The organism is Tritonibacter horizontis, assembly GCF_001518015.1.
In the GTDB taxonomy this organism is placed as follows: Bacteria; Pseudomonadota; Alphaproteobacteria; order Rhodobacterales; family Rhodobacteraceae; genus Epibacterium; species Epibacterium horizontis.
Map to the genome: position 1 here is coordinate 1 of NZ_LPUY01000080.1, position 56,746 is coordinate 56,746.

General features: G+C 62.9%; 51 protein-coding genes and 2 pseudogenes. 39 read left to right on the forward strand and 14 right to left on the reverse strand.

Annotated features, from left to right (window positions below; all coding sequences use genetic code 11):
• Window positions 1-245 precede the first annotated feature (245 nt).
• Window positions 246-513 (forward strand): annotated as a pseudogene (locus TRIHO_RS15675) (transposase); the annotation flags it as partial.
• Window positions 514-596: 83 nt separating this feature from the next.
• A complete protein-coding gene (locus TRIHO_RS15680; protein ID WP_068245678.1) occupies window positions 597-3,077 on the forward strand; it encodes a response regulator in 2,481 nt (826 codons plus the stop codon).
• Window positions 3,078-3,146: 69 nt separating this feature from the next.
• Here TRIHO_RS15680 and TRIHO_RS15685 read toward each other — a convergent pair whose 3' ends face one another.
• Genes TRIHO_RS15685 through TRIHO_RS15700 form a run of 4 tightly spaced genes read right to left on the reverse strand, consistent with a single transcriptional unit; the run spans window position 3,147 to window position 6,948 of the window.
• The gene (locus TRIHO_RS15685; protein WP_068245679.1) at window positions 3,147-3,953 is read right to left on the reverse strand and encodes a heme ABC transporter ATP-binding protein; all 807 of its coding nucleotides are present in this window, start codon (window positions 3,951-3,953) and stop codon (window positions 3,147-3,149) included.
• The gene (locus TRIHO_RS15690; RefSeq protein ID WP_068245680.1) at window positions 3,950-5,038 is read right to left on the reverse strand and encodes a FecCD family ABC transporter permease; all 1,089 of its coding nucleotides are present in this window, start codon (window positions 5,036-5,038) and stop codon (window positions 3,950-3,952) included. The genes TRIHO_RS15685 and TRIHO_RS15690 overlap by 4 nt, the downstream gene beginning before the upstream one ends.
• Window positions 5,039-5,041: 3 nt before the next feature.
• Complete coding sequence (locus tag TRIHO_RS15695; RefSeq protein WP_068245687.1) at window positions 5,042-5,893, reverse strand: heme/hemin ABC transporter substrate-binding protein; 852 nt, start codon at window positions 5,891-5,893, stop codon at window positions 5,042-5,044.
• Entirely contained in the window at window positions 5,893-6,948 is a 1,056-nt protein-coding gene (locus TRIHO_RS15700; protein WP_068245690.1) for a hemin-degrading factor, read from the reverse strand. Before TRIHO_RS15700 ends, TRIHO_RS15695 begins: the two co-directional genes overlap by 1 nt.
• A 254-nt stretch (window positions 6,949-7,202) precedes the next feature.
• On the opposite strand from TRIHO_RS15700, the gene TRIHO_RS15705 reads away from it, so the two are divergent.
• From TRIHO_RS15705 to TRIHO_RS15815, 23 genes are all read left to right on the forward strand, one after another.
• Window positions 7,203-9,197 (forward strand): TonB-dependent receptor domain-containing protein, encoded by a 1,995-nt coding sequence (locus TRIHO_RS15705; protein WP_068245693.1) that lies wholly within the window; start codon window positions 7,203-7,205, stop codon window positions 9,195-9,197.
• Between the two features lie 16 nt (window positions 9,198-9,213).
• Window positions 9,214-9,663: a hypothetical protein gene (locus tag TRIHO_RS15710; RefSeq protein ID WP_068245696.1), complete on the forward strand. Its 450-nt coding sequence runs from the start codon at window positions 9,214-9,216 to the stop codon at window positions 9,661-9,663.
• The gene (locus TRIHO_RS15715) at window positions 9,660-10,340 is read left to right on the forward strand and encodes a MotA/TolQ/ExbB proton channel family protein (protein WP_068245698.1); all 681 of its coding nucleotides are present in this window, start codon (window positions 9,660-9,662) and stop codon (window positions 10,338-10,340) included. Before TRIHO_RS15710 ends, TRIHO_RS15715 begins: the two co-directional genes overlap by 4 nt.
• A complete protein-coding gene (locus TRIHO_RS15720) occupies window positions 10,340-10,738 on the forward strand; it encodes a biopolymer transporter ExbD (protein WP_082705162.1) in 399 nt (132 codons plus the stop codon). Before TRIHO_RS15715 ends, TRIHO_RS15720 begins: the two co-directional genes overlap by 1 nt.
• A 3-nt stretch (window positions 10,739-10,741) precedes the next feature.
• A complete protein-coding gene (locus TRIHO_RS15725) occupies window positions 10,742-11,137 on the forward strand; it encodes an ExbD/TolR family protein (protein ID WP_082705163.1) in 396 nt (131 codons plus the stop codon).
• On the forward strand, window positions 11,134-12,216 hold the full coding sequence (locus TRIHO_RS15730) for a TonB family protein (RefSeq protein ID WP_068245699.1): 1,083 nt from the start codon (window positions 11,134-11,136) through the stop codon (window positions 12,214-12,216). The genes TRIHO_RS15725 and TRIHO_RS15730 overlap by 4 nt, the downstream gene beginning before the upstream one ends.
• 133 nt (window positions 12,217-12,349) lie before the next feature.
• Window positions 12,350-13,597, forward strand: a complete 1,248-nt coding sequence (locus tag TRIHO_RS15735) for an NAD(P)/FAD-dependent oxidoreductase (protein WP_068245701.1) — start codon at window positions 12,350-12,352, stop codon at window positions 13,595-13,597.
• Between the two features lie 31 nt (window positions 13,598-13,628).
• On the forward strand, window positions 13,629-14,606 hold the full coding sequence (locus tag TRIHO_RS15740) for a TRAP transporter substrate-binding protein (RefSeq protein ID WP_068245703.1): 978 nt from the start codon (window positions 13,629-13,631) through the stop codon (window positions 14,604-14,606).
• An 89-nt stretch (window positions 14,607-14,695) separates the two neighbouring features.
• Entirely contained in the window at window positions 14,696-15,409 is a 714-nt protein-coding gene (locus TRIHO_RS15745; protein ID WP_068245706.1) for a TRAP transporter small permease, read from the forward strand.
• On the forward strand, window positions 15,406-16,710 hold the full coding sequence (locus TRIHO_RS15750; protein WP_068245708.1) for a TRAP transporter large permease: 1,305 nt from the start codon (window positions 15,406-15,408) through the stop codon (window positions 16,708-16,710). The genes TRIHO_RS15745 and TRIHO_RS15750 overlap by 4 nt, the downstream gene beginning before the upstream one ends.
• A 548-nt stretch (window positions 16,711-17,258) precedes the next feature.
• A complete protein-coding gene (locus tag TRIHO_RS15755) occupies window positions 17,259-19,958 on the forward strand; it encodes a methyl-accepting chemotaxis protein (protein WP_232367808.1) in 2,700 nt (899 codons plus the stop codon).
• A gap of 214 nt (window positions 19,959-20,172) precedes the next feature.
• Window positions 20,173-22,263, forward strand: coding sequence for a 3-hydroxyacyl-CoA dehydrogenase NAD-binding domain-containing protein (locus TRIHO_RS15760; RefSeq protein ID WP_232367809.1), 2,091 nt, complete (start codon window positions 20,173-20,175; stop codon window positions 22,261-22,263).
• Window positions 22,264-22,287: 24 nt separating this feature from the next.
• Window positions 22,288-23,466 (forward strand): acetyl-CoA C-acyltransferase, encoded by a 1,179-nt coding sequence (locus TRIHO_RS15765; protein ID WP_068245717.1) that lies wholly within the window; start codon window positions 22,288-22,290, stop codon window positions 23,464-23,466.
• 12 nt (window positions 23,467-23,478) lie between these two features.
• Entirely contained in the window at window positions 23,479-24,675 is a 1,197-nt protein-coding gene (locus TRIHO_RS15770; RefSeq protein ID WP_068245720.1) for an acyl-CoA dehydrogenase family protein, read from the forward strand.
• Between the two features lie 15 nt (window positions 24,676-24,690).
• On the forward strand, window positions 24,691-25,827 hold the full coding sequence (locus TRIHO_RS15775) for an acyl-CoA dehydrogenase family protein (protein ID WP_068245722.1): 1,137 nt from the start codon (window positions 24,691-24,693) through the stop codon (window positions 25,825-25,827).
• A gap of 1 nt (window position 25,828) precedes the next feature.
• Entirely contained in the window at window positions 25,829-26,611 is a 783-nt protein-coding gene (locus TRIHO_RS15780; protein WP_068245724.1) for an oxepin-CoA hydrolase, alternative type, read from the forward strand.
• A 54-nt stretch (window positions 26,612-26,665) separates the two neighbouring features.
• Window positions 26,666-28,207: a class I adenylate-forming enzyme family protein gene (locus TRIHO_RS15785; RefSeq protein WP_068245726.1), complete on the forward strand. Its 1,542-nt coding sequence runs from the start codon at window positions 26,666-26,668 to the stop codon at window positions 28,205-28,207.
• 187 nt (window positions 28,208-28,394) lie between these two features.
• A complete protein-coding gene (locus TRIHO_RS15790; RefSeq protein ID WP_232367810.1) occupies window positions 28,395-29,477 on the forward strand; it encodes a C4-dicarboxylate TRAP transporter substrate-binding protein in 1,083 nt (360 codons plus the stop codon).
• Between the two features lie 136 nt (window positions 29,478-29,613).
• Window positions 29,614-30,111 carry a TRAP transporter small permease gene (locus tag TRIHO_RS15795; protein ID WP_068245732.1) on the forward strand — a complete coding sequence of 166 codons (498 nt, stop codon included), beginning with the start codon at window positions 29,614-29,616 and terminating at the stop codon, window positions 30,109-30,111.
• A gap of 78 nt (window positions 30,112-30,189) precedes the next feature.
• The gene (locus TRIHO_RS15800) at window positions 30,190-31,530 is read left to right on the forward strand and encodes a TRAP transporter large permease (RefSeq protein ID WP_068245735.1); all 1,341 of its coding nucleotides are present in this window, start codon (window positions 30,190-30,192) and stop codon (window positions 31,528-31,530) included.
• A gap of 70 nt (window positions 31,531-31,600) precedes the next feature.
• Complete coding sequence (locus TRIHO_RS15805) at window positions 31,601-32,395, forward strand: IclR family transcriptional regulator (protein ID WP_068245807.1); 795 nt, start codon at window positions 31,601-31,603, stop codon at window positions 32,393-32,395.
• Window positions 32,396-32,475: 80 nt separating this feature from the next.
• Window positions 32,476-33,213: a DUF1868 domain-containing protein gene (locus tag TRIHO_RS15810; RefSeq protein WP_068245738.1), complete on the forward strand. Its 738-nt coding sequence runs from the start codon at window positions 32,476-32,478 to the stop codon at window positions 33,211-33,213.
• Between the two features lie 201 nt (window positions 33,214-33,414).
• Window positions 33,415-34,377, forward strand: a complete 963-nt coding sequence (locus TRIHO_RS15815) for a glucokinase (RefSeq protein ID WP_068245740.1) — start codon at window positions 33,415-33,417, stop codon at window positions 34,375-34,377.
• An 80-nt stretch (window positions 34,378-34,457) separates the two neighbouring features.
• Here the strand turns inward: TRIHO_RS15815 and TRIHO_RS15820 are convergent, their stop codons facing one another.
• A complete protein-coding gene (locus tag TRIHO_RS15820; RefSeq protein WP_068245742.1) occupies window positions 34,458-35,564 on the reverse strand; it encodes a Gfo/Idh/MocA family protein in 1,107 nt (368 codons plus the stop codon).
• Window positions 35,565-35,575: 11 nt separating this feature from the next.
• Complete coding sequence (locus TRIHO_RS15825; RefSeq protein ID WP_068245809.1) at window positions 35,576-36,298, reverse strand: GntR family transcriptional regulator; 723 nt, start codon at window positions 36,296-36,298, stop codon at window positions 35,576-35,578.
• Between the two features lie 111 nt (window positions 36,299-36,409).
• Here TRIHO_RS15825 and TRIHO_RS15830 point away from each other — a divergent pair, with 111 nt between their 5' ends.
• The 9 genes from TRIHO_RS15830 (at window position 36,410) to TRIHO_RS15870 (ending at window position 43,644) form a co-directional block, all read left to right on the forward strand.
• A complete protein-coding gene (locus tag TRIHO_RS15830; RefSeq protein ID WP_068245745.1) occupies window positions 36,410-37,564 on the forward strand; it encodes an LLM class flavin-dependent oxidoreductase in 1,155 nt (384 codons plus the stop codon).
• Window positions 37,564-38,454 carry an aldo/keto reductase gene (locus TRIHO_RS15835; RefSeq protein ID WP_068245747.1) on the forward strand — a complete coding sequence of 297 codons (891 nt, stop codon included), beginning with the start codon at window positions 37,564-37,566 and terminating at the stop codon, window positions 38,452-38,454. Before TRIHO_RS15830 ends, TRIHO_RS15835 begins: the two co-directional genes overlap by 1 nt.
• 13 nt (window positions 38,455-38,467) lie before the next feature.
• The gene (locus tag TRIHO_RS15840; RefSeq protein WP_068245812.1) at window positions 38,468-38,977 is read left to right on the forward strand and encodes a flavin reductase family protein; all 510 of its coding nucleotides are present in this window, start codon (window positions 38,468-38,470) and stop codon (window positions 38,975-38,977) included.
• 59 nt (window positions 38,978-39,036) lie between these two features.
• Window positions 39,037-39,627, forward strand: a complete 591-nt coding sequence (locus TRIHO_RS15845) for a TRAP transporter small permease (protein WP_068245750.1) — start codon at window positions 39,037-39,039, stop codon at window positions 39,625-39,627.
• Entirely contained in the window at window positions 39,627-40,916 is a 1,290-nt protein-coding gene (locus TRIHO_RS15850; protein WP_068245752.1) for a TRAP transporter large permease, read from the forward strand. Before TRIHO_RS15845 ends, TRIHO_RS15850 begins: the two co-directional genes overlap by 1 nt.
• A gap of 36 nt (window positions 40,917-40,952) precedes the next feature.
• Window positions 40,953-42,011 carry a TRAP transporter substrate-binding protein gene (locus TRIHO_RS15855; RefSeq protein ID WP_068245754.1) on the forward strand — a complete coding sequence of 353 codons (1,059 nt, stop codon included), beginning with the start codon at window positions 40,953-40,955 and terminating at the stop codon, window positions 42,009-42,011.
• A 215-nt stretch (window positions 42,012-42,226) separates the two neighbouring features.
• Entirely contained in the window at window positions 42,227-42,538 is a 312-nt protein-coding gene (locus tag TRIHO_RS15860; RefSeq protein ID WP_068245757.1) for a Dabb family protein, read from the forward strand.
• 81 nt (window positions 42,539-42,619) lie between these two features.
• Window positions 42,620-43,429 carry an ORF6N domain-containing protein gene (locus TRIHO_RS15865; protein ID WP_068245760.1) on the forward strand — a complete coding sequence of 270 codons (810 nt, stop codon included), beginning with the start codon at window positions 42,620-42,622 and terminating at the stop codon, window positions 43,427-43,429.
• Window positions 43,426-43,644 (forward strand): hypothetical protein, encoded by a 219-nt coding sequence (locus TRIHO_RS15870; RefSeq protein ID WP_068245762.1) that lies wholly within the window; start codon window positions 43,426-43,428, stop codon window positions 43,642-43,644. Before TRIHO_RS15865 ends, TRIHO_RS15870 begins: the two co-directional genes overlap by 4 nt.
• Here the strand turns inward: TRIHO_RS15870 and TRIHO_RS15875 are convergent.
• The 3 genes from TRIHO_RS15875 to TRIHO_RS15885 all read right to left on the reverse strand — a co-directional run bounded on the left by TRIHO_RS15875 (window position 43,635) and on the right by TRIHO_RS15885 (window position 46,483).
• Window positions 43,635-44,306 (reverse strand): FadR/GntR family transcriptional regulator, encoded by a 672-nt coding sequence (locus tag TRIHO_RS15875; RefSeq protein WP_068245765.1) that lies wholly within the window; start codon window positions 44,304-44,306, stop codon window positions 43,635-43,637. The genes TRIHO_RS15870 and TRIHO_RS15875 overlap by 10 nt on opposite strands.
• Entirely contained in the window at window positions 44,303-45,139 is an 837-nt protein-coding gene (locus tag TRIHO_RS15880) for a sulfite exporter TauE/SafE family protein (protein WP_068245768.1), read from the reverse strand. The genes TRIHO_RS15875 and TRIHO_RS15880 overlap by 4 nt, the downstream gene beginning before the upstream one ends.
• Window positions 45,140-45,286: 147 nt before the next feature.
• Window positions 45,287-46,483, reverse strand: a complete 1,197-nt coding sequence (locus TRIHO_RS15885; RefSeq protein ID WP_068245771.1) for an ROK family transcriptional regulator — start codon at window positions 46,481-46,483, stop codon at window positions 45,287-45,289.
• Between the two features lie 189 nt (window positions 46,484-46,672).
• On the opposite strand from TRIHO_RS15885, the gene TRIHO_RS15890 reads away from it, so the two are divergent.
• The 5 genes from TRIHO_RS15890 to TRIHO_RS15910 all read left to right on the forward strand — a co-directional run bounded on the left by TRIHO_RS15890 (window position 46,673) and on the right by TRIHO_RS15910 (window position 51,071).
• The gene (locus TRIHO_RS15890) at window positions 46,673-47,686 is read left to right on the forward strand and encodes a sugar ABC transporter substrate-binding protein (protein ID WP_106406199.1); all 1,014 of its coding nucleotides are present in this window, start codon (window positions 46,673-46,675) and stop codon (window positions 47,684-47,686) included.
• Between the two features lie 132 nt (window positions 47,687-47,818).
• A complete protein-coding gene (locus TRIHO_RS15895; protein ID WP_068245777.1) occupies window positions 47,819-48,880 on the forward strand; it encodes an ABC transporter permease in 1,062 nt (353 codons plus the stop codon).
• A complete protein-coding gene (locus tag TRIHO_RS15900) occupies window positions 48,877-49,656 on the forward strand; it encodes an ATP-binding cassette domain-containing protein (protein ID WP_068245780.1) in 780 nt (259 codons plus the stop codon). Before TRIHO_RS15895 ends, TRIHO_RS15900 begins: the two co-directional genes overlap by 4 nt.
• Window positions 49,653-50,297 (forward strand): nucleoside/nucleotide kinase family protein, encoded by a 645-nt coding sequence (locus TRIHO_RS15905; RefSeq protein ID WP_068245783.1) that lies wholly within the window; start codon window positions 49,653-49,655, stop codon window positions 50,295-50,297. Before TRIHO_RS15900 ends, TRIHO_RS15905 begins: the two co-directional genes overlap by 4 nt.
• 108 nt (window positions 50,298-50,405) lie before the next feature.
• A complete protein-coding gene (locus tag TRIHO_RS15910) occupies window positions 50,406-51,071 on the forward strand; it encodes a D-lyxose/D-mannose family sugar isomerase (protein WP_068245785.1) in 666 nt (221 codons plus the stop codon).
• Window positions 51,072-51,201: 130 nt separating this feature from the next.
• On the opposite strand, the gene TRIHO_RS15915 is transcribed toward TRIHO_RS15910, so the two are convergent.
• From TRIHO_RS15915 to TRIHO_RS15935, 5 genes and pseudogenes are all read right to left on the reverse strand, one after another.
• Complete coding sequence (locus TRIHO_RS15915; protein ID WP_068245788.1) at window positions 51,202-51,870, reverse strand: hypothetical protein; 669 nt, start codon at window positions 51,868-51,870, stop codon at window positions 51,202-51,204.
• 176 nt (window positions 51,871-52,046) lie between these two features.
• A pseudogene (locus tag TRIHO_RS15920) lies at window positions 52,047-52,538 on the reverse strand (AAA family ATPase); the annotation flags it as partial.
• Window positions 52,539-52,761: 223 nt separating this feature from the next.
• Entirely contained in the window at window positions 52,762-53,646 is an 885-nt protein-coding gene (locus TRIHO_RS15925) for an NAD-dependent epimerase/dehydratase family protein (RefSeq protein WP_068245791.1), read from the reverse strand.
• A 172-nt stretch (window positions 53,647-53,818) separates the two neighbouring features.
• Window positions 53,819-56,008: a xanthine dehydrogenase family protein molybdopterin-binding subunit gene (locus TRIHO_RS15930; protein WP_068245794.1), complete on the reverse strand. Its 2,190-nt coding sequence runs from the start codon at window positions 56,006-56,008 to the stop codon at window positions 53,819-53,821.
• Window positions 56,009-56,012: 4 nt separating this feature from the next.
• Window positions 56,013-56,477, reverse strand: a complete 465-nt coding sequence (locus TRIHO_RS15935; RefSeq protein WP_068245797.1) for a (2Fe-2S)-binding protein — start codon at window positions 56,475-56,477, stop codon at window positions 56,013-56,015.
• Window positions 56,478-56,746: the final 269 nt, after the last annotated feature.

Below are 56,746 nucleotides of genomic sequence, written 5' to 3' on the forward strand. Positions count from 1 at the left end.
TCGTCAGGCTCATAACCTGAAGGTCGTAGGTTCAAATCCTACTCCCGCAACCAAATAACGCGTACCCTCGCAAATACCCAAGCCCGCCCCCAAGGCGGGCTTTGTTATGTTCAGCATATCCAATAGCTTGCCACCTACCTCAAGCGCGTGATGCTTCGCCTCTGCGCCCCAGGTCACGTGTGACGTGCTCCCCTGAAATGTCCGCGTTTTGAAGGTAACCTGTTCTCCAAGCGAGGAGACAGACGATGCGGAAAAGCCGTTTCAGCGAAGAGCAGATCAGTGGCATCCTGAAGGAGCACCAAGCCGGAAATGGGGGCGAAGGAACTGTCCCGGAAGCACAGCATCAGCGATGGCACTTTCTACAAATGGCATTCGAAGTATGGCAGCATGGAAGTGTCCGAGGCCAAGAGGCTGAAGGCTCTGGAGGTCGAGAACGCCAAGCCCAAGAAGATGTTGGCCGAGCACATGCCTGATGTGGCAATTGGCGGCCCGGTCATAGGGCTAAAAGCGATGGGTTAACGGCACAGGAATGTTTGTCTGCGATACAGCGGGTAAGTGGTTTTATAGAATCTCCTAGCGAGGTGGAGGTGTTTGACGTGCCCAAGTTGGTCCGGGCTTTGGTTCAAGCTGTTGGCAATCGCACGTATTTGCCGACGTGGATTGCCTTGCTCGTCGTGATCACCGCCCTGCTGTTTGCCGAGGCGCAGAACAGAACTATTCACATGCAGCGGGTTCGGGCGGATGTCCTGAATGAGGCGGGCCTGATCCGGTCCCGTCTTGAGGGGTACCTGAACGCTGATATTCAGCTCGTCAAAGGGCTTGTGGCCGTTTTGACTGCGCATCCTGAGATGACACAGGACCGGTTTAGCGAAATCGCTTCTTATGCCATCGAGAATAAATCAGAAATACTGAATATCGCGGTGGCGCCTAATCTAGTCGTCGAGATGGTGCATCCCTACGAGGCGAACAAAGCGGTTCTGGGTCTCGACTATAAGGAAAACGATGCACAGCGCGAGGCGGCGCTTCGGATGCGCGACAGTGGCGAGATGGTTCTGGCGGGGCCTGTGAACCTTGTCCAGGGGGGGATCGGGTTCATCGGGCGGTTCCCGATTTTTGTCGGTCACGGGGCCGAGCGTCAGTTCTGGGGCATGGTTTCAGCTGTTATCGATGCGGCGGCCCTGTACCGTGCGGCCGGCGTGATCGGTGAGGAGATGACGCTGGACATTGCTCTGACCGGGCGAGACGGCACCGGGGGGCAGGGGGGATTGTTTTTTGGTGATGCGGAGATCTACACCCAGCAGCCAATCATGATGGATATTGCTCTGCCGACAGGCGGTTGGCAGATGGCAGCCATCCCCAAGGGGGGCTGGCCCGAACAGCCCCCGAACCTGTTGCAACTGCGGCTGATCCTGATTGTCGCCGGGATCCTGATCGTGGTGCCGACGTTTATTGCCTCGCATCTTTCTGCGATCCGACGACGCACCATTCGGACGCTGCGGAAACGGGAACAGGAGCTCGAACACAAACAGGTTGAACTGGAGCAGCTTTCGACGGTTGCGCAAAACGCCTCGGACAGCATCGTGCTGACGGATGCGAATGCCCAAATCATATGGGCGAACGAGGCCTTTTCGCGCATGACCAGCTACACGCTGGCCGAGGCGATGGGCAAATCGCCGGCTCAATTGCTGAACGGTCCGGAAACGGACATGGATACGGTCCGCGCGATTGCTGAACATTTGAAGCAGGGCAAACGCTACCGCACCGAGATCCTGAACTACACCAAAACCGGTGAGATGATCTGGGTCGACACCCATTTGGTTCCGGTGCTTGACGACGCCGGCGACGTGCGCATGGTGATCGGCATCGAACGGGACGTTACCCAGTCAAAACGCCACGCGGCCGAACTGGCGGAGGCCAAACGTGCAGCAGAACAGGCGGACCGGGCCAAGTCAGAGTTTCTCGCCAATATGAGCCACGAGATCCGGACGCCGATGAACGGTATTATCGGCATGTCGGATCTCCTGGCTGAGGCGGATTTGCCGAGTGAAGAGCAACAGCAAGTCGAAATCATCCGGACCTCCTCCAAGGCTTTGCTGAAGATCATCAACGACATCCTGGACTTGTCGCGCCTGGAATCGGGCAAGCTCACGCTTTCGGAAATTGATTTCGACCTGGAACAATGCATTGAAAGCGCCGTGGATGTTCTGCGGCCGGTTGCGCGAGAAAAAGGTCTGAAGCTGAACGTGACCTACGGTGACAACCTGCCACAACAGGTCCGTGCGGACGACGGGCGGCTGCGTCAGGTGCTGGTGAACTTGATCGGCAATGCGGTGAAATTCACTGCCAAGGGACGCGTCGATGTACGGGTGCTGCGGTCGGTGGGGGATCCGTACAACATCACGGTCGACGTTGAAGACACCGGGATCGGGCTGACCAGAGAGCAAAGAGACAATATTTTCGAACGGTTTTCGCAGGCGGATGCCGCGACGACGCGCGCTTTTGGGGGCACGGGGCTGGGCCTGACGATCTCGCGTTACCTCGCCGAACAGATGGGCGGTGGCATTGTTGTCCATTCGGCACATGGGCAGGGCAGCTGTTTTTCCCTGCAGGTTCAATTCAAGGCCGCCATTGGCGAGCGAGAGCGTCCGGACGGGGTGGAAGTCGCCGATCTGGCCCGGTTGCAGGGCCGCCGTGTCCTTTTGGCCGAGGACAACCGCACCAATCGGCTGCTGATCCGAAAATACCTGTCAGGATTGGCGATCGAACTGATCGAGGCGCAGAACGGGGTCGAGGCGATCGACCTCTGTGCCGCCTACGACCCCGATTTGGTCTTGATGGATATGTCGATGCCAGAGATGGACGGTATCTCTGCCACCCGCGCAATTCGGACGCTGTCAATCCCGCAGCCCCCCATCATCGCACTGACCGCGAATGCCTATGCCAGTGACCGGGAGGCCTGCCTTGCGGCTGGGATGAATTCCTTTTTGTCGAAACCGATCAACAAGAAACAGCTGTTGAGCTGCATGGCTTCTGTCATTGCCGACAGCGAGGAGGAGCGCAACGCGGCCTCTGCCTGACCGCTTGAGGCGATGCATGGGGCGCGAGAAGTCTGGGCCAAACCTTGGGTCTGCGCCCCCCCTGGGATGTCAGGCAGCAGGCGGGGCGGGGGCGGTCTGGCGGGCCGCCTGGGGCAGAACAAAAACGCCGGCGTTCTGCGGGACAACGCTTGTTCTCAGCGGGCAGCCGTAGACTTGCGACAGTCTGCTGTCTGTCAGGATCTCCGGGACCGGACCCGCGCCAGCCGATTGACCCGCGTGCATGATTTGAACCCGGTCGGCGTACATCGCCGTCAGGTTCAGGTCATGCATCACCGCGATCACGCCGCCGCCGTTCTGTGCGAAACGACGGGTGATTTCCATAACCGTCAGTTGATGGGCGATGTCGAGGCTGGAGACGGGCTCGTCGAGGAACAGCCAACAGGGACGCCCCTCGCGCAGCGGACGCCAAACTTGTGCCAGAACGCGGGCCAGTTGTACGCGCTGTTGCTCGCCGCCCGAGAGTTCCTGATAGAACCGGCCGGCGTAGCCGTCCAGATCCACCTGTGCGAGGGCTTCGAAAGGGAGATCCGGATGATTGGCATCCGGTCCGGCAGCCAGGCCGAGCCGCACCACTTCCAATACGGTAAAGGGGAAGGCCAGCACCGTCGCCTGCGGCAGCACGCCGCGCAGGCTGGCCAGCTCCCAGGGGCGGTAGGATGTCAGTGTCTGCCCGTTCAGCAAGACCTCACCGGAGGCTGGCTGTTCTCCGACCAGAACCTTGAGCAGCGAGGATTTCCCCGATCCGTTGGGACCGACAATGGCCGTTACCTCTCCGGCCTGGGCGGTGAGGCTGACATCCCGGAGGATGGATTTTTGCCCCAGAGTCAGGTTGATGTGGGTTGCTTGCAACGTCATTGATCCACCAGCCCCCGTCGTTTCAGCAAAATCCAAAGAAAGACCGGCGCGCCGAGTACGGCCGTCACGATCCCGATCGGCAACTCGGCCGGCGCAATCAGGGTGCGGCTGATCAGATCCGCGCCCAATAGCAGTGTCGCGCCCAGAAGGGCTGCATTGGGCAATAGCGTGCCATGGTCGGGGCCGGTTGCCAGTCGCAGGACATGCGGCACCACAATGCCGACGAAGCCGATGCCACCGGTGGCCGCGACGGCGACGCCGGTGGCCGCCGCGACGGAAAAGATCGCGGCGTTTTTCATGCGTTGCACCGGGATGCCCATATGGGCTGCTGCCGCCTCGCCCAGGGCGAGGCAGTTCAGACCATGTGCCAACCAGGTTGCTCCGGCGATGGACAGCACGATGACCGGACCGGCGATCAGAGATTTCTCCCAGGTGGCCCCGGCCAGCGATCCCATCTGCCAGAAGGTCAGATCCCGAAGCTGCTGGTCGTCCGCCATATAGATCAGGACGCCGGACACCGCCCCGGCCAACGCACCAAGGGCGATCCCGGCGAGCAACATGGTCGCGACCGAGGTGCGCCCGCCGCGGGTGGACACCCGATAGAGGATCAATGTGCTGCCCCAGCCCCCCAAGAAGGCCGCAGCCGGGGTGACATAGGCGCCAAAGAACTCTTGCAGGGCAACGGGCAGAAACCCGCCCAGAACAATCGACAGGATCGCCCCAAGGCCGGCCCCCGCGCCGACACCGACAAGGCCCGGATCCGCCAGAGGGTTGCGAAACAACCCCTGCATCACCGCGCCGGACACTGCCAATGCGGCCCCGACCAGCGTACACAGCACCACCCTCGGCAATCGGATATCCCAAAGGACAACACGTTCCATCATGTCGAGCGGTGTGCCGCTGGCCAGTTTCGCCAAGGCGCCCCAAAGCGAGGTCCCCGACGCCCCAAGCGCAAGGTTGATCACGATGGCCAGGGCCAGCAGACAGACCAGAACCAGGCTCAGCTTGCGGGCCTGTCGGCGGCGGTCGGGGATCTCGGCGCGCGATGCGCCCATGCTGCGATCCGTCTCGGTCAGTGCCACCATGGATCAGAGCGCCCCGTAAAGAGACTGCGCCAGCGTCAGGGCGGCCTGTGCGGTGCGGGGGCCGAACCCAAGCAGATAAAGCCCGTTCATCCGCACCACCGCGCCGGTTTTTGCCGCCGGGGTGGTGACAAGGGCCGGCATCGACAGCAGCTCGGTGTTTGAGGCCCCATGATCACCGCCACGATCCATCATCAGGATCACATCCGGTGCCGCCTGCGAGATCGCCTCGTCGGTCATCAGCTTGTAGCCTTCGAATTCCGAAAGCGCATTGGTGCCGCCGGCCATCCGGATGATGCCATCGGCCGCTGTGCCGGTGCCAGATGCCATGACGCGGCCACCGCGTGTGGATAGAATGAACAGAACCCGTTTGCGATCGTCTTGTCGGACCGAGGCAACCTTTGCCGCCACCTCGGTCAGTTCTGCCGCCACTTTGTCACGCAGCGCCCGCGCCGCATCGGGCCGTTCTATGGCAGTGCCGACAGCGTCGATTTTCGCGAGGATTCCGTCGCCGGTATAGGCGTCGGGTACTTCGACAAAGGGGATTTCGGCCTGGGTCAGCACATCTAGGGTTTCGACGGGACCGGCGCCGGCCTCCGCGATGATCAGGTCTGGATTGACCGACAGCACGCCTTCGGGGGCGAGGGCACGAATGTAGCCCACATCCGGCAAGTCCAGCGCCGGTTCGGGATAGCTGGAGGTGGTATCGCGGGCGACCAGCTTGTCCCCCGCGCCAAGCGCATAGATGATTTCGGTGACAGAGCCACCGATGGACAGGACCCGCTCTGCTGCTTGGACCGGGAGGGTGGCGACCACAAATGCGCCGGCGGCGAGGAGTGTGAAGGAGGGGTGCCGCATCAGACCAAGGCCTCGACCGGGCTATGCGGCAGCGCCGCGACGACCTCTTCCCAGGCGGGGCGGCTGTCTTGTGCGTCGGTCTTGCGCCCGAAAATCTGCAAAATGATGCTGCCCTCGGCATCAAACGCCTCGACAGAGACGGCAGGCCCGCGTTGGGTCGGCTTGGTCACCGCGTAGACTTCGGCGATGTGGTCGAGCCGCAGGTGCAGGTTGAACCGTGGGTCCATCACATTTTGCCAGGGCCCCATCGCCCGCAGGTGTTCGATCGGGCCGCCATGGATCTGGATGCAGCCCTTGTTGCCGACAAAGATCATGATTTCGGTTCCGGTGCCTGCCACCGCCTGCAGGGCCGCATCGACCGCGCCGGTTTCAAGCGGTTGCACGAAGGGTTCGCCGACGTGGCGATAGGCGCCAAGACGGTTCATGCGCAGCTTTGATGTGAGCCGCATGAACTGGTGGGTATCGGTCATGCGGGCCCATTCGGTGCGCAGCACATCCAGCTTTTCAAGGTTGGCCTTGGGGGCTTCGGGCGGCTTGCGCTCGGCCACGGTCTGTTGATCAGAGAGATCGCCGGTGGCGAGGGTGGCAACCACCTCGGCCCAGGCGTCATGGTTGGAGGTTTCGCGCAGGTGGATCTTGTGGACCGCGTCACCGGCGGCGTCAAAAACCTGAATGGAACGTTTGAATCCGGTTTCGGTTTCGCTCTCCAGGGCAAAGGCGCTGGTCCAATGCGACGGGAACAGACGCAGGTCGATTTCTGGTTGCAGGATCATCGCGGCATGGGGGCCGGAGCGGTAGTTGCCATAGTGACCCACCCGTTCGTGCACGCAGGAGGCGTTGCGGGTCAGCGCCATGACCTCGCCCAGGCGTTCGATCTGAGGCATCAGCTGATCGGGATGCGCGGCAACCCGCGTCACGCCCTGACCCACCTGCGAGGCGACAAGCTGTGCCTCCGAGATGTCATGGCTATCGCAAAAATCGCGAGCGCGAGCGGTGGAATTTTCTGCGCGCAGCGCACGGATTTCTTCCGGAGAAGTCACTTTGTCCTGGGCCATCAGGGTCCTCGAATTTCATGTTTGAGACAACTGCTGGCTTGCGACCCGGAGGGGAATGGCAGGCTGACGACCGGCGGTGGAGTATCCAAATGCTCGGCGGGATATTTCTTGACAGAATTAATAAATTAAATTAGGCGCCGCAAGAGAGAACACCCGAGCAGGCCAAACTATTCGGGTCAACACCAACGCCAGATACCAAGCCAGCCCCAAGGCGAGCATGCGGTACCAGCCTGCATCGAACTATTGGGGACATCATGAAAATCAATACATTGCGCAGGGCGCTTCTTTGCTCTGCTTCAGCTGCGGCGCTTGCCGTGACCGCCGGCGCCGGCTTTGCCCAGGACCTGGTGGATGAGGATGGGTTCCTCGGCTATCTGGTCCTCGGCAACAACAAGCGCGACGTGCAGACCGCAACGGCCGTCCCGGAAACCGTGATCAACGCCGAAGAAATCCAGGATCGCCAGGCCGGTAGCGTTGCCGAGCTGATCGATTCTGTCCCCGGTGTGACGCTGGTCAACGCGGGCACGCCGACGGGGGCGGGCATCAATATTCGCGGTTTTGGCGCGGATGGCACCTATGGGTCCAACCAAAAGGTTCAGATCCAGCTTGATGGGGCGTCGACCGGGTCCGAGGAACTCTACCGGATCGGGACGCAGCTATATACCGATCCCTCGCTGTTTCGCGAGGTGTCGGTGATCCGGGGCACCGTTGGTTCCTATGAGTACGGGTCCGGCATCATCGGCGGCGTTGTGCAGCTTGAAACCATTGACGCGGCCGATCTGACCGAGGGCGAAATTGGCCTCTCCGGGCGCCAGACGTTTGAGTACTATGGCAACGCCAACACGCGCATTTCGTCGACCATTCTTGGCTGGCAGCCGAGCGAGAATCTGGAATTCCTGCTGAACTATACCTACCGGGAACAGGGCAATTATTCGGATGGTGACGGCAATGAGATCAGCAACACCGGCTACAAACTGCCCTCATACCTGGCGAAGGCGAAATACAGTTTTGGCAACAACGCCAATCAGTCTTTGACCTTCTCAACCACGCATACCACGTCGGACGAGCAGGACGTTCCCTATGATGCGTTTGCCGGAACCGGTTTTTTTGGCAATGTGGATCGATATATCGAGACGACGACGACCAGCCTGAAATATGCCTATACACCGATTGGCAACGATCTGATCGACCTGACCGCAACGCTGTCCTATGCGGATCAATTCATCGAACAGGATGAGGTCGGCAACACGGGCTCGACCTTGCTGAACGCGGATCACCGCTATGAAACCACCAAGCTGACAGTCAAAAACACCGCGCTGTTCGACGCTTTTGGCCTGAGCCATTCCTTGCGCGCGGGCGGCGAGATTATCCGCAAGGAGCGCCTTGATGCTTCTTCAGCGCCGGGTGGTACGGACAAGCGGTTTGCCCTTTTTGCCATCGACGAGATGGATTTCGGCAATGGTCTGACGCTGACACCGGCGATGCGGTTTGAAACGCAGGACATCGAATCCAGCTCGGATGGCACCTATGTGTCGCAGGGCGAACGCTTCGACAACAGCGAACTGATGGGGGGGATCTCCGCGCGCTATGCCTTTGGCAATGGGGTCGCTGTGTTTGGCTCTGTGGCGTATACCGCCGGGCTGCCGATCCTCGACGATTTCGACTACGAAACCTATGCCACCTATATGACCCAGAGCGAAAAATCCGTGACCTATGAGCTGGGCGCCTCCTATGACCGCGAAGGGCTGTGGTCCGGGGACGATCAGCTCCGGGCCAAGGTCAATCTCTGGATGACCCGCCTGTGGGATTACACCTCCTCGACGGATTATCAGACCGTGGACCGGGTCAGCACCGAAGGGGTCGAAATCGAAGCCTCCTACAGCCATGGGTCGGGCACCTATGTGGATATGAACGCCAACCTGTCGAGCGGCGAATGGTCCTATGTCGATGGCACCACGGCGGATTATACCCGCATGCCTGCAAACAGTCTTGGCCTGACGGTCGGCAAGAAGTTCAATGACAAGCTGGACATGTCCTGGGAAGCGGTGATGACCAAGAATGTCAACGCCACCCCCGGCTATGCGGTACACAACCTGCGCGCCACCTATCCGATCGACACCTCCATGCTGAAAGAGGCCGAGATCCGGCTCGGGATCGAGAACCTGTTCGACAAGCAGTACACACCGCATCTGGCAACGCGTCCAGCGGCCGGGCGGAACATCAAACTGTCGCTGGCGGCGGCGTTCTGAACGCGAGGAGACACCCATGAAATACACCAGCCAGGTTCACCTACTCGCCCCAATCGCATGTGTTCTGACCTTCCTCGGGGGAATGGATGCGGTTGGGGCCGAGGACACCCCGCCACCGTTGGGCGTTGAGATTGAACTCAATGCGCTCGCAGATCAGGGGGGCGCGTGTCGCCTCTCTTTTCTGGCGCAGAACACCCACGATATGGATATCGAAGAGGCAGTCTTTGAGACCGTGCTTTTTGACCAATCCGGCGGGGTGATGATGCTCACCCTGTTTGATTTCCAAGCGCTCCCGACAGGGCGCCCCCGCGTGCGCCAGTTTGATCTGGCGGATGTGCAATGCGCGGCGGTTGGCCGGGTGCTGATCAACGGGGCCAGCCGGTGCCGGAGCGGCGGTCAAGACAGCCAGATCTGCACCGAGGCGCTGGGGCTCAGCAGCCGCACCAAGGTCGAGTTGCTGGGATGATAGATCTGACGACGATCCTGCCTGCGGCCCTGGCGTCGCTTGACGAAATCCTGACCGTCGGGGGGCCGGTTGTCGCGCTCCTGCTCGGGCTGTCAATCGTCAGTTTTGCAACCGTCTTTTACAAGATCTGGCAATTCCGGCGGGCGGGCGTTGGGCGCCATCGCCAGATCGAGAGGGCGCTGGTGGCCTATGAACGCGGCGATGCAAAGGCCGCCGGGGCGTTTCTGACCGAAAGCCGCAGCTACCTGACGCCGACCCTGGGCCGCGCGATCCGCGGTGGCGGCGCCCCTGCGGCGCTGTCAGACCGCTGCGATGCCGAGGCAGAGAGCCTTTTTCTGCGGCTGGAAACCGGGCTTGGGTTTCTTGATCTCGTGGCGCAACTGGCACCGCTCATCGGGTTGTTTGGCACTGTGCTGGGGATGATCGAGGCGTTTCAGGGCTTGCAGGCGGCCGGCACGTCGGTTGATCCCACTGTGCTGGCGGGCGGCATCTGGGTGGCGCTGCTGACCACGGCAGCCGGTCTGGCGGTCGCGATGCCTGTGGCGGCGGTTCAGAGCTGGCTGAGCGGACTGGTCGAACGCGATCGGGTCTTTGCCAACCGTGCCCTGCGAACGGTTTTTTCGCCGGACATCGCGGCGGATGGGGCGCACCCCTTGGCCAAACACGAGGCCGCCTGATGGCTTTGCGCCTGGCCAAGCGCCGGTCCCGTCGCCTGTCGATGACCTCGCTCATCGACGTGATCTTCCTGTTGTTGTTGTTTTTCATGCTGTCATCGACCTTCTCGCGGTACGGGTCGGTTGATTTGATGGCGGCGGAGGCCGGACAGGCAGCCGCCGCGACCACGCAACAGCGCCCCGTGTTCCTGAAAATCGGGCTGGACCAGCTGTCTTTGAATGGCGACGTTCTGGCCCTGGCCGATCTTGCCTCCCGGCTGACAAGCTTTGCGCCGGAGCAGGACAGCGGTGGCGTTCAGGTTCTGTTGAACCTCGAACCGGATGTCACCTCGCAACGGTTGGTGGATGTGCTGGCGGTCCTGCGCCGCCATGCGGCGTTTTCCGTGACAGTGCTGGGCTAGATCATGCTGGTGCGCCGCTCCAAACCCCACAGCAAACGCGAACCCACGATTGCCTTGATCAACGTGGTTTTCCTGATGCTTGTCTTTTTCATGGTGGCCGGCTCGCTGGCACCGACGATGGACCCGCGGGTCAGGCTGGTTCAGGCCTCCGATCTCGACTCCAGCCCGCCCCCGGACGCATTGGTCATCCGCGCGGATGGCAGTCTCAGCTTTCGCGGGGCGGAGCTGACGTCGCCACAGGCCTATGTGCGGATTGTGCGCGAAGAGGATGCGGATTTTGCGGCGCGGCTGGTGCCGGACAGGGACCTGCCGGCCACCCGGTTGATTGCGGTCGCGAAAGAGTTGCGCCGGCTCGGGGCCTCTCGCATCACGTTATTGTCGGAACGGAGTCTGCAATGATCCCTCGCTCGCCGCTGGTCGCTGTGCTTGCTGTTGGACTTGCGCTGGCCGCACATGCCGCGCTGCTGGTCGAGACGGATCAATCGACCGTCGAGATAGATGGCGGTGGCTCTGTCGCGCCCGCCGCGCTTGGCAACAGTTTCGCCGATCTGACACAGGGCATCCAAAGCCCGGTCGCAACCGATGACGCAGACGGGACGGTCCAGCAAGAGGCCCCCGTCGTCACTCCGGTGCAGCCCACAGAGCAGGCTCATCAGGCGATAGAGCCGCCGCCCAGTGTCGTGCAGCAGGTCGAGGTCGTGCAGCAGCTCGAGCCGGACCAGAACGCCAGAGCGCCCTCCGGTCCTGCGGCCATCAGCCCGGCACCGGTGGTCCGGGCGGAGGTGGTTGCGGTTTCCGAGGCGCCGCAGGTCACACCGGTCGAAACTGCTGCGGCCACGCCGAGTGCGGTGATACCCGTTGCGCCGCCCCCGACGGCAGCACAGGACCCGGTCGCACAGGCGCGTGTTCAGGCGCATGTTCAGGCCAGTGTTCAGACCAATCATCAGGCCAGCCCCCCGGTTGAGGCGCGTGCGGATCTGGCGCCGCAGCACAGTCCGCGCCCGGCGACGCGCCCCGAACGCCCAAAACCCCGGGAAAGGCAGGCAGAGGTCAAACCGGTTGTGCGCGCGGCCCCCGTCCAGCCGCCATCGGTGTCAGCGCCCGCGCGCGGCAACAGCAACCGAAATGCCCGGGCAGGGGCGGAGACCGGTGACGACGATCAGCCCGCGGCGCAGGCGGCCAGTGCTCAACCGGCCAAGGCATCCGGCGAAGGCAACGCGGCGACGGCAAATTACGCGGGCAAAGTCATGCGTCAGATCCATCGTCAACGCAAAGCCCGGACCTCGCTGAGCGGGGTCACCTATGTCCATTTCGTGATTGGGCCGGCGGGCGACCTGACCTCCTTGCGGATCGCCAAAAGCTCGGGCGCGGCGGCGCTGGACAAACTGGCGCTGACCCAGGTTCAGCGCGCATCGCCCTTTCCCCGCCCTCCGGCCGGGGCGCGCAGGGATTTTACCATCGGGATCAAGAGCGACTGATCGCAGGTCCGGGCGTTGCGTGAAACGGCTCTTTTGGCGGGCGTTCCCCCGGATGCGGATGTCACGACGAAGAAATGTAATTGAAATGGCTGTCACATGCCGACAGTCTGCCCCCAGGTAATCGGGGAACAAGATGGCGTCTCAACATATCGTAGTTGTCGGTGCGGGCATCGTCGGTGCGGCCAGTGCAATCTGGCTGCGCCGGGCGGGATTTGATGTAACGCTGGTGGATAAGGGCACGCCGGGCATGGGGGCATCCTACGGCAACGCCTGTCTTCTTGCGCGTTGTGCAATTGTGCCGGTCACGACGCCGGGGCTGATGCTCAAGGGGCCAAAATACCTGCTCGACCCGAATTTCCCCTTGTTCATGCGGTGGTCCTACCTGCCGCGCCTGCTGCCATGGCTGGCGACCTACATGAAACATGCCAATGACGCGGACACCCGGCGCATTGCCAGGGGAATAACGACGATTGTCGGCGACAGTGTTGAGCAGCACAAGGCGCTGACCGATGGCACGCCGACTGCGCGCTGGATCAAGGACAGTGACTACAGCTTTGTGTACCGGGATCGTGCCGCTTTTGAGGCGGATGCCTACACCTGGGAGCTGCGCCGCGAGGCGGGGTTTCTGCCTGAGATCATCGAAGGGGCCGCGGTGCGTGACCGTGAACCGATGCTGTCAAAGGACATGCGGCTTTTGGCGGTGAACAAGGATCACGGCTATATTCTCAACCCCGGCAACTACGTCAAAGATCTGGTGGCACAGCTTCAGGCCATGGGCGGGCGGTTTCTTCAGGCCGACGTGAAGGATTTCGACCTGATGGGCGGGCAGATCACTGCTGTCGACACCGACAAGGGGCGGCTGTCCTGTGACAAGGCGGTGCTGTCCGCCGGGGTCTGGTCGGCTGCGTTGATGGCCAAACTGGGCCTTGAGGTGCCGCTTGAGGCAGAGCGCGGGTATCACATCGTGTTCAAGAACCCGAGCCAGCTACCCAACAACCCGATGATGCTGAGCGAGGGCAAATTCGTGGCGACCCCGATGGATCAGGGGCTGCGCTGCGCCGGGGTTGTGGAGTTTGGCGGCCTCAATCCCGAGAAATCCAAAAAGCCGCTGGACTTTTTGCGGCGGACGGTCGCCCGGACTTTCCCGGATCTGACCTATGAGGCCGAAGAGGAATGGCTGGGGTTCCGTCCCGCCCCAACCGACAGTTTGCCGCTGATCGGTGAAGTGCGCGGCAGCGGCGTCTACACCGCCTTTGGACATCACCACATAGGCTTGACAGGGGGGCCGAAGACAGGCCGACTGGTGGCCGACATGATTGCGGGCAACTGGCCCAACGCGGATACGAGCGCCTTTGATCCGATGCGCTTTGCCAAACGATAAAACCAAAAACAATCAACATGGGAGACTTGAAATGACCAGAATGACATTGAGCACCACGGTTGCAGGCGCGGTTTTTGCTCTGGCCTCGGGGGGCGCACTGGCCGACAGCTGGGACATGCCGATGGCCTATGCGGCCTCTAATTTTCACACCGAGATGGGCGTGGCCTTTGCAGACAAGGTGCGGGACTATACCAAGGGTGAGATCGACATCACCGTTCATCCCGGCGGCTCCCTGTTCAAGGGGGGCGAGATCAAACGCGCCATCCAGACCGGTCAGGCGCCCATTGGCGAACGGTTCATGTCCGCCCATGCCAACGAGCTGCCGCTTCTGGGCTGGGACAACCTGCCATTCCTGGCGACCTCTTATGCGGCCAATGACAAACTCTGGTCCATCGCCAAGGACAAGGTCAACGCGCAGCTGGCCGATCAGAACCTGGTGACGCTTTATACCTGCCCGTGGCCGGGGCAGGGGTTCTATTTCAACAAGGAAGTCTCCTCTTCCGAGGATACCCAAGGGGTGAAGTTCCGCTCCTACAACACCGCGACGGCCACCTTTGCCGAAGAGCTGGGCATGATCCCGGTGCAGGTCGAAGCGGCAGAGCTGAGCCAGGCTCTTGCGACGGGCGTTGCGGAGGCGTTCATTTCTTCCGGCTCCACCGGCTATGATCGCAAGGTCTGGGAACAGCTCAGCCATTACTACAAGGTCAATGCCTGGCTGCCGCGCAACTATGTGATGGTGAACAAACAGATCTGGGACGGGCTGGATGGTGACACCCAGGCCGCAATCCAAACCGCAGCCGATGAAACCGGCGCCGCCTGCGCGGCCAAATCCGAAGAGCTGGCAAACTGGTATTATGAACAACTCGAAGCCAACGGCATGACCGTCGCCGATGCAGGCCTAGAGTTCCTCGCAGAGCTGGAAGCCATCGGTGCCAAGATGACCGAAGACTGGCGCGCCGCGGCCGGCCCCGACGGCGAAGCGATCCTCGACGCCTTCAAGGCTGAATGATGCCTTGACGTCCGTCCCGCAGGGGGAAAGGCCCGGACCGGGCGCGCCTCCCCCTGCGGCCCCTACGAACAAGCTCCAAAGGACAAGATATGCGTGACTGGCAGCCAGTTCTGGGCTTGCCCCTCTGGGTCTGGCTCTTTGTGGCCCCGACGGCCCTGATGGGACTGTGTCTTCTGCGGCCGGACCTGATGCGACGGTGGCTGCCGCCGCTCTGGCGGGTGCTGGATCGGATCTATACCGGGGCGGGGGTGGTCGCCGCCTGCTTCATGGTGTTGATCCTGCTGCTGATCGTCGGGCAGATGGGCGCGCGCTGGGCGTCGCTGACCTTTCCGGGATCGACAGAATATGCCGGTTACGCGATGGCGGCGACGTCCTTTTTCGGGCTGGCCTACACGCTGACCCATGGCGGCCATATCCGGGTGTCGATTTTTCTCAATCTGGGCGGGCGCTATCATTTCTGGCTGGATGCCGCTGCGATGCTGGTGTCGGCCATTACGGCGACCTATTTCGCCCGCTATGCGATCAAGACAAATGTTCTGTCGAAATTGTTGAATGATCGCACGCAGGGGCAGGATTTTGCGCCGGAATGGCTGCTGACCGCTGTGTCGATGTTTGCCACCTGGCCGTGGAACTGGCCGGCACTTTGGGCCGAGAGCGGCAGCGGTTGGGTCTATACCCCGATCTGGCTGCCGCAGGTGCCGATGTCGATTGGAACCGTGCTTCTGGCTGTCGCCCTTTGGGATTATCTCGGCCGCATGCTGGTGACGGGGGCGTCGCAGATCAAAGGGGAGGCGGTCGAATGATCGAGATCTATACCACCTTGATCTTTCTCTTTGTCCTGTTTGCCCTGCTTGGCGGTTCCGTCTGGATCGGTCTGGCGCTGATGGGGGTCGCCTGGGTCGGAATGGAGCTGTTCACGGTGCGCCCGGCGGGGGACGCCATGATCACGACCATCTGGACGGGGGCTTCCAGCTGGACGCTCACCGCTTTGCCGCTTTTTATCTGGATGGGTGAAATCCTCTATCGCACCCGATTATCCGAGGACATGTTTCGCGGTCTTGCCCCCTGGATGCGGTTCCTGCCCGGGGGGCTGCTGCACACCAATATCGCAGGTTGTACGATCTTTGCGGCCGTTTCCGGCTCCTCTGCAGCGACCTTGAATATGGTCGGCAAGATGTCGATCCCGGAGCTGCGCGCCCGTGGCTACCCGGAGTTCATGATTATCGGGACCCTGGCCGGAGCCGCCACCCTCGGGCTGATGATCCCGCCCTCGCTCACGCTGATCGTCTATGGCGTCAGCATCAATGAAAGCATCACCAAGCTGTTCATGGCCGGTGTGTTCCCCGGTCTGGTGCTGGCCGGTTTGTTCATGCTTTATATCATCGCCTGGCATTACCTTGGAAAAGGGCCGCGCCCAACGCCGGAGCCGCATATGTCGCTGCGACAGCGGATCGCGGAGAGCCGCTTTCTGGTGCCGCTCTTCGGCTTGGTCTTTGTGGTGATCGGGTCCATGTACATGGGGTTTGCTACAGCGACCGAGGCGGCAGCGGTGGGGGTCCTTGGCGCGCTGGGCCTGTCGCTGGTGCAGGGAAGCCTGAGTTGGTCCACCTTTGTCGAAAGCCTGCTGGGCGCGACGCGCACCTCTGCGATGATCGCCTTCATCCTCATGGGCGCGGCTTTTCTGTCGCTGTCGATGGGGTTCACCGGCCTGCCACGGGCCTTGGCGGGTTTGATCGACAGTTTCGATCTGTCGCCCATCGCGCTGATCGCAGTGCTGACGGTCTTCTACCTGATCCTTGGCATGTTCATGGATGGCCTGTCCTCCGTCGTGCTGACCATGGCGATTGTCGAGCCGATGATCCGACAGGCCGGGATTGACGTCATCTGGTTCGGTATTTTTCTGGTGGTCGTCATCGAGACAGCCCAGGTCACGCCACCGATCGGTTTCAACCTGTTCGTATTGCAAAGCATGACCCGCCACGAGATCTCCTATATTGCAAAAACTGCAATCCCAATGGTGGGGCTGATGCTGCTGATGGTGGTGATCCTGGTGCTGTGGCCCGAGCTGGCAACCTGGCTGCCGGATAACATCCGACGCCCGTAAACAGCGCCCACCGACCAGTGCGCGCCGGGGATCGCAGGGGGGCGGCCGGCCATCAGGAGCAGGGGGAGTTGACAGGGTGCGCCGCTGAAAGCTCTCTGTTGGCTTTCCGGCATCGGGCAGATTGTCGGGTTTTTAGTAAATTGCCGAAGAAAAACCGGGATTTTCGGGCTCAAACAACGCAAAACCTGCATGTTTCTGCCGCAAAGCTTTCATAAACCGCCTAGAGTTTCATCCAAAATTAAGAGGCGATCACACAAAGTAAGGCTTGTTTGAAACAGGAGCCTTGTTTTGTCTGTCACGTTCAGTCCGGTTTTCAAGTCGCAGATCGAACCCGATTTTCGTCAGGGACGGTCAACATCCGACTCCGTGATAAGGCCGAATATGCGCTCTCGACTTCCTATGTCAAGCCTTCCCGTCACCGGATCCTGTGGTGCGCGCTGCACTCTTTGTGATCTCTCATCTGTTAGGGTGAAATGATGTCCGATACTGCTGCAACCAAAACGTCACGCCCTCGCCGCCGCGGCCTCCTGCGAAGTATTGGGGCCAAAATGGCTCTGATCCTGCTGTTGATGGCGGGATCATTCGGCTTGTTTGGGTTTGTGATGAACAAGGTTCTTGTCGAAATTGAAAACGACATGAGCCTGCTTGCAGGGGAACGGTTGCCGGCCTTGCGGGTTGCCGGGGGGATCTCGGGCACCGCCGGGCACACCAAGGACAACATGATTTCGCTGATGATGGCCAGCGATCTTGCTGCAATCGACGCCGCGCAGGCCAAGGTGACGGAAACAGCCGCCTCCCTGGATGCCCAGATCGCCGATCTGGATACAGAGCTGCAAGCCGACTTCATGGCCAAATCGCAAGCGGCCGCCGCGGCCCTGACAGATCTGGCCTCTGCCCGCCGGACCGTTCTGGAAAGCGATCAACGCATTCAGGAACGGGTGACGGAGCTGAGTGAAATCAGCGGCCAGCTGGGCGTGATCATGACAGAGCTGTCTCAGACCGCATCTGTGGAGCTGAACAAGGGCGCGGTCGCCACCTACAACGCGATTGACTCCTCGTTGAAGAAACTGGTCGAGGTCGACTTTGGCCAGCTGCAACTGCTCTTGGAAGCGCGCGCCGAATTGAACCTTCTGGCCGGGACCGCCATCGCCTTTGGCGGGACCAAGGATCCGGAAACCCTGGCGCGGCTGACCGAACTCTCCGAGAGCTCCGACGCCCGCATCCACGAGATCGCGAATGCGCTCGAAGCGGACGCTCCGGAGTTGATTGATGTCGAAATTTTGCGCCAGGCCTCGTTTGTCTTGCAATCGGTCATTGCGCAGAGCCTCTTTCCCTCTGAAAGCCTGCGCCGCTCTGCGATGACGTCGCGCGAAGAAACCGATGCCGTCCTGGCAGAGGCGGTCGCTGGACGGATCGTGGCACTGGAAGCCGCTGCAGAAAAAGCCAGCAGCGAGAATGGCGAGGCGCTACGCCAACTGATGTCCAATCAGGTCGGCTTTTTGAACAGCCTGATGGAAATCAGCACCTGGGTGAGCAGTTTCCAGGGGGCCGCCCTTGATGTGTTGAGTGCACGAGACGAAGCGGTCGTCAGGACAGCTGCGCTCAGCCTGGAAGATGCCAGCATAAACCTGGCCGCATATGAAGATTTCAAGGATGCGCGCGTTGGTGGGCTGCTCAAGCAACTTGCGTCGCTCACGGATACCGACAATGGCCTTGCAGCGCAGAAGATCAATGCGCTCAATGCACAGGCCGCGGCAAACGAGGCGACCCGCACCACCGAAAGCTCGGTGCAGCAGATCACCAATCAGACCGACGAACTCGCCTTTAGCACCCTGGCGGCGATTGGAACCATGGCCACCAGCATCACCGATGTTGTCGCCGAGGCGGAGCGCAATATGATGGCGACCCTTGCCCTCTCTGCGTCGGTCTTTGTGCTTGCCCTGTTCCTGATCCACTTGTTGGTCTTGCGTCCGCTCAACCGCATCAGCGCCACGACAGAGCGTCTTGCCGATGGCGACCGAAGCCCGATTACCGGCTTTGATCGGGCCAGTACCGAAATCTTCCGGATCGCCCGTTCTCTTTCGATCTTCCGTGACGGCATTGTCGAGAAGGAAGAGATGGAGAGGTTGGCAGAAGAAGAACGCAGCCAGCGGGTCATGGCCCAGGAACATGCGGTCTCTGCCCTTGGTGCCGGCATGTCGCGCCTGTCCGAAGGCGACCTTACCGCCCGCATCGAAGATGAACTTGCGGAAGGATACGAGCAGCTTCGCGCTGATTTCAACCGCACCTTGGACACTTTGAACGAAACCGTGAGCCAGGTGGTCGATTCCTCCAGTTCGATCAGCAACGGGGCGTCCGAAATCAGCCAGGCCTCGCTGGATCTGTCGCATCGTACCGAAAGCCAGGCCGCGACCCTGGAACAAACCGCGGCGGCGCTGGACCAGATGACCGCCAGTGTGAAATCTGCAGCCGAAGGCGCCCGGAACGTGGAACGCACCACCAACGAGGCCCGCAGCGAAGCGGAAACCAGCGGCGAGATCGTGCGCAATGCGGTCTCCGCGATGACTGAAATCGAGCAAAGCTCCAGCAAGATTTCCCAGATCATCAGCGTCATTGATGACATCGCGTTTCAGACCAACCTGCTGGCGCTGAACGCCGGGGTCGAGGCGGCGCGCGCAGGCGAAGCCGGGCGCGGGTTCGCCGTGGTTGCCAGCGAAGTGCGCGGCCTTGCGCAACGCTCCTCGGATGCCGCTCATGAGATCAAGACCCTCATCAGCGACAGTTCGAAACAGGTCGAGCGTGGCGTCGATCTGGTGGGCAAGGCTGGTGATGCGTTGGAATCCATTCTGAAACGGGTCGGCGATATTTCCGAGCTGATCTCCAATATCGCGACGGGTGCACAGGAACAGTCGACGGGTCTCTACGAGATCAACACCGGCATGAGCCAGCTGGATCAGGTGACCCAGCAGAATGCGGCCATGGTTGAAGAGGCGACGGCCGCCGGGCAATTGCTGAACTCGGATGCTCAGAAACTGGGTGAACTGGTTGCGCGTTTTCAGACCGCCAAAGCGGCGGCAGGCCGGGAGGCGCCTCCCGCGACGGCGGAACCGGTCGCGCCGGCCCCGACAAGCTGGGGCGATGAAGACAACAGCGACTGGGATGTCGAAGCCTCCGCAGCTCCGGTTGCCGAGACCGATTGGTCCGACTTCAATTGGGATGACGACGCGCCGGCCACCGGTACGTCCTGACCCGACGCAAACAGTCCAAACATAGGGCCAGAGATACGGCCCGTCAGCCCCAACCGGACTCCTGTTCCGGTTGGGTTTTTTGTATGTGCGGGCAGGTGTTCGCGACGCAAGCAATTCCGCAATGAAAGACTAAATTCCGCATATTGAAATTTTTGGTGGTATCTTTAAGGTCATGGGGGAATCGTATCCATGTCGTGGAAGGAGGAGCCGCCCCGTGCCAGATCCCGTTTCCCTAGAGGTCGTTGATGGTATCGCCATCGTCGCAATTGCCAACCCGCCCGTCAACGCGCTGAGCCAGGCCGTTCGGGCCGGACTCGCCGGGGTCTTTGCCGCGATCGAGGCGCGGGACGACGTCCGGGCCGTTGTCATTTACGGTTCGGACCGGACCTTCATCGCAGGGGCTGACATCCGTGAATTCGGCAAGCCGCCCCTGGAGCCGTTCCTGCCTGATGTCATCAACCAGATCGAAGCCTGTCGTTTGCCTGTCATCGCGTCGTTGCATGGCACTGCGCTGGGCGGCGGGCTTGAGGTGGCCATGGGGGCGCATTTCCGCGTTGCAGACCCGGCGGCCCGGTTTGGCCTGCCGGAGGTCACTTTGGGCATATTGCCTGGGGCAGGTGGGACGCAGCGCCTGCCACGGCTGGCGGGGGCTGAGGTGGCGCTTGACCTGATCACCACCGGGCGGCAGATCGGCGCGGAGGAAGCGCTCGCCATTGGTCTGATCGACAAGATTGCCGCCGCTGGCGATCCCCGCACCGTGGGCGTTGCCTATGCGCAGGACCTGGTCCGCCAGGGGGCGGCGCCGCGCCGGTCCAGTGCGCTGCCGGTTCAGGCGGTCGCGCCGGACGTCTTTGAACAGGCCCGCACCAGGGTGGCGCAAAAATCGCGCGGACAGTTGGCCCCCTTGAATTGCATCAAGGCGGTCGAAGGTGCCATGCGCTTGCCATTCCTGGAGGGGCTCGCCAATGAGCGGGCCTTGTTTACAGAGCTGATGGGCAGTGACCAGAGGTCAGCCCTGATCCACGCATTCTTTGCCGAACGTCAGGTTGCGAAGGTTCCGGATATCAAAGGTGTCACCGCTCGGCCCATTGAAAAAATCGGTGTGATCGGCGGAGGCACGATGGGCGCGGGGATCGCGGTGGCGGCGCTGCTGTCTGGCCTGAAGGTGACATTGATCGAGCGCGAACCAGAAGCGGTGGCACGGGCAAAGGCCAATGTGACAAAGACGCTTGAGGGATCCGTCAAACGCGGCAAACTCGCGCAGACGAAATTCGATGACATCATGGCCACGACCTTTTCCGCCAGCGATGACTACAGCCAGCTCGTTGATGCGGATCTGGTGATCGAAGCGGTTTTTGAGAGCATGGAGGTGAAAAAGGACGTCTTTACCCGGCTTGATGCGATCTGCAAACCCGGCGCGGTTCTGGCCACAAACACCTCCTATCTCGATATCAACGAAATCGCGGCAATGACCTCGCGCCCGCAGGATGTGATCGGCCTGCATTTCTTCTCTCCGGCCCATGTGATGCGCCTGCTGGAGATCGTCGTGGCCGACAAGACAGCGCCTGAGGTCACCGCGACCGGTTTCGAGCTGGCCAAACGGCTGAAAAAAGTTGCGGTGCGGGCGGGCGTTTGCGACGGGTTCATCGGCAATCGCATCCTCAGTCACTACCGCAAGGCCGTGGATGGCGCGGTTTTGGCCGGGGCAAGCCCGTTCGACGTTGATCGCGCCCTGGTGGACTTTGGCCTTGCCATGGGGCCCTTTGCGGTCAGCGATCTGGCGGGGCTGGATATCGGTTGGGCGACGCGCAAACGCCTCGCCCCGACCCGCGACCCGCGCGAGGTCTATGCCGCATTCTCCGACCGTTTGTGCGAGGCGGGCCATTTCGGTCGCAAAACCGGCAAGGGCTACTATGTCTACAAAGAGGACGGCCCGTGCCCGAATGAAGACGTCCTGACCCATGTTGCTGATGATCGCGCGGCAAAGGGGATCACCCCGCGCGCGATGTCCGATGACGAGATCGTCGACCGCTACATGGCGGCCATGGTCAATGAGGCGGCGCGCGTCGTCGAGGAAGGCATCGCATTGCGGCCGCTCGACGTCGATGTGACCCTGTTGAATGGCTACGGCTTTCCACGCTGGCGGGGCGGGCCGATGCAATACGCCGACACCGTCGGGCTTGAAAAAATACTTGCGGATGTGGCGCGTTTCGCGCGCGAGGATGATTTTCTCTGGCAGCCCGCGCCGCTTTTGCAACGCCTGGTCGCGGAGGGGAAGACCTTTGGAGACCTCAACGATGCCTGATCGCTCCCGAGAGGTTTTCTGACCATGAAACAAGCTGTTATCGTCTCTACCGCGCGCACGGGACTGGCAAAATCCTATCGCGGCGCCTTCAACGACACCCATGGTGCGCGCATGGCCGGGCATGCGATTGAACATGCGGTTGCGCGCGCCGGTGTCGATCCGGCGCTGATCGAGGATGCCTTTGTCGGTTGTGGCTATCCCGAGGGGTGGACCGGCGGCAATATTGCGCGTCAGGCGGTTCTGCGGGCCGGGTTGCCGGTTTCGGTTGCGGCGGCGACCGTCAACCGGTTTTGCGCCTCCGGCCTGCAGGCGGTCGCGATGGCCGCCCATGCGGTGTCAGTCGAGGGCGCGCCGGCCGCCATTGCGGCCGGGGTCGAAAGCATCAGCCAGATGCCCCCGACCCGGGCGCCCCAGCGTCGCGATGACTGGTTGGAAGCGCATATTCCCTCGGTTTACATGACCATGATCGAAACGGCCGACATCGTGGCGGACCGGTATGGCATCAGCCGCGATGCGCAGGATGCCCTGGCGCTGGAAAGCCAAAAGCGCACGGCAGCGGCCCAGGCCGCAGGCCTGATGCAGGACGAGATCGTGCCGATCACGGTCACTCAAAAGATCACCGACCGGGAAACCAAGGAGGTCTCGTTCAAGGAGGTCACCTTTGCGATGGACGATTGCAACCGCCCCAATACCACCCGCGACGGTCTGGCCGGGCTGACCCCGGTGCGCGGTGAGGGCAATTTTGTCACCGCGGGCAATGCGTCGCAGCTGTCGGACGGGGCGGCGGCTCTGGTGGTGATGGAGGCGGATTTGGCCGCGCAGCAGGGGTTGACCCCGCTTGGCGCGTTCAAGGGGTTCGCAACTGCGGGCTGCGCGCCGGATGAAATGGGGATCGGACCGGTCTACGCGGTGCCTCGTTTGCTGGAACGACACGGGCTGAAAACCTCTGACATTGATCTTTGGGAGCTGAACGAAGCCTTTGCATCGCAGGCGATCTATTGCTGCAATCAGCTGGAGATCGACCCGGCGATTTGCAACGTCAACGGCGGTGCCATTTCCATCGGCCATCCCTTTGGCATGACCGGGGCGCGCATGTCGGGCCACCTGCTGCGAGAGGGCAAGCGGCGCGGGGCGAAACTGGGGGTTGTCACCATGTGCATTGGTGGCGGTCAGGGCGCCGCCGCCTTGTTTGAAATTTTCTGATCGGAGCGCAGCATGGATCTGAGCTACACCGCTGAACAACAGGCCTTTCGTGCCGAAGTCCGCGCCTTTCTCGCCGAGGCGCTGCCGAAGCGCCTGAGCGAGAAGGTTCGACTGGGCAAGCGTCTCAACAAGGCAGAGATCGAGGAATGGCACGCGATCCTCAACGCACGGGGCTGGCTGGCGCCGAACTGGCCTGCGGAATTCGGCGGTGCGGAGTGGGATGCGGTCGAGCGCCAGATTTTTGAGGAAGAGGCCTGTCTGGCCCATGCGCCGCGTGTCGTGCCGTTTGGCCTCATGATGCTGGCGCCGGTGCTTTTGGCCTTCGGCAGTGAGGCGCAGAAACGTCATTATCTGCCACGGATTCTGAGCGGCGAGGACTGGTGGTGCCAGGGGTATTCAGAGCCCGGCGCGGGATCCGATCTGGCCAGCGTCAAGACCCGTGCCGTGCGTGATGGCGATGAATACGTCGTCAACGGGCAGAAAACCTGGACCACGCTGGGGCAATATGCCAATTGGATTTTCTGCCTCGTGCGCACCGATACGGACTGCAAGCCGCAGCAGGGTATTTCCTTTCTGTTGATCGATATGACCAGTCCCGGCGTCACCGTACGGCCGATTACGCTGATCGACGGCGAGGCAGAGGTGAACGAGGTCTTCTTTGACAACGTCCGGGTGCCGACCGAAAATCTGGTCGGCACGGAAAACCAGGGCTGGACCTACGCCAAATACCTGCTGACCCACGAACGGACCAATATCGCTGGCGTGGGGTTTTCCAACGCCGCGCTTGCGACGTTGAAACAGGTTGCCGCCAATACCCTGTCCGGTGGGCGGCCGCTGGCGCAGAACCCCCACTTTGCGGCGCGAATGGCGCAGGTGGAAATCGACCTGATGGCGATGCGCACCACAAACCTGCGGGTGGTCTCGGCAGCGGCAAAAGGCCAGGCGCCCGGTGCCGAAAGCTCGATGTTGAAAATCAAGGGCACCCAGATCCGCCAGGAACTGACATCGCTGTTGCGCCGGGCGACCGGACCAGACGCGATGCCCTTCCTGCCCGATTACCTTGAGGGTGGCGACAACCAGATGTCCGGTTTGCCGGATCATGCGCCGACCGCCGCACCGAGCTATTTCAATATGCGCAAGCTTTCGATCTTTGGCGGGTCGAACGAAATCCAGCGCGGCATTATCAGCAAGGCCATTCTGGAACTCTAAGGGGAAACCGACGCGATGGATTTCACACTCACCGAAGACCGCGCAATGTTGCAGGATATGTTGCGTCGCTTTTTTGCCGACACCTACGGCCATGAGAAACGCCGCGCTGTATTGGCAGAGGGCAGGCCCTTTGACAGCGCGGTCTGGGCGCAACTGGCAGAGCTGGGCATTCTTGGGGCGCTGTTTTCAGAGGCCCAGGGCGGCTTTGCCGGGGCGGGGTTTGATATTGCGCTGGTGTTCGAGGAACTCGGCCGTGCCGGCGCGATAGAGCCCTTGTTGTCATCGGCCATTCTTGGCGGTGGCCTGGTTGCGGCGCTGGGCACTGCCGATCAGCAGGCGCTGCTCGCGCAGGTGATCAGTGGTGAGACCCGACTGGCCTTTGCCCATTCGGAACCCGGCAGCCGCTATGACCTTGAGAACGTGTCGCTGAACGCGGTAGGCGGCGACCAGATAACCCTGACCGGAACCAAGACGCATGTGCTGGGCGGGGCCGAGGCTGAGACCGTGATCCTGTCCGCCCGTGAGGCAGGCCTGCCCGGAGACAAGGCAGGGATTTCACTGTTTCTGGTCCCAAGACAGGCTGCGGGGCTGCGCGTAGAACAGCATGTCACCGTCGATGGGTTTTCTGCGGCAACCCTGACGCTGGACGGTGTCACGGTGCCTGCCTCGGCGCGTTTGGGCGCGGCAGGCGCAGCCTTCGACGCGATTGAGGACATCACCGCCCGCGCCACCCTGGCCGTTTGCGCCGAAGCTCTCGGCGCGATGGAAAGCGCCAAGGCGATGACCATCACCTATCTCAAGGAACGCCAGCAATTTGGCCGCCCCATCGGAAAGTTTCAGGCCCTGCAGCACCGGATGGCCGATCTTTTGATGGAGGTCGAACAAGCGCGGTCTGCTGTCGTCAACCTGGCCGGTCATCTGGATGCCCCGCGCGCGGTGCGCGAACGCCATGTCAGCGCAACCAAGAACCTGATTGGCCGGGTGGGCGCCATGGTGGCCGAGGAAACGGTGCAGCTGCACGGCGGGATCGGCATGACGGATGAATATGCGCTGTCGCATTTCACCCGGCGCATCGTGATGATTGACCACCTCTTTGGCGATGTGGATCATCATCTGGAGCGGTTTATACAACTTGGTCTGGAGGCCGACTGAAGTGGCGTCGCTTTTTCGCAGCACATCGGGGGACGGCTATGTGGTTCTGTGGAACTGCAATGGCGCCCGCCGCAACGCACTTAGCCCGGAGTATTACGCGGGCCTCATTTCCGGATTGGAGGCCGCCTCTGCCGATCAGAGCTGTGCCGCCGTTGTGCTGGCCGGCGAGGGCAATTTCTTTTGCGCGGGGGGGGATTTGACTCAGCTCAAGGCGCGCCGCGTCATGTCGGAACCGGAGCGGCGCGCCAACATCGAAAAACTGCACGATGTGATCCGCGCCATTCGCGGGTGTCGCAAACCGGTGATCGCAGCGGTGGAGGGCGGTGCCGCCGGGGCGGGCGTGTCCCTTGCGATGGCCTGCGACATGATCGTCGCCGGGGTCGGCGCGCGGTTCACGCTGGCCTATGTCAAGGCAGGGCTGGTGCCGGATGGCGGCGCGACCTGGTCCCTGTCGCGTGTCTTGCCCCGCGCGACGCTGGCGCAGATGGCGATGCTGGGGCGACCGCTCAGCAGCGAACGTCTGCACGCGCTGGGGGTCGTCAGTGATCTGGTCCCCGACGGGCAGGTGCTGGAAACCGCTAACGGTCTGGCCACCGAAATCGCGCGCGGACCAGAGCGCGCCATCGCCGACATCAAACAGCTGCTGAACGACGCCGAACAATCCGCATCGTTGGAAGATCAACTGACCCGCGAACGGGACGCGATGGCACAGGCTCTGGGGGGCGAGGAGGCCCGCACCGGAATCTCGGCCTTTTTGAACAAGGAACAACCCGTCTTTCGCTAAGCGCGGATGGCGTCGTGCCGGATGACATCACACAGGCACCAGGGGAGAGGAGCCATGACCGACGAGATCGTCGCCAACAGAGTGCACGACTTGCTGGATCGCGCGGCGCGCGACCGGGGGGATGCGGTCGCAGTGATCGATTCCTGCGACAGGCAAATGAGCTGGGCGCAGATCGCAGCTGCCAGTCACGAGGCTGCCGACATCCTGACCGAGGCCGGGGTGCGCCCCGGTGATCGTGTCATTCTTGTGTTTGAGAACTGCGCTTCGGTGCCTGTTTTCTTTTTTGCCTGCAGTCGGCTTGATGCTTCTGCGGTGGTGGTGAACGCCCGCCTGTCAGAGGCGGAGCTGACACGGATCACGGCCCACAGTGACCCATCCGCCTTGGTTTTTGCAACCGATGCTTCCGAGCCGGCCCGCACGCAGGCAGAGCGTCTGGGCGCCCGGACCGCAACAGGGATGTTCGGCACGGTTGCGGTTGTGTCCCGGACGGGCGCGGCACCAGAAGCGGTTTTTGACGCCGCAGAAGAACAGGTTGCCGTGATGCTTTATACCTCCGGCACCACCGGCACGCCCAAGGCGGCAATGCTCACCCATCGCAATTTGATCGCGGCCTCCCAGGCGACCGCAGAGGTGCGCGGTATTGCGGCAGAGGATGTGTGTTTCCTGGCGCTGCCGCTGTCGCATATCTTTGGGCTGGTCACCCTGATGGCCGTCACCCGAACCCAGGGGCGGATGCGATTGGAGGCCCGGTTCCAGGTGGACCGGCTCTACCAGGCCCTGCAGGAGGATGTGACCTTTCTCCCGGCGGTGCCGCAGATGCATGCCCATTTGTTCCATTACGCCCGCGCCAATGGCAAGCCGCGCTATACCCGGGGGCTGTTGCGGTTTGTCTCCTCGGGCGGCGCGCCGCTCGATCCCGCCTGGAAGCGCGAGGCGGAGGCCTTTTACGGGGTTGCGCTGCAGAATGGCTATGGGCTGACCGAGGCCGCGGCCGGGGTCTGCGCCACCCGCAACAGCTTTGGCGACCCGGATATTTCGGTCGGCAATCCGATGGGGGTCTGTACCTTCCGGCTCGATATGGAGGCAAAAGGCGCCAACCCCGCCGAGGGCATCGGCGAGATCCTGGTTGGCGGCCCTCAAGTCATGAAGGGCTATTTCCGCGACCCTGAGCAGACCGCGCAGGCCTTTACCCAGGACGGGTATTTCCGGACCGGCGACCTTGGGCGCTATGACGCGGCCGGCAAGATGCATATCGTGGGCCGGTCCAAGGAGCTGATTATCCGTTCAGGTTTCAATGTCTACCCGGTGGAGGTGGAGGCAACGCTGACGGACCATCCGGCGGTGATTGTCGCAGGCGTCGTCGGCCGTGCGGTTGCGGGCAATGAAGAGGTTCTGGCCTTTGTCAAAGTGGGGGCGGAAACCGAGGTATCAGAAGCTGAATTGAAGGCTTTCGCCGCCGAACGGCTGTCGCCCTACAAACGGCCCTCGCGAATCATTATTGCCCGCGATCTGCCGGCCGCCCCGACCGGCAAGATCCTGAAGGCAAAGCTGATCGAAACCTTCGCCGCGCAGTTGGAGGGACCGGAGCTGGTATGACTGGCCAGGGCAATGACGGTGCAAGCTGCGAATAAATAACAGTTAAATACGTCCGGTCTCGCACGGCGCACGGATCGGGACAGGCCAGACGCAGGGGAGAGGAGTGAGGAGAGGAGTGGCAGACGGCGGCAGGTGAAATTTTTATTGCGGAATTTTATTCCGCATATTGGAATGAAGGGAGATCCCAATGACTGGAGGAGGCATTCGGATGAACATGCTCAAGACACTATTGGCCACAGCGGCCCTGACCCTTGGCACTGGCGCGATGGCGCTGGCCGAGACAACGATTTTTTATGGCCACGCAGGCCCGCCACGCGGCACGGTGCCGGCGGCGCTGAACTGGGTCAACGACCGGTTGGCAGAGCTCACCGACGGCGAGGTCAAAATGGACATCCAATGGGGCGGCGCCTTGTTCAAGGCCCCGTCGGCGGTGCAGTCCATCGGCGATGGCGTGGCCGATGCGGGCTCGATCATCTCGGCCTATTTCCCCAAGGAGATGGCAGGCTATGCGCTCGCCGATCTGCCCCTGGGCGGTCCCGACCCCTGGGTCGGCATGCGCGCCACCGACCGGATGATGCGGCTGCCTGAGATGACAGAACATCTGGCGGCCCAGAACCTTGTCTACGTCGGCACCTTTACCGCATCGGATGTGAACGTGGCCTGCAAGGGCGGCGAGATTAACTCCATCGCCGATATCGCGGGCAAGAAAGTGCGCGGCGCCGGGGTCTATGGCAAGGTCTTTGGCGAACTGGGCGCGACCATGGTGAACCTTTCGGTCTACGAGGCCTATCAGGGGCTCGACACCGGGTTGATCGACTGCACGCAGGGCTATTCCTACATCATTCCGGCGCTGAAATGGCACGAACAGATCGACAGCTATACCGTGCTGAACTGGGGCCAGATCGGCGGCTACGGAATGTTTTTCAACAAGCAGATCTTTGACAGCTATCCCGATGAGGTCAAAGCCGCCCTGGTGCAGGTGGGCGAAGAGCTGCCCGACAAATTCGCGCAGATCGTGATCGGGGCCAATGAGAAGGCCATCACCACCCTGCGGGAAGGTGGCTATGACCGTCCAATCAAGCTGATCGAGGCCGGTGGCGCCGAGGCCGAGGCGCTGAATGCCGCAGCGCAGCCCTTTATTGCCGAGTGGAAAGAGACCGCCCAGTCGGTTGGGCTCGACCCCGAAGCCCTGATGAAGGTCTACGGCGATGCGGTGGTGGAATACACCGCAGATCTTGAGGCCAATGGCTATCCCTGGTTGCGGAACTAAGCGGCCTGGGCGGCCGGAGCCCCGGCCGCCCTTCAGGACAGAACCAGCCACATAACGCGAATGCAGGCCCGATCCGTCCCGGATGGGGCAGGGGCCTGCAGGTCACACCATCGCCATCAGGGCAGGGAGGGCGCTCATGCTGAACCGGATCGAACGGATTTTTGTGGATGTGGCTGCGATGGCCATCATCCTTCTCGGGCTGCTGATCTTTGTTGATGTCGTGGCGCTCAATGTCTTTGCCGCGCCGGTGCCCGATACGATCATCATCGTGCGCGAACTGATGGTGATCGCCATCGTGTTGCCACTGGCCGCCGCGACCCTGAAACGGGCGCATATTGCGGTGGAATTCGTGACCAACTTTTTGCCGGCGCGGGTGGTCAACTGGTTCGTGGTCTTTGGCAGTCTGTTTGCCCTGCTGGCGCTTAGCCCGCTGGTTTATGCAGGGACCAAGGATCTGATCCATCAATGGACCACCGGCAGCGTCTTTTATGGTGACCTCGGGCTGCCTCAATGGCCGGGGCGACTGGCCTTTGTCATGGGGGTCGGGCTGACCTGGCTGCGCCTTCTGGTGATGCTGTTTCAGGACAGCCTGACGGCCCTCAGAGGCGGAGAAATTGAATTCGGCGGTCACTAGGATCGCGCGATCCGGGGCCGCGCGCGTGCGGGCGAAACACAAAATCTCAGCAAGAGATGGACGAACAGGGACAATATCATGGATCCGGCAACTATCGGACTGGTCGCTTTTGGCGTCATGCTCATTCTACTGGCCATGCGGGTGCCCATCGCCTTTGCGCTGATGGGCGTTGCAACGCTTGCGGCCTTCGCGATCTTTGCGTTTCGCACCGGAACCTTCATGCCAGAGCGCGCCCTGCGGGCGACCGCATCCATCGTGTTTTCAAATTCCTTCGACCTGATCCACAGTTTCGATCTGTCGATGATCCCGCTCTTTGTCGTGCTCGGCAATATCGCCTATCGCGCCGGGATCACCACGGCGGTCTACAATTCGGCCCGCGTCTGGCTGCAACAGTTGCGCGGTGGGGTCGCCATGGCCTCCATCGTGGGCTGTGGCGGGTTTTCGGCGATCACTGGGTCTTCAATCGCCTGTGCCTCGACCATGGGGCGCATCTGCACGCCCGAGATGTTGCGGATGGGCTATGACAAGCGGCTGGCCACGGCCAGCGTTGCCGCCGGGGGCACCATGGGGTCGCTGATCCCGCCCAGCGTGCTGTTCATCGTCTATGCGATCTTCACCGAAACCTCGGTGTCAAAGCTCTTTCTGGCGGGGATTCTGCCCGGCCTGCTGACGCTGATCGGTTTTGTCATCGTGGTGCTGATCTGGTCCGCGATTGATCCCAAGGTGGCTCCGGTCGCCGCCGAACGCGCCAGCCGCGCAGAGCGGCTGCGCGCCGCGCTGGAGGCCTGGCCCGCCGTTTTGATCTTTCTCATCGTGGTGGTTGGCATCTACGGTGGTTTTTTCACCGCAACCGCCGCCGCTGCCGTGGCGGTCGTTGCCACCACGGCCATCGGGTTTGCCCAACGCCGCCTGTCCCTGCGTGATCTCTGGCTGGCGGTACGCGAAACCTGCATCCAGTCCACCTCGATCTTTATTGTCGCGGCTGCGGCCAAGATCTTTGTGGCGGCCATCGCACTGACCGGGCTGGCCCCGGCGCTGGTGCAGACCGTGTCCGAGGCGCAGCTGTCCTTTCCGGTCCTGTTGCTGTGCATCTGCGCGGTCTATCTGGCGCTGGGCATGTTCCTCGATCCGATCGGGATCATGGTGCTGACCCTGCCACTGGCGGTGCCCATGGTCGAGGCCTACGGCATGAACCTCATCTGGTTTGGTGTCGTGGTGGTGAAGCTGCTGGAGATCGGCCTGATCACGCCACCGGTGGGCCTCAACGTGTTTGTCCTTTCCAACGTGGTGGGCAAGGCGGCGCCGATTGGCGCGATCTTTGCCGGCATCTGGCGGTTTCTGTGCGCGGATGTGATTGTTCTGGGGCTGATCCTGGCCTTCCCGGCGATTTCGCTGGTGCTGTCGGAAGCGGTGCAATGAAGGTTCTTTTCTTTGCGGCGGAAAATTCGGTATGATGGCGCCTCCGAATGCGGCAATGGGACGGAAGACAATGCGCGATCTGGAGCAGGACCGGCGATATGCCAACACGCTGGCCCGAGGTCTGCGCATCCTTCGGGCGTTTCGTCCCTCCGACAACGGGCTGGGCAACCTGGAGATTTCGGAACGTACCGGTATTCCGCGCTCGACCGTGTCGCGGTTGACCTTCACGCTATGTGCCCTCGGCTACCTCACCCATGGCCGTCACTTCGACAAATACCGGCTGGGCCCGGCGGCGCTTGCGCTGGGCAATATCGCGTCGGCGGCATTTGGCTTCGTCACGGTGGCCTCGCCTTTGATGCAACGGCTTGCGAATGAGGTGAACGCCCTGGTTGGCGTCTCGATCCAGGACGATGGCAACATGTTGATCGTCAAGACCTGGCGGCCCGAGGAATCCCATACCATCTGGCTCGATGTGGGCTATCGGATGCCGGTGCTGACGTCCTCCTCCGGCATTGCCTATCTCGGGGCGTTGTCGCGCGAAGAACGGGAAAAGCTGGAAACCCTGCTGCCGGAGGATGCGGCTGCGGACTGCGCCGAGGTCTGGGACCGCGAAAGGGTGCAACTGCGCCGCGACGGCTATGCCTTTGTGCAGGGGCAGGCGCGGTATTCGCAGTCGATCAACGCGGTGGCGACCCCGTTCCACCCGTCGGAAATCGGTGAACCGGTGTCGTTCTTCTGCGGGGCAAACGTCGATGATCTCAGCGACGCCCGCATCCACAGCCAGGTTGGTCCGGCGCTGGTGCGGGCCGTCACCAGCCTCAAGGCGTTGACCGGGCAGGCGGTCTCGGCGGTTGCGTCCGGGTAACGATGCGGCCCGTTGTCAAACCGTTGACATGAAGCGCGCGTAGACCCGGACGGTACGAAGACCAGAGGACACCACCCGCCATGGCTATTTTCCGCCCCGACCCAATGCGCTTTTTGACCGGCACAAGTTCCGACACCGCCCGGCCAGGGGCGATCACGGAACCGGGCCAGGGCGGCAAATTCACCCCCGTGGGGGAGGTGCTGCCCTTTCCCGGCAATACGATCCTGTGTCACATCGACCCCACCAGTGACGCACATGCGGCGCTTTGCGAGATGCAGGACGACCTGCGGCAGAGCGATTTCGGTGCCTTGTTCACCTATTTGCCAGCGGCCAGTCTGCATATGACGGTCTTTCAGGGCATCTCGCCGGACGAACGCAACTGGCCCGAGGGGCTGCCGCAGGATGCGTCTCGGGATGAGGTCACGGCGGCGTTTGTGGACCGCCTGTCGGGGCAGGACCTGCCAGAGCGACGCTCTGTCGCCGCCCGCGGGCTTTATGCCGGGCATTCCGTCACCCTCGACGGTGTCGATGCCATCGAAGAGGCGCGGCTGCGCACGACCCGCATGTCCCTGCGCGACCTGACAGGGTTGCGTCACGATCACTTCGACACCTACACTTTTCACAGTACCCTTGGTTACCTGCTGCGCTGGCTGGACGCGTCGGAGGCGACCGATCTGATCGCCTTTTCCGATGAGACCTTTGCCCGCTACGCGGACCGGCTTGCGCGGATTGAGCTTGGCCCGCTGGAATTGTGCAATTTTGAAACGATGCATTATTTCGAACCGGTGGCGCTTCTGTCACGCCGCGCTGCGTTCTAACGTATTGTTTGCGCTAACGCTTGTGCTGCGCACCGTCCCGCGCAAGACTTGATCCGATGACTTGCGAACAGTCGCAAAGCGGGGCGCAATGGCGTTGCAGGGCTTGACCTGCGCACCGCAAGGCTGTTTGACCTTTGGCAAATGACAACCTGAGTATCGGCAACGCGCCCCCATCAGAGCGCGGGGTCTGGAGGGGCTAAGATGTGGAATCTCATCGCCGACGTCGGCGGCACCAATATGCGGTTGGCCGCTGTGAACGCCGAGGGCGAAATCCTCGAGCAAGCCCGCTATGACACCAAGGGTGCGCTCAATCTCGAACAGGCCTGTGCCGATTTTGCAGATCATCGCGGCGGCGCGCCCGGACGGGCGGTGATTGCCGCCGCTGGTGTGGTGCGGGGTGGGTCGGTGCAGTTGACCAATGCGCATCAGAGCTTTTCGGAACGTGGCATCGCCTCCGCGCTCAAAATCGAACGGGCCAAGGTGCTGAACGATTTCGAGGCCGCCGCCTGGTCGCTGGCCTCTGTCGGCGCGGGCGATGTGACCGTGCTGCAAGGCGCGGCGGTCTTTCCCAAAGAACCCTGCCTGATCATCGGCCCCGGCACCGGTCTTGGCGTCGGCGCGCTGGTCTGGGCCAATGGCGAACCCTGCGTGGTGCCGGGCGAGGGCGGCCATGTTGCCCTGGGTCCCCGCACCCCGGACGAGGTCGCGATTTTCGAGGCCCTGCGCGAGGAATGGCCCGAGGTCGGCATGGGGCCGGGCCTCGTGGTCGAAGCGGAGGCGATCCTGTCGGGCACCGGCCTGCCGTATTTCTATCGCGCCGTGGCCCGCAGTATGGATCTGACGGCGCCGCTGACCACTGGTGCAGAAATTTTTACCTCTGCCAAGGCGCGGCTCGACACCGCAGCGATGCGCGCGGTTGCGCTCTTTGCGCAGTACCTCGGGGGGGTCGCGGGTGACCTCGGCCTCGTCTTCGCGGCCAAGGGCGGTGTGTTTGTGACCGGCGGTGTGGCCGCCGCCAATCCCTGGATCTTTGACAAGGCCTTTGTCGATGCGTTCAACGCCGGCGGGCGCCATACCTCCTGGCGCGAAGAGCTGCCGCTGCATCTCTACAACCAGCCGAACTTTGGCCTGATCGGGGCGCGCAACTACCTGTTGGCGCGCTGACCGACCCGCTGCACCGGCAGCTCTGCAACAGACACGGCCGCCCCGGCAGGAGCGGCCGTTTGCATGTTCATCCCGCCAGGTCAGAGCAGTTCGGCAATCTCCACCGCCCGGTGCTCCGTCATGGAAATCTGCGCGGCCATGCCCATCAGCACCGCCATCTTGCCATCCTCCAGGCTGACCTCGGCGGTGTCGCGCGCGCCGCGCACAAGCTCAAGGAACCCTTTGTGCTGATAAAAGGTTGACCCGTTGTGATCGCCGGCCTCCAGGATCGTCGGATCAACCGGAATGTCGCGCACCTCCGGCCCCTTGGGGTCACGGGGCGACACGATGACCTGCGGCACCGGGGGCGCGCCCAGATGGGCGGGCCAGAACCGGCCGGGTCCGGGCACCAGGGCCTCGATCTTGCCCTTTGGCCCCACGGCAGAGATTTCCTCCTGATAACGGGCGCCCTCGGCAAACATGCACAATTCCAGCATTGCCCGGGTGCCATTGGCGAAATCGACGATCACATACCCGTTGTCGAGGATGTCAGGCGTCTCGCCCGCGTAGCGTTCGCCCAGATGATTCACGTCCTGCCCGCCAGAGGCAAGCACCCGCAGCGGTTCCGATTTCAGGGTCAGCCGCATCAGGTCAAAGAAGTGGCAGCATTTTTCAACAAACGTACCGCCGGTGTAGCGGTTGAAGCGGTTCCAGTCGCCCACCTTTTCGAGAAAGGGAAACCGATGTTCGCGGATGGTCAGCATGCGAATGCCACCCGTTGCCGCATCGGCATCGCGCAACAGGGTCGCGACGGGCGGCATATAGCGGTATTCCATCGCCACCCAGACCGGCGCGGGATAGCTGGCGCGAAACGCGTCCAGCCTTGAAACATGGGCAGGGTCGGTGAACAGGGGTTTTTCCACCAGCACCGGCAAGGGCCGGGTTGCAGCCAGGGTCTCCAGCTGTTCGATGTGACGATAGTTGGGGCTGGCGATCAGCAGACAATCGAGCCCCTCGACCGCCAGCAGGTCCGCAATGCTGTCGACCAGCTGCGCGCCGGGCGCAAAGGTCAGGCTCTCGGCGGCCATGGCGGCGTCCGGCTCGAAAATCGCGCCGACGCGGGTGCCCTCCAGCAGCGCGATATTGCGCAGGTGTTCCTGCCCCATCATGCCGCAGCCGATGACGCCATAGGTGATGATTTTTGACACGGGTCTCTCCCTTAAATCAGGCGCTGTACATAGAGCGCTTTGTCTGTGTCGAACCAGGTTCTGGAAAACTCCACCGGGGCGGCCTCCTGCGCCCAGCTGAAGCGTTCGATGTAGCCGGTGAGCGTGTCCGGCCGCAGACCAAACGTGTCAGGCGCCCAGTGCGGCACATGTCCGATGGAAACGCGATCCTCGGCCCGCGCGATCAGCAGGCCGAGTTGCATCTGGTAGGTGCGGTAGAGCGAATCCGACATCTGTTCAGGCCGGATGGTGCCCGCAGCGCCGTCCAGCCAGATCTCCTCCACCGCGACAGGCTGACGGTTCAGGAACCGCAGTCTGCGAAACCGTGTGCCATGCGTCGCCGCCCCGAAAGAAGGCAGGTCAGCGGGCTTTTCCATCGCGGCAATGTCGAGGATATCAGCCGTTGGCAGGCCGCCCCCGGTGGTCAGCTCGAGGCGAAACATACTATAGACGCTCTGGGCATGGTGGTTGGCACGGATGTAGTTTCCGGACCCTTGGATGCGCTCCAGCATCCCCTTTTTCTCTAGCTCCAGCAATGACTTGCGCAGGGTGCGCACAGTGGTTCCATGGCTGCGCGCCAGATCGCGTTCCGGCGGCAGACGTTGCCCGTCCACCAGCCGCCCGGCTGCGATTTCGCGGATCAGGAATTCGCTGATCTGCATGTAGATCGGCAACGCCGTCGGGGTGTCGCGATCGAGGTCATGTATCGGGGTCATGGTCACACTCTGGGCACGGAAGGGGCGAGGCAGAAAAAATTGATGCACCATTGATGTACTTTAATTCTGCTGCTACGCAAGAGGAAATTCGATTGCTCTCAGGAGACAGAAATGACCGTCGTTCCCATCACGTCCCCCGATCTGGACGCTGCCGAAGTGTCCTGGTTTTCGGCGCTGTGTTCTGATGATTATCAGTTTCTCGGGGTGCCCGACGGGGATCTGCGGTCGTCCTGGGCGCATTGCTCGGAGATCGTGAAAACCGCCGAGTCACAGGGTTTTCGCAACATCTTGTGCCCGTCCTCCTATCAGGTCGGGCAGGATACGCTGTCCTTCGTGGCGGGCTGCGCGCCGATCACCTCCCGCATCAACATGCTCGCGGCGGTGCGCTGTGGCGAGATGCAGCCGATCATGCTGGCCCGCACGCTGGCGACGCTGGATCACATGTTGGAGGGGCGGCTGACGGTCAATATCATCTCCTCCGATTTTCCCGGGGAGAAGGCCGAAAGCGGCTATCGCTATCAGCGCTCCCGCGAGGTGGTGGAGATCCTGAAACAGGCCTGGACCCGCGATGAAATCAACTATGAAGGCGAGGTGTACAGCTTCAAGGGGCTGACCACCGATCCGGTGCGTCCCTATCAAACCGGTGGGCCGCTTTTGTATTTCGGCGGCTATTCCCCCGCCGCGCTGGAGCTTTGCGGTCAGCATTGCGACGTCTATCTGATGTGGCCGGAAAAGATCGAAGAGCTGCAAGGCCGCATGCAGGCTGTGCACAGCGTGGCGGAAAAATACAATCGCACCCTCGATTACGGTCTGCGCGTGCACACCATCGTCCGCGACACCGAAGCCGAGGCGCGCGAATACGCCGACTATATCGTCTCCAAACTGGATGACGAGCAGGGCCGGGCCATCCGCGAACGGGCGCTGGATGCCAGCTCGCTTGGGGTCAGCCACCAGTCAAAGAACCGCGAGATCGCCGATGATGACGGCTTTATCGAGCCGAACCTGTGGACCGGCGTGGGCCGGGCGCGCTCGGGCTGCGGCGCGGCGCTGGTTGGCTCCACCGATCAGGTGATGAGCAAGCTGGAAGCCTATCAGAAAATGGGCATCCGCGCCTTCATCCTGTCGGGCTATCCGCATATCGAAGAGGCAAGGCACTTTGGGGCCCGCATTCTGCCAAACATGAAAACCTGCTCGCTGCCTCAGGCCTATGGCCGGGTTCCGGCGAGCGCGCCAGAAACACCGCTCGGTGTAGGAGTTCGCCGCTGATGGACCGTATCAAACTCAACGATACCCTGGAATTTTCCCGCCTGATCTACGGCATGTGGCGGATTGGCGACGACGCCGATACTTCCGTCAAACATGTCGAGGCAAAGATCAACGCCTGTCTCGAACAGGGCATCACCACCTTCGATCAGGCCGACATCTATGGCAGCTACGCCGCCGAGGGCATTCTGGGCGCCGCGCTCAAGGCGAACCCGAGCCTGCGCGACCAGATGGAGATCGTGACGAAATGCGATATCGTCGCGCCCATCGGGATGCACAGCGACAAGCCGGGCAAATATTACGACACCTCCCGCGCCTATATCGAGGGCGCGGTGGACCGGTCGCTGACGGAAATGGCGATCGAGCAGATCGACCTTCTGCTGATCCACCGGCCGGACCCCTTGATGGACCACCATGAAACCGGCGCGGCGCTGGACGGGTTGATCGCCTCTGGCAAGGTCAGGGCCGTGGGCGTGTCGAACTTCCGTCCCTGGGACTGGACGTTGCTGCAATCGGCGATGGACACCAGACTTGTCACCAACCAGATCGAGATGTCGCTGTCAGAGCTTGCGCCCTTTACCAATGGCGATCTGGCGTTTCACCAGCAGAATGCGCAGGCGGTGATGGCCTGGTCGCCCCTGGGCGGCGGCAGCCTGATGACCGGGCAGGGGGCGCTCGCCAGCTGTCTGGATGAGATCGCCAGTGCACAGGGCGTGGACCGCGCCGCGGTCGCCGTGGCGTTCCTGTTGCGTCACCCGGCGACCATTCTGCCGGTTCTGGGCACCAACACCCTGTCGCGCATCCAGGCGATTTCGGACGCGCTGAAGGTCGAATTGGACCGCCCCACATGGTTCCGGCTCTATCAGGCCGGTCTGGGCCAGGAGGTGCCATGACATGGGCCTGCAGATGAGCAAACAGACCCAACGGGCCTTTGTGCCGGACGAGAGCAACACCCGGCTCTTGCGCGATGCCTTTGGCCGGTTCGCCACCGGGGTCACCATCGTGACCGCGCAGACGCCCGAGGGCGTGGTGGCGATCACGGCCAGCAGTTTTTCGTCCGTTTCGCTGACCCCGGCGATGGTGCTGTGGTCGCCGGATCGCAACTCGCGTCGCTTTCCCTATTTCGAGCGGGCCGAACATTACGCGATCCATGTCCTGGCAGCGGATCAGGAGGATCTCTGCTTCAAGGTGGCAAAGGACGCCGGCGGCCTGCGCGGGCTGGATCTGGGGCAGAATGCCGAAGGGGTGCCGGTGCTGGAGGGCTGCCTGGCGCGATTCGAATGCACCCGCCGCGCGGTTTACGACGGAGGAGACCACGCCATTGTGCTGGGCGTCGTGAACCGGGCTGAAATGCGGGAAGAAGGCGAAGCGCTCGCCTTTTTCAAAGGACAATTAGGCCGTATCTGCGCGCATTGATCGGCGCGTCGCAGCCCACCGGCCGCAGGTTCGGTGGGCGATGTTCTGGGAGGAACAACATGAACGCATTGATGGCGGTGGTGACACCGCTGTACTGGCTCAACGCCGGCCTGTTGCGCTTTGGGCGCTGGCTGGGCTGCGCCGCCGTCGCGGTGATGGTGTCAGTGATCCTGGTCCAGGTGTTTTGCCGCTATGTGCTCAACAACGCCTTGCCCTGGCCGGACGAGGCGGCGCGGTTCTGCATGCTCTGGATGACCGGGCTGATGGCGCCCACCGCCTTTCGGCAGGGCGGATTTGTGGCCATCGACACGCTGTCGTCGATGCTGCCGGCCCGGATCGGTGATCTTTTGTCGCTCTGCCTGTTGGCGCTCAGCTTGCTGGTGCTGATCTGCGCCGTCCGGATCGGCTATGGCGAGGTCACCGGGATTGGCGGCCGCTTTACCACGGCCTCGCTCTACCTGCCGACATCGCTGAGTTTTGACAGCTGGTTTCGCCTGCCGCGCAGCTGGATGATGCTGTCGCTGCTGGTTGGGCTGGCGCTGCTGATCCTGGTCAATATCGAACTGATCCTGCGCCGTGTGGTCGCTGTGCTGGGCGGCGGCGACCGTCTGCCCACCCTTGAATTTGCCGTGACAAAAGGGGCCGAGTGATGCTGATCTGGTTCTTGCCACTGTTTCTCGTCTTCCTGATGATCGGCCTGCCGGTGTTTTTTGGCCTTTTGGCGGCCCCGGGTCTTCTGTTGTGGCTGAACGGGCAGGAGCGTGACATCACGCTGCTGTATCGCAACCTTTACAACGGGATGGACAGTTTCCCGCTGATGGCGATCCCGTTCTTCATGCTTGCGGGCGAGCTGATGAACAAGGGCGGCATCACCCTGCGGCTGGTCGAATTCTCGCAGGCGCTGATGGGCCATCTGCGTGGCGGGCTTGCCCATGTCAACGTGCTGTCGTCGATGCTGTTTGCAGGGCTGTCCGGCTCGGCGGTGGCGGATACCTCGGCCTTGGGCTCCATGCTGATCCCGGCGATGGAAAAACAGGGCTACACGCGCAAATTCGCCGCCGCGATCACCGCTGCAAGCTCGGTGATCGGCCCAATCATCCCGCCATCGGGGATCATGATCATCTACGCCTATGTGATGGGGGAAAGCGTCGCGGCGCTGTTCCTGGCGGGGCTGGTCCCCGGCATTCTGGTGGGCGTCGGTCTGATGCTGATGGTCAAGGTGATGGCGGATCGCTACGATTTTCCGGTTGCCTCGCGCCGCTACAGCTGGGGCGAACGCGGTCAGGCCAGCCTCAAGGCGTTCTTTCCGCTGATGACCCCGGTGATCATCCTCGGCGGTATTCTTGTGGGGGTCTTCACCCCGACCGAGGCCGCCGCCGTTGCTGTCGCCTATGCGCTGATCATCGGCTTTTTCGTCCTGCGCACGCTGCACCTGCGCGAGCTGCCCGATATCCTGACCCGTGCGGGCATCACCTCTTCGGTGGTGCTGTTGCTGGTGGGGGCGGCGATGTCGTTCAAAACCGTGGTCTCGCTCAGCCATGCGCCAGAGCAGCTGGCCGAATTCATCCTGACGCTGACGGAAAACCCGCTGCTGTTGCTGTTCCTGATCAACCTGTTGCTGTTCGCGGTGGGCATGTTCCTGGACGCAGGCCCGGCGATCATCATCCTTGGCCCGATCCTCGGTCCCGTCTTTGTCGGGCTGGGCGTCGACAGCATCCATTTTGCCATCATCATGTGCGTGAACCTCACCGTGGGGCTGGCAACACCGCCGATGGGGCTGGTGCTGTTTGTGGCCTCTGCCGTCTCGGGCGAACGGGTGACGACGATCTCCCGCGCCATCCTGCCGTTTCTGGCCGTCGAAGTGGCGGTGATCTTTCTGATCACCTTCGTTCCGGCCATTTCCATGACGATCCCGCGCCTGACCGGGTTCGCCAATTGAGTTGACCAAGAAGAAGAGCACTAGGGAGGAAACCACATGCTCAAGACAGTCCTGAAAACCGCCGCGGTTGCGGCCCTTCTGGCCTCCAGCGCGCTGTCGGCCGCGGCGGCCGATTACACCATCCGCGCCACCGCCAATTCCAATGAAAACGACGAGGACTACGATGGTCTCGTGGTGTTCAAGAACTACGTCGAGGCCGCCTCCAACGGCGCGATCGAGGTCGAACTGTTCATCGGCACCCAGCTGTGTTCCAACGGTGCGGAATGCCTGCAGGGCGTCGCGGATGGCTCCATCGACGTCTATATCTCCACCTCCGGCGGCGCGGCGGGGCTGTTCCCTTACGTGCAGGTGCTGGATCTGCCCTATCTGATGGCCGATGACCGCGTGGCGGAACATGTGCTGTCGGGCGATTTCACCCGCACCATCCGCGACATGGCGCTGGCGGATTCCGGCGATACGATCCGCCTGATGACCATCGGCAACACCGGCGGCTGGCGCAACTTTGCCAATACCAAGCGCCGGGTGGCAGAGCCGGCCGACATGGAAGGCCTGAAAATCCGCACCGTGGTCGCCGCCCTGCCGCAGGAGCTGGTCAAGGCCCTGGGCGCATCACCCACCCCGATCCCATGGCCGGAACTGTTCACCTCGTTCCAGACCGGCGTGGTCGAAGGGTCCAAGAACGGCATCACCGACATCATGGGCATGAAATTCCCGGACGCCGGCCTGCAATACATCACCCTCGACGGGCACGCCTATATGGGTGCGCTGTGGTGGATGTCGAATGAGACCTTCCTGGATATGCCCGAAGACATGCGCCAGGTTGTCGTTGACGGGTTCTATGCGCTGCAACAGGCCACCTTTGCCTCGCCCAAGCGCAAATCAATCGCGGCCTACGAGGAATTCGTCGCCGGGGGCGGTGACCTGTATGTGCCGACACCGGAACAGAAAACCGCCTTCAAAGAGGCCGCTGCCCCGGTTTATGACTGGTTCAAATCCAATGTGACCAAAGGGGACGAAGCCTTTGCCGCGCTGACCGAAGCCGTCGCTGCCGCCGAGGCAGATATCTCTGCCGCCCGGGCCAAGGATCTCAACTGATCTGCGGGTTGCCCTGGCTGCGGGCGGGGTGTTGCGCCGGATGACGGTGACACCATCGGAGGGGAGGCGGGCAGAGGCCGCGCCTCCCCTCACCGCGTTTTGGCGCTGGCCTGTCTGCAGAAATCCTCCAGCCGGGACGGCGGTGACGGATTTGCGGTTTATCAGGGCCGCAGCCGCACATAGGGTCGGGGCAGACCCTCGCGACAGGAGCGCCCATGATACTGCACTGCGTCTTTTGCAACCTGCGCGCTGACGCCCCGCCCGCAGCCGTAACGACGGTTCTGGAGCAGCTGCGCCGCTTCAGCCTGTCGCTGTATGGGGTTGTGGCCTTTGACGCCGGTCCGAACCGGGATTTCGAGATGAAATCCCAGCAGGTCGACACGGGGTTCGTGATCCGATTCGAGACGGCGGCGGCGCTGGAGGCCTATGCGGTACATCCAACCCACCGCAGCCTCGGCCGCGAGCTGGCCGCCCTCTGCACCGGTGGTGGCGATGGCATCGTGGTCTATGATCTGGAGGTCGACTGAAGGCGGCTTGATCTTCCGCGACAGAAGATCAACCCTGCGCCCAGACCCCGTTCCCTGCCAGCAGGAGCCTCGCGCCGCGACATGACCGACACCGCGCCCCCCCAGCCGCCATCGCCGACGCCGCAGATCTTTACCTACCGTGGTCAACCCGTGATCCGCGACGCGGACCTTGCGGCCCTGTTTGACTACACCACCGGCAATCTCAACAAACTGGTGAACAACAACGCCGACCGCTTTGGCGAAGAATTCGTCTTTCGCCTGACGCAAGAGGAATTCGCCGACTTGAAACGCCAGCTTGGAAGATCAAGCCAGCATGGCGGGCTGCGGCATCCGCCGTTGATGTATACCGAACATGGCGCCGTGATGGCCGCGACGCTGATGCGCTCGCCCCGCGCCGCCGAAGCGTCGCGTTTCGTGGTCAAGACCTTCGTCGCCGCCCGTCGCAGCCTGCTTGCCAGGGCCAAGGGGCAGAATTTTCCACCAAGCCTGCCGATCAATGAGCTGGTCCCCCTGGCCGGCGCGGACCGCAGCGGGCTGGTGGCCAAACTCGACACCGCGCTGGGCCGGGTGCTGGATGCGATCGCCGATCCGCAACAGGAAACCACCGTGCGGGACGAGGCCCGCGCCATCGCGCTTGAAGGGCTGTCCGCGATCAAGGCGCATCTCAGGAAGCAGGATATCGCCAATGAAAAGACCCTGGCGGAGGTGCAAAAACTCCTCAAGGAGGCAGAGGCAATCGACGCCGAAATCGCAACCCGTCAGATCGAGAACAACCATCGCCAGCTGGCCTATCTGGCCAAGCAGTTGCGGATCGTGATCGAAGTGCAGCGCTATCTGGAACAGGGCAACATGGAAAACCTGCTGGCGGTGCTCAAGGATCTGGGTGGGTGATCGAGGGGGCTCCGGTGACCCGGCGGAGCGCCTTCGGCGCACAGGATCAGGCGCTGGCGCGCCGGCCGGCGCCTGGTCTGGAACGTCTTGAAATTATTGCGGAAGCGGCGGGTCGCGGCCTTTGGGGGCAGGGCGCTCGGCGCGATGCGACCAGCGGGCGCGCCGCAGATCCGAGCGCCATGGCGGGGGTGACGGCAGGGACCGATCAGCCCTGACGCAGCATCAGGCTGGCGGCGACCTGTTCCAGATGGCGGCGCATGGCCTGCCGGGCGGCCGCCGGGGCACTGGCGCAGATGGCATTGGCGATGGTCCCGTGCTGTATGGAATTCTCGGCGATTTCATCCGGGCCAAGGGCGCTTTGACGGGCATGGGTCCAGTCGGTCGCCTGGCGCAGGCTGCGAATTTCCTCGAACAGGGTCAGAAAGACCGGGTTGCAGGCCATTTCGGCGATTTTGTAGTGGAAAATGTCGTCGGCCCGCTCATAGCCCGCCAGATCGGGCGCGCGCAGGGTGTCTTCCATCAGGCGCAGCAACAGCGCCTTGTCCTCTGCGCCGCCGCGCTCGGCGGCATGGGCGGCGACGGCGGGTTCCAGTTCCAGCCGCACCTCCATCAGATGGCGGGGCGACACCCGGCGGGCCAGTACGCCAAGCCGCCCCATCGCCTGGGCGGGTGGCGGTTTCAGAAAGGTGCCCTGCCCATGTCGGCGAAAGATCAAACCCTCGCGGGCGAGATCATCGAGAATGCCGCGCAGCCGGCTGCGCGACACCGACAACCGCTGGGCCAGAACGCGTTCGGGCAGGAGCCTGTCGGCCTCGGCCAGATCGCCGCTCAGGATTGCGGCGCGCAGGTCCTCTGCGGAGCGTTCGGGTGCGGTCATAGCCACCCCGCTTGCTGGGCCAGATCGGCGAACATGCGCAGCGACGTGATCATCAGGAACACGCCGAAACAGAGCTTTAGCGCCCGGCGCGGGATGGCATGGGCCAGTTTGACCCCGACCCGCGCGAAAGTGGTCGACAGAGGAATGATCACAGCCGCCAGCAGCAGATTGACATAGCCCAGCGACAGGGGCGGCAAGCCCTCGGCGCCAAATCCGGTCGCCATGTAGATCAGCGCACCGGGCAGGCCGATGATGAAGCCGATCGCGGCCGATGTGCCGACGGCTTTGCGGATGTCATAGCCAAGAAAGCTCAGCACCGGCACGCAGACCGTTCCACCGCCGATGCCCATCATCGCCGAGACCGCGCCGGCAAAGGTCCCGAGCCCCGCCCAGACCGGTTTGGAAAAGGATTTCGGCTCTGGCATGTCCTTTGGTTTGCGCAGGATCATGTCCAGCGCCACGGCCATGGCCACGGTGGCAAAGACCACCAGCAGCACATTGCCCGAAACCAGCCCGCCGAGGATGCCACCGATCACCACGCCGATCAGGATCGACGGCGCCCAGAGTTTCAGCAAGGCGGCGTCGATGGCGCCCTTCTTGTAGTGGCCATAGCCGGACGACAGCGAGGTAAACACGATGGTGGCCAGCGAGGTGCCCACCGCCACCTGCATGGTCAGGGCCGGGTCCATACCGGTCAGCGACAGCGCGAAATAAAGCGCAGGCACGATGACGATGCCGCCGCCGACGCCCAGCAGACCGGCCAATATGCCGCCCAGCACGCCCGCCGCAGCCGCGACCCCGAGAAGGGGAAGCAATGTTTCAAGTTCCAGCATGTTTGATCGTCCCGGTGCTTTGGCCCGCATGCGGGCCGGAGAGATTGATCTCTGCCAACTAGACCAATTTTGAATTGGTTTCCAGCCTTCTGTCAAGGCCAGGGTCGCGCAACGGGTGCGGGGGGGGGCGGCAGATTGACCGGAGGATCAGGAAATCGGGGAAAATCCGGAATGGCTGTCCAGAAGATATTGCGCGATCAGCGGCTTGGCCGCGGCGCCCAAGGCCGAGGCATTGGCCCCGATCCGCCCCTCCTGCACATCCGGCAGCACCAGACCGCGCGAATCCAGCTGCGGCAGTTCGGCCCGCACCCGTGCCACCAGCCGCGCCCGCAGAGGGCTGGGCATTGCGCCATCAATCACCACCGCCTGAAAATCGATGACGGCACAGGTGGCCAGTGCGGCACGGGCCAGGGCGACGGCGGTCTCTTCCAGCCAGGGGGCGACCTGAGCCTCGATGCGGCTCCAGTCCTGCGGGTGTTGCCACAGCACGCTGGGGTCGATATCGGCCGCCAGCAGTCGCCGTTCCAGCACCCGGATCGAGGCGGTGTCCAGCAGCCGTGCCTCCTGTCCGTCCACCCCGCGCGAGGGCAGCGGACCCAGGGCGCCGGCATTGCCCCGGCTGCCTTCGTAGACGGAATTGTTCAGTACCACGCCGCCGCCAAGGAAAGACGCGATGAAGAAATAGACGCAATCGCGCCAGGCCCGGCTGCCGCCAAACATATGCTCCGCCCGGCAGGCGGCCGTGGCGTCGTTGATGACAAAGGTCCGCAGGTCGCTGAAGCGGGCGATCTCTTCTGCCGGGTCCAGCTCGCGCCAGGCCTCAAGGCTGGCCTTGGGGGCGCCGACCTGTTCGTGCCAGCGCCACAGGTCAAATGGCGTCGCCAGGCCGATGCCACAGATCCGGTCGCGCTGGTCTGCGGTCAGATCAGCTTCGATTTCGGCCAGGCTGCGCTGGATGAACCCAAAGATTTCCTGCGGTTGCGGATAGGCATAGCGCAGGCGACGCTGGGCCCGGATGGTGCCGCAAAAGTCGGTCAGCAACAGGTCGGCGCTGCGCCGCCCCATTTTGACGCCAAAGGAAAACAACCCCTCTGGATTGATGCCCATCGGCACCGACGGCTTGCCGACGCGCCCCTTCTGGCTTTCGCCGCGGACAATCAGCCCGTCCTGTTCCAGCTTGCGCAGAATGACCGAAACGGTCTGCGACGACAGCCCGGTGCGGCGGGCCATTTCGCTGCCCGGCATTGCGCCCTCCTGGTGCAGGACAGACAGCATGAGCCGTTCGTTATAGGCGCGCACTTCGCTCTGGTTGGCGCCGCTGGCATGGGTTTGGATCTGTGACATGCGCGCTCTATGTGGGTGTCGGGGCTCTGAGGCAAGAGCCTGCCGGTTTCACATTAATAAATCAAGTTGAGTTATTTATTGACAGGTTTCCGGGAATCGCGGCTAACTACGGGCAGGCGGCGCATCGCTTCGGACCAACAAAGCCGGGCGCCGCAGTTCAAAATCAGTGTTCTTTGGGAGGAGATCGTGATGAAATTTTTGTTGAAAACCCTTGCCGGTATTGCCCTGACAGCAGGCGTGGCCCAGGCCGACGAGACCGTGACCGCTTGCCTGATCACCAAGACCGACACCAATCCTTTTTTTGTAAAGATGAAAGAAGGCGCCACCGCCAAGGCCGAGGAACTGGGCATGGAGCTCAAGACCTTTGCCGGCAAGATTGACGGCGACCATGAAACACAGGTTGCGGCGATCGAGACCTGTATCGCGGACGGGGCAAAGGGCATCCTGCTGACCGCCTCCGACACGTCCTCCATCGTGCCTGCGGTGCAGCAGGCGCGGGATGCAGGGCTGGTGGTGATCGCGCTCGACACGCCCCTCAGCCCCATTGATGCGGCGGATGCCACCTTTGCCACCGACAACTTTCTGGCCGGCGAGCTGATCGGCCAATGGGCTGCGGCGGCGCTGGGGGAGGAGGCGGCAAATGCCAAGATCGCCATGCTTGACCTCGGCGTCAGCCAGCCGACCGTTGGAGTGCTGCGCGATCAGGGCTTCCTCAAGGGCTTTGGCATCGAACTCGGCGATCCCAACAAATGGGGGGACGAGGACGACCCGCGTATCGTCGGCAATGATGTCACCGCCGGCAACGAAGAAGGCGGCCGCAAGGCGATGGAAAACCTGCTGGCCAAGGACCCGATGATCAACGTGGTCTATACCATCAACGAACCTGCCGCGGCCGGTGCTTATGAGGCGCTGAAATCCTTCGGGCGCGAAAACGATGTGCTGATCGTGTCAGTCGATGGCGGCTGCCCCGGTGTCCAGAACGTCAAGGACGGCGTCATTGGCGCGACCTCGCAGCAATACCCGCTGCTGATGGCGTCACTGGGTGTCGAGGCGATCAAGAAATGGGCCGATGAAGGCGTGAAGCCGGAAGCAACACCGGGCAAGGATTTCTTTGACACCGGCGTGGCATTGGTGACCGACAAACCGGTCGAGGGTGTGGACAGCATCGACACCACCGAGGGCACCAACCTCTGCTGGGGCTAAGGCCGGGCACCGCACCGTCTGATCCAGTGTTGTAGCGGGGGGCGGACCATTGGGCCGCCCCTTCGCACTCCCACGCCAACCTTTGAAAAAACAGACCATCCCCGCGCAAGGCGGGCGATTTGGAGAAGCGTCATGTCTACCCCACAGAGCTACGAGGCCGCGGCGGCATCCAGCCCGGACCAGGTGGCCGAGTTCGATCAGGGCCACCAGAGTTTTATCCAGCGGCTCCAGCACGCGCTGCACGTCACCCCCTCGCTGGTGCCGCTGATCGTTTTGATCCTGTCCGTCGTGATTTTTGGCCTGTTGCTGGGGTCGAAATTCTTCTCGCCCTTCGCGCTGACGCTGATCCTGCAACAGGTTGGCATCGTCGGTATCGTGGCCTGCGCCCAATCGCTGGTGATCCTGACCGCCGGCATCGACCTGTCGGTCGGCGCCATCATGGTGCTGTCTTCGGTGGTGATGGGGCAGTTTACCTTTCGCTACGGCCTGCCGCCTGCCATCGGCGTGACCTGCGGGCTGATCTGCGGCACCGCCTGCGGCTTTGTGAATGGCTGGTTGGTGGCGCGGATGAAACTGCCGCCCTTTATCGTGACGCTGGGCATGTGGCAGATCGTGCTCGCGGGCAACTTCCTCTATTCCGCCAATGAAACCATCCGCAGCCAGGACATCGCCGCCGAAGCGCCGCTGCTGCAGTTCTTTGGCGAGAAATTCAAAATCGGCGGGGCCGTCTTTACCTATGGGGTGATCTTCATGGTCCTGCTGGTGGTGTTCCTGGCCTATGTGCTGCGTCACACCGCCTGGGGGCGACATGTCTATGCGGTGGGCGATGACAAGGACGCGGCAGAGTTGTCAGGTGTCAACACCGACAAGGTGTTGATTTCAGTCTATATGCTGTCAGGCCTGATCTGCGCTTTTGCCGGATGGGCCCTGATCGGGCGGATCGGTTCCGTCTCGCCCACCTCCGGCCAGCTGGCCAATATTGAATCGATCACAGCGGTGGTGATCGGGGGCATCTCGCTCTTTGGCGGGCGCGGCTCTGTGCTTGGCACCTTCTTTGGGGCGCTGATCGTGGGGGTCTTTACCCTTGGACTGCGCCTGCTCGGGGCGGATGCGCAATGGACCTATCTCCTCATCGGTGCGCTGATCATCGCCGCCGTCGCCGTGGACCAGTGGATCAGAAAGGTATCGGTATGACCCAACCCATCCTGAAAGCGCGCAATCTGGTCAAGCGGTATGGCCGCGTGACGGCGCTGGACCATTGCGATTTCGAACTGATGCCGGGTGAAATCCTGGCGGTGATCGGCGACAACGGGGCGGGCAAATCTACCCTGATCAAGGCGCTCTCCGGCGCGGTGATCCCGGACGAGGGCACGGTGGAGCTGGACGGCAAACCGATCCGCTTCCAATCGCCGATAGACGCGCGGGAGGCCGGGATCGAGACCGTGTACCAGACCCTCGCCATGTCGCCGGCGCTGTCGATTGCCGACAATATGTTCATGGGGCGCGAGCTGCGCAAACCGGGCTGGCGCGGCCAGATCCTGCGCCAGCTCGACCGCGCCCGGATGGAGGCGATGGCGCGTGAAAAGCTCAATGAACTGGGGCTGATGACGATCCAGAACATCAACCAGGCGGTGGAAACCCTGTCCGGCGGTCAACGTCAGGGCGTTGCCGTGGCCCGTGCGGCGGCCTTTGGCTCCAAGGTGATCATCCTGGACGAGCCGACCGCCGCGCTTGGCGTCAAGGAAAGCCGCCGGGTGCTGGAGCTGATCCAGGACGTGCGGTCGCGTGGCATTCCGATCATCCTGATCAGCCACAACATGCCGCATGTTTTTGAGGTCGCGGACCGCATCCATGTGCATCGTCTGGGCAAACGTCTGTGCGTGATCGACCCGAAACAGCACGAGATGTCGGATGCCGTCGCCTATATGACCGGGGCAAAGGACCCCGATCCGGCGCTGAACGCCGCATGACAGGGGGGACGATTGCGCCCCTCTGCGCGGCGGTTCTTGACCGGCTCGACCTCGCCGCGCCGGGGCGGCGTCTGGTGGCCCTTTCGGGGGCGCCGGGCAGCGGTAAATCGACCCTGTCGGTGCCGCTGGCGGCCGCGCTGACCGCGCAAGGGCTGCCCGCCACCGTGGTGCCGATGGACGGGTTCCACCTGGACAACGCCCTGTTGGCCGAGCGCGGGCTGCTGGCACGCAAGGGCGCACCGGAGAGCTTTGACCTGGGTGGGTTCGCGCGGCTTTGCCGGGCGCTGCGAACCGAGGAACAGGTGATCTATCCGCAGTTCGACCGGGCGCGGGATCTGGCGATTGCGGGCGCCGGCGCGGTCGACCCGGCGTGCCGGGTCGTGATCATCGAGGGCAACTATCTGTTGTTCGACGAAACGGGCTGGCGGGATCTGGCGGCCCTGTGGGACCTGTCGATCCGTCTCGACATTCCCATGGCAGAGCTGGAGACCCGGCTGGTCGCGCGGTGGTGCGCCCATGGTCTGGATCGCAGCGCCGCCGAGGCGCGGGCGCGGGGCAATGATCTGGCCAATGCGGCGCGCATTGATGCGGCCAGACTGCCGGCCGATCTGATCTGGTCCGGCCAGGCCGCAGCAGCCTGAGCGCGGCCCTCGACAGAGGGCGGCGCGGGCGCGAGATTTGAAACCACAATCGGCCAGCCGGTCCGCGACCGCGCTTGCGCCGCATTTCGACACGAAGGAGATCTGATTTTGAAACGTTCGGCCGTGAATGAGATCCTGGACCAGAGCTGGTCCTTCATGAAGGGGCACGGGGTGCATCTGCCGCCCTTTGCCCATTGGACACCGGACCAGATGCGCGCGCCCGAGGCCGCCGAGGTGCGTGCGCGGGGCCTCGGGTGGGACATCACCGACTACGGTCAGGGGCGCTTTGACGAAATGGGTTTGTTCCTGTTCACCGCCCGCAATGGCAGCCACGAGGATCTGACCAGCGGTCGCGGCATGCTCTACGCCGAGAAAATCATGATCTCGCGCCGCGACCAGCTGTCGCCGATGCATCGCCACAACATCAAGGCCGAGGACATCATCAACCGTGGCGGTGGCACGCTGGTGATCGAGCTGTTTGCCCCGGATCCCGCCGGTGGCATTGATCGAGAGGCGGAGGTGACGGTGCCGACCGACGGGCTTGCCCGCACCCTGCCGGCGGGGGGAAAGCTGCGGCTGGAACCCGGTGAAAGCGTAACCCTGATGCCGGGGATCTGGCACGCCTTCTGGGCCGAGGGGGGCGATTGCCTGATCGGTGAGGTCTCGACGGTGAACGACGACCGGACGGACAATGTTTTTGAGATGAAGATCGGCCGGTTCAGCCAGATCGAGGAAGACGTCGCGCCTGCGCATCTGTTGGTGTCGGACTACTGAGCGGATCGCGCTCGGATGATCCATGCAGGAGGGGCGCTGCCGCTCCTGCAGCCTGCGCAATTTGCCCAGAACATTTACCCAGACAACTGACCCAGACAACTGACCCGGAAAATTGACCCGGACGAATAGTCTACCCTGAGACGGACACCGGCTGCGCGCGGGTCAGGGCGATGGCGCGGGCGGTGACCAGCGGCGGCGAGGTCAGGATCGGCAGATCAAAGCCCTGCAGCTGCGGCGCGGCACCCTGCATCGACGCCTGGGCCAGCAGCAGGCAGGCCGGTCGCCCGTTGGCGGCGATCTCCGCATCGATGGCGCGGGCAATTTCCGTCGCATAGCCCGCCATGTCGCCGGCCTCGAACTGGGGCCAGGCGTCGGCGCAAAACACCGGGCGCGGCGCAATGGGCGTGGCCTGTGCCTGCGCGACCTCCGTCAGCAGCGCCAGGGTCGGCGCGCGGGTGGATTGGAGGCAAAAGGCCACCAGAATGTCCGGGGCAAAGGTCAGCGCGGTCTCCATCAGGGGACGGTCGATGCGCAGAACATGGGGCAGGTCACCAGCGCATTGATCCACCAGCGGGCCGAGGGTGGAACAGGTGCAGACAACGGCGCGATGCCCGGCAGCAAGGTCCCGCAACAGCGCGGTGGTCTCAGGTGCAACCGTTGCCAGCCCGTGGCGGCGCGCGCGCGCCAGGAGGTCGGGGCGGACCAGCTGTTGCACCGGGCCGCGATAGCCCGCCTCAGCCACAAGACGGTCGAAGGTCGCGCGGTGCAGCTCTGCGGTATGCAGGAAGGCAAGGCTCATGTGGTGCCGGCGTCTTCCAGCAGATGCGGATCGGTCGCAGGCCGGGACTGTGTTGCGGGATGTGTCGCGGACTGATTGGCGGACGGCCCCGCGGACGGACCAGCGGACTGACCAGCGGACTGGGCGACGGGGGAGGGGGCGGGCCGGACTGCGGGCGCCGAGGGGCCGGCGGTCTCGAGAAAGGCCCGGACGTCCCTCAGGGTGCGCAGGACATAGACCTGTTTCGATGGGGCGGCCGCTGCCAGCAGATCGGCCATGGCCCGGCGCGAGCGATGCCGACTGCGCCAGATGTAGCGGTAAAACCCGAGACTGAATTGCTCCGGGCAGCCATCGGGCATATCGGGACGGCTGCGCCCCCAATAGACCAGCGAGCGCCGGATCACCCGCCAGAACCGCAACCCAAGCGGCACATCAAGCCAGATCACCGTATCCGCGCGGCGCAGACGTTCGGGCCAGCTGGCGGAATGGCCGCCTTCGAAAATCCAGGTCGGTCGGGCGTGGACCTCTGCACAAAGCCGGGTTTTCTCCTGGCGTGCACGTTCGCGCCATCCGGGCATCCAGTGAATATGATCTATATGCACCACCGGCAATCCGGTGCGGGCGCCAAGTTTACGGGCCAGGGTCGATTTGCCCGAGCCCGGCTGGCCGAGGATCATGACACGCTGCATTGCGGGCTCCACCCGAAAGAGCTGAAGGGAAAGGACGTCGAGAAAAAAGCTAGCACCCCAGGCCGAGCGGGAGCAAGTGAATTTGCCGGACCCGATAGGTCAGCCTTTCTGACCCAATGTTTCGCGCGCGAAACAATAGGTCAGTAGATCTGATATAATATATTGATTTTATTAATTATTACCTCCAATTGGCAAAGCCGCCGTACGCTGGGTTGGCAACGGCTCATCCCGGGACCAGCGGTGGGAAGCTGTCTGTCAGCAAGGGTCTGGACGGGCGCCAGCCGGTGGCCGTTTGCAGGCGGGCAGCGCTGAGTTGCTGGTCCAGCATCGGCCCCAACGCCCAGTGCCCCGCGCGGGACAGAACATCTTGGCGCGGGGGGCAGAACAGGCGCCCGTCGTGCCCCCGCGCCCGGGCCAGGGTGGCGGCGATCTGGCCCACCGGCACGCCGGTTTCGGCCACGGCGTTGAAGTCGCCACATAATTCGGGCTGCTCGACAAGCAGACGATAGGCGACGGCAAGGTCATCGCGGTGCACCAGCGGCCAGCGGGTCTCCGGGTTGCCCCAGATTTCGATCGGGCGGTCGGCGTCGATGTCGGCCAGCATGCGGTCAAAGACGCCCCCCGTCGTGTGATAGACCATGCCGGGATGGATCACGGCCACCGACAGGGCCGCGGCGTCGCGCAACAGGGCCGCGTGGTCCAGCATCCAGGCAAAGGCGGGCAGGGGGGCAAAGGGGGTGGTCTCGTCGGCAATCCGGTCACCGGTGTCGCCATAGAGCCAGCAGCCCCCGGTATAGATCAGCCGCAGGGGCCGGGCCCGTCGCGCGGCGGCAGTGCGGATCGTGTCCACAACGATGCGGTCGGCCCGTGCCATATCGGCATCAAATGTGGCTGCGGCCTGGATGACGGCGTCCTGTGCCTCCAGGGCCTGCGCCCAGTCATCGGGTCGGCGCATGTCGCCGCGTTGGACACTGGCGCCAAGGTCGGACACAAAGCGGGCGGCCGTGTCAGAGCGGCACAGGCCGGTGACGTCGTGACCTGCAGCAAGCAGATCGCGCAGGATGGCGCAGCCGATGGAGCCGGTGGCGCCAAGAAGAAAAATTCGCATGGGTGGGGTCTCCGGTTGGCAAAAGGTCTGTCCCCCGTTGTCGCGGCTCAACCGGGGTTGAGGTCAAGACTTTGTTTCGGGGGGCCTCACCCGGCCTGCCGGATGCGGTTTGCGGCCAAAAACAAGGGGCACCCGGAGGCGCCCCTTGTTGGATCGTGCAGGTCCGGCGGGATCAGGCGAAATAGACGCCGGCCTCGGCCATGGGAAGCTCTGCCACCAGATCCGCGCCGTCCGACAGCGCCGCGAGCGCATTGGCCAGCGCCGGGGCCGAGGGCGGGGTGCCGGGCTCGCCGATGCCGGTGGGGGCGATGGTGGAGGCGACGATATGGGTCTCGATCTCCTTGATGTCAGAGATCCGCAGCGGTTCGTAGTCGGGGAAGTTCGACTGTTCCACGGCCCCACCGTCCAGGGTGATCTGGTCGCGCATGGCGTGACCGATGCCATAGCCGATGCCGCCTTCGACCTGGGCCTTGATCACATCCGGGTTGATGGCGATGCCGCAATCAACCGCGGCGGTGACTTTTTCGATGACGATGCCATCCTCCGGGGTGCCGGAAATCTCCACCACCTCGGCGACATAAGAGCCGAAGGATTTATGCACCGCGATGCCCTGGGTGTGGCCTGCGGGCGCACGGCCCCAGTTGGCCTTTTCGGCGGCAAGCTTCAGAACACCGGCCTTGCGGGCCTGATCCTCAGTGCCGTCGGCCAGATGGGCTAGGCGGAACGCGACCGGATCCTGCCCGGCGGCGCGGGCCACCAGATCCATCATGGTTTCCATCACATAGGCGGTATGGGTGTGACCCACCGACCGCCACCAGAGCACCGAGGTCGCCTTTTGCGTATCGGTCAGCCCCAGCGACATGCCGGGAATGCTGTAGGGGCTGTCGGCGATGCCCTCGACGGTGGAATGGTCGATGCCGTCATGCACCATCATCGGCTCGAACGGGGTGCCTTTGGCGATGGACTGTCCCGCGACCTGATGGTCCCAGCCGACGATCTTGCCGCTTTGGTCAAGACCCACGCGGACCTTGTGGCCGGTGGCGGGGCGGTAGTAGCCGCCGCGAATGTCGTCCTCGCGGGTCCAGACCAGTTTCACCGGCCGGGCGCGGTCGGTCATCACAAAGGCCAGCGCCGCCTCGACCTGGTAATCCGCATCCGGGGTCGCGCGCCGCCCGAAGGAGCCCCCCGCCAGCATGGTGTTGATCCGGATCTTTTCTGCCGGAAGGCCAAAGATCTGCTGATAGGCCATATGCGGCCCCGTCGGCATCTGTGCCCCGTCGTGCAGCACGATGTCCCCCTCGGCCGTCTGTTCGATGGTGCAGTTCAGCGGTTCCATCGGCGCATGGGCCAGGAGCGGGAAGTAGAAGGTCTTCTCCAGCACCGTGTCGGCCCCATCCACCGTGGCCTTCACCGCGGCGCGGTCGGCTTTGTTGACGTTATAGGTCGGCTCGGTGTTGAGGGCGGTCATGATCTCGTCCCGGATCTCCTGGCTGGAGCGGGATTCGGCGGCTGACATGTCCCAGTCGACCTCCAGCGCCTCGCGGGCCTGGATCGCGGCCCAGGTGTTTTCCGCATAGACCGCAACGCCATGCCGGGTCGGCAGGGTCTGCGCCATGAGAAAGCCCTTGATCTCCTGCGCGGCGCTGTCGTCAAAGCTGGTGACCAGGCCGCCACGCTGGGGCGTGCGTTTGATCATCACCACCATCTGGTTGGGCAGCTGCACATCCATGGCGAACATCGCGGTGCCATTGACCTTGTCGGGGCTGTCCAGCCGGCGGGTGGCCGGATTGCCGATGATCTTCCACTGTGCGGGGTCGCGCAGGGGCGGGTTTTCCGGCACCGTGCGGCGGGCGGCTGCGGCGACGAACGCGCCCAGCGGGGCGCTCTGGCCGGCCCCGGTGACCTGGCCGTCAACAATGTCGAGGGTGCCGGCATCAACCGCCCAGGCCTCGGCCGCGGCCTCGACCAGCATCTGGCGGGCGGTGGCCCCTGCGGTGCGGTACTGCTGCCAGGAGTTGGCGATGGCGGTGGAGCCGCCGGTGCCCTGGAAGGGGCCAAAGAACAGGTTGTTGTAAAGCTGCGGATCGGAGGGCGCGAATTCAAAACCGATCTGCGCCATCGTGACCCCGACTTCTTCGGCGATGATGGTGCTGAGACCGGTGCTGGGGCCCTGGCCCATTTCAAAGTGTTTGATGATGGCAAAGACCTTGCCGGTCTCGTCGATCTTGACAAATGGGGTCAGCATGGCCTCGGCAGAGGGGCTGGCGGCGAGGGCGCCACGGGCGTTGACCCCGATGAACAGGACGGTGCCTGCGGCGGCGGCGGAGGTCAGGAACCCGCGGCGGGATGTGGTCAGGGACATGGCTTCAGGCCTCCATGATTTCGGATGCGCGCAAGACGGCGGCGCGGATGCGTTGATAGGTGGCGCAGCGGCAGGCGTTGCCCCACATGTAGCTGTCGACCTCGTCGGCTGTGGGCTTTGGCGTGTCGCGCAGCAGGCCGACGGCGGACATGATCTGGCCCGACTGGCAATAGCCGCATTGCACCACGTCCAGCTCCATCCAGGCCTGTTGGACAGCGGCGCCGATCTTGTCGTCCTGCATGGCCTCGATCGTGGTGATCTCGGCCCCTTCGATGTCGTCGATATAGGTCTGGCAGGAGCGCACGGGTTCGCGGTCCAGATGCACGGTGCAGGCCCCGCAGGAGGCGACGCCGCAGCCGAACTTGGTGCCCGTCATCTTGAGGTCATCGCGGATCACCCAGAGGAGGGGCGTTCCCGGTTCGGCATCGACCGTCTTGGTCTCACCATTGATTTTCAGTGTATAGCGCATCGCTGACGTCTCCTGTTGAGTGGCGACCCCTCCGCTTTGGGGGCCCGTGCCTTGCAGGTCGGTGGGACGGTTGGTGGCGGGTCAGACGCGCGCGGCCGTCCTGTGACCTTTCAATAGGTAGGGAGGCTGGCGCCGGGATCAAAACCAATTGGTGCCAAACTTCATGCAGATGCCGCCAGCTGGTCGAGAGGGGGGCGCTTTTTACGGAACGGGGCTGGGGTTTCGCCTCAGGCTGCGCCTGACGCGACCGGCGCGGCGCGGGCTCGAAG

Excerpts from the sequence above, each read along its gene's own strand:
- TRIHO_RS15685 (WP_068245679.1), bottom strand. The coding sequence starts at position 3,953 with ATGACGTTGCAAGCAACCCACATCAACCTGACTCTGGGGCAAAAATCC.
- TRIHO_RS15690 (WP_068245680.1), bottom strand. The coding sequence starts at position 5,038 with ATGGTGGCACTGACCGAGACGGATCGCAGCATGGGCGCATCGCGCGCC.
- TRIHO_RS15695 (WP_068245687.1), bottom strand. The coding sequence starts at position 5,893 with ATGCGGCACCCCTCCTTCACACTCCTCGCCGCCGGCGCATTTGTGGTC.
- TRIHO_RS15700 (WP_068245690.1), bottom strand. The coding sequence starts at position 6,948 with ATGGCCCAGGACAAAGTGACTTCTCCGGAAGAAATCCGTGCGCTGCGC.
- TRIHO_RS15705 (WP_068245693.1), top strand. The coding sequence starts at position 7,203 with ATGAAAATCAATACATTGCGCAGGGCGCTTCTTTGCTCTGCTTCAGCT.
- TRIHO_RS15710 (WP_068245696.1), top strand. The coding sequence starts at position 9,214 with ATGAAATACACCAGCCAGGTTCACCTACTCGCCCCAATCGCATGTGTT.
- TRIHO_RS15715 (WP_068245698.1), top strand. The coding sequence starts at position 9,660 with ATGATAGATCTGACGACGATCCTGCCTGCGGCCCTGGCGTCGCTTGAC.
- TRIHO_RS15720 (WP_082705162.1), top strand. The coding sequence starts at position 10,340 with ATGGCTTTGCGCCTGGCCAAGCGCCGGTCCCGTCGCCTGTCGATGACC.
- TRIHO_RS15725 (WP_082705163.1), top strand. The coding sequence starts at position 10,742 with ATGCTGGTGCGCCGCTCCAAACCCCACAGCAAACGCGAACCCACGATT.
- TRIHO_RS15730 (WP_068245699.1), top strand. The coding sequence starts at position 11,134 with ATGATCCCTCGCTCGCCGCTGGTCGCTGTGCTTGCTGTTGGACTTGCG.
- TRIHO_RS15735 (WP_068245701.1), top strand. The coding sequence starts at position 12,350 with ATGGCGTCTCAACATATCGTAGTTGTCGGTGCGGGCATCGTCGGTGCG.
- TRIHO_RS15740 (WP_068245703.1), top strand. The coding sequence starts at position 13,629 with ATGACCAGAATGACATTGAGCACCACGGTTGCAGGCGCGGTTTTTGCT.
- TRIHO_RS15745 (WP_068245706.1), top strand. The coding sequence starts at position 14,696 with ATGCGTGACTGGCAGCCAGTTCTGGGCTTGCCCCTCTGGGTCTGGCTC.
- TRIHO_RS15750 (WP_068245708.1), top strand. The coding sequence starts at position 15,406 with ATGATCGAGATCTATACCACCTTGATCTTTCTCTTTGTCCTGTTTGCC.
- TRIHO_RS15755 (WP_232367808.1), top strand. The coding sequence starts at position 17,259 with ATGGCTCTGATCCTGCTGTTGATGGCGGGATCATTCGGCTTGTTTGGG.
- TRIHO_RS15765 (WP_068245717.1), top strand. The coding sequence starts at position 22,288 with ATGAAACAAGCTGTTATCGTCTCTACCGCGCGCACGGGACTGGCAAAA.
- TRIHO_RS15770 (WP_068245720.1), top strand. The coding sequence starts at position 23,479 with ATGGATCTGAGCTACACCGCTGAACAACAGGCCTTTCGTGCCGAAGTC.
- TRIHO_RS15775 (WP_068245722.1), top strand. The coding sequence starts at position 24,691 with ATGGATTTCACACTCACCGAAGACCGCGCAATGTTGCAGGATATGTTG.
- TRIHO_RS15785 (WP_068245726.1), top strand. The coding sequence starts at position 26,666 with ATGACCGACGAGATCGTCGCCAACAGAGTGCACGACTTGCTGGATCGC.
- TRIHO_RS15790 (WP_232367810.1), top strand. The coding sequence starts at position 28,395 with ATGACTGGAGGAGGCATTCGGATGAACATGCTCAAGACACTATTGGCC.
- TRIHO_RS15795 (WP_068245732.1), top strand. The coding sequence starts at position 29,614 with ATGCTGAACCGGATCGAACGGATTTTTGTGGATGTGGCTGCGATGGCC.
- TRIHO_RS15800 (WP_068245735.1), top strand. The coding sequence starts at position 30,190 with ATGGATCCGGCAACTATCGGACTGGTCGCTTTTGGCGTCATGCTCATT.
- TRIHO_RS15805 (WP_068245807.1), top strand. The coding sequence starts at position 31,601 with ATGCGCGATCTGGAGCAGGACCGGCGATATGCCAACACGCTGGCCCGA.
- TRIHO_RS15810 (WP_068245738.1), top strand. The coding sequence starts at position 32,476 with ATGGCTATTTTCCGCCCCGACCCAATGCGCTTTTTGACCGGCACAAGT.
- TRIHO_RS15815 (WP_068245740.1), top strand. The coding sequence starts at position 33,415 with ATGTGGAATCTCATCGCCGACGTCGGCGGCACCAATATGCGGTTGGCC.
- TRIHO_RS15825 (WP_068245809.1), bottom strand. The coding sequence starts at position 36,298 with ATGACCCCGATACATGACCTCGATCGCGACACCCCGACGGCGTTGCCG.
- TRIHO_RS15830 (WP_068245745.1), top strand. The coding sequence starts at position 36,410 with ATGACCGTCGTTCCCATCACGTCCCCCGATCTGGACGCTGCCGAAGTG.
- TRIHO_RS15835 (WP_068245747.1), top strand. The coding sequence starts at position 37,564 with ATGGACCGTATCAAACTCAACGATACCCTGGAATTTTCCCGCCTGATC.
- TRIHO_RS15840 (WP_068245812.1), top strand. The coding sequence starts at position 38,468 with ATGAGCAAACAGACCCAACGGGCCTTTGTGCCGGACGAGAGCAACACC.
- TRIHO_RS15845 (WP_068245750.1), top strand. The coding sequence starts at position 39,037 with ATGAACGCATTGATGGCGGTGGTGACACCGCTGTACTGGCTCAACGCC.
- TRIHO_RS15850 (WP_068245752.1), top strand. The coding sequence starts at position 39,627 with ATGCTGATCTGGTTCTTGCCACTGTTTCTCGTCTTCCTGATGATCGGC.
- TRIHO_RS15855 (WP_068245754.1), top strand. The coding sequence starts at position 40,953 with ATGCTCAAGACAGTCCTGAAAACCGCCGCGGTTGCGGCCCTTCTGGCC.
- TRIHO_RS15860 (WP_068245757.1), top strand. The coding sequence starts at position 42,227 with ATGATACTGCACTGCGTCTTTTGCAACCTGCGCGCTGACGCCCCGCCC.
- TRIHO_RS15865 (WP_068245760.1), top strand. The coding sequence starts at position 42,620 with ATGACCGACACCGCGCCCCCCCAGCCGCCATCGCCGACGCCGCAGATC.
- TRIHO_RS15875 (WP_068245765.1), bottom strand. The coding sequence starts at position 44,306 with ATGACCGCACCCGAACGCTCCGCAGAGGACCTGCGCGCCGCAATCCTG.
- TRIHO_RS15880 (WP_068245768.1), bottom strand. The coding sequence starts at position 45,139 with ATGCTGGAACTTGAAACATTGCTTCCCCTTCTCGGGGTCGCGGCTGCG.
- TRIHO_RS15885 (WP_068245771.1), bottom strand. The coding sequence starts at position 46,483 with ATGTCACAGATCCAAACCCATGCCAGCGGCGCCAACCAGAGCGAAGTG.
- TRIHO_RS15890 (WP_106406199.1), top strand. The coding sequence starts at position 46,673 with ATGAAATTTTTGTTGAAAACCCTTGCCGGTATTGCCCTGACAGCAGGC.
- TRIHO_RS15895 (WP_068245777.1), top strand. The coding sequence starts at position 47,819 with ATGTCTACCCCACAGAGCTACGAGGCCGCGGCGGCATCCAGCCCGGAC.
- TRIHO_RS15900 (WP_068245780.1), top strand. The coding sequence starts at position 48,877 with ATGACCCAACCCATCCTGAAAGCGCGCAATCTGGTCAAGCGGTATGGC.
- TRIHO_RS15905 (WP_068245783.1), top strand. The coding sequence starts at position 49,653 with ATGACAGGGGGGACGATTGCGCCCCTCTGCGCGGCGGTTCTTGACCGG.
- TRIHO_RS15915 (WP_068245788.1), bottom strand. The coding sequence starts at position 51,870 with ATGAGCCTTGCCTTCCTGCATACCGCAGAGCTGCACCGCGCGACCTTC.
- TRIHO_RS15925 (WP_068245791.1), bottom strand. The coding sequence starts at position 53,646 with ATGCGAATTTTTCTTCTTGGCGCCACCGGCTCCATCGGCTGCGCCATC.
- TRIHO_RS15930 (WP_068245794.1), bottom strand. The coding sequence starts at position 56,008 with ATGTCCCTGACCACATCCCGCCGCGGGTTCCTGACCTCCGCCGCCGCC.
- TRIHO_RS15935 (WP_068245797.1), bottom strand. The coding sequence starts at position 56,477 with ATGCGCTATACACTGAAAATCAATGGTGAGACCAAGACGGTCGATGCC.